Raw genomic sequence first — 55043 nt, 5'->3', positions numbered from 1 at the left:
CGGTGCGATCGTCTCGGGGTTCGCGACCGGTGCCGCGGTCCGCCGCTTCGGCTCGGCCCGGATCGCGGCGTTCGGCACGGTGCTGACCTCGGCCGGGGTGCTGTGCGCCGGGGCCGCGCCCGCGCTCGGGCTGTTCGTCGCCGCGCTGTTCGCCGCCGGGGCGTCGGACGCGTTCACCGACGTCGGGCAGAACGCGCACGGCCTGCGGGTCCAGCGCCGCTACGGCCGGTCGATCTTCAACTCGTTCCACGCCCTGTGGTCGGTCGGCAGCGTGGTGGGCGGGGCGATGTCCGCCGGTGCGATCGCCCTCGAGATCCCCCTGGACCTGCATCTCGCGATCTCCGGCGCGCTGTTCTCCGCGGTCGCGCTCGTCGCGATGCGGTACTGCCTGCCAGGTCGCGACGGCGACGAGCGCGCCGCGGCCGAGCGTGCGGTCGAGCAGCGCCGGGCCGTGGCGGACCCCTCGGGGCCCCCCGTGCCGCCGGTCCCTCGCGGTCGCACCCTGTTCCTGCTGGCCGCGTTCGTCATCGTCGGCATCTCCGGCACCGTGGTCGAGGAGGCCACGAACTCCTGGGCGGCCGTCTACCTCTCGGGGTCGCTCGACGCGACGGGCGCCGTGGCGGCCACCGCGTTCATCGCCTTCATGGCGGCGGAGTTCCTGGGACGGGCGACGGGGGACCGGTTCGTCGACCGCTTCGGCCAGCGGGCCGTGGCGCGTGCCGGGGGCGCGCTCGTCGCCGTCGCGATGGCCCTGGCGCTCGCCTTCCCGTCCGTCCCAAGCACGGTCGCGGGGTTCGCCGTCGCGGGCTTCGGCGTGGCCACGGTGATCCCCGCGGCGATGCACGCGGCCGACGAGCTGCCGGGCCTGCGTCCCGGCACGGGGCTGATGGCCGTCACCTGGCTGATGCGGTTCGGGTTCCTCCTGACGCCGCCGTTCGTCGGGCTCGTCTCCGATGCGAGCGACCTGCGGGTGGGGCTGCTGGTCATGCCCGTGGCCGGTGTCGCCATCCTGGTCGCCGGCGTCCTGCTGCAGGGGCGCCGGACGACGCCGAGGATCGACCTCTGACCGCGCTCGCAGGTCACCGGGCCGTGCGCACCACCATCTTGCCGACGTTCCCGCCGCGCATCATGTCCAGGAACGCCTGCGGAGCGTTCTCGATGCCGTCGACGACGGTCTCGTCGTAGACGATCTTGCCGTCGGAGAACCAGCCGGTCATCAGCTCGTTGAACTTCGGGGCGTGGTCCATGTAGCTCGGCAGCGTGAAGCCCTTCAGCATCAGGCTGCGGGTGACGATGTTGGCGAGGTTGTCCGGCCCGGGCGTGCGCTCGGTGTCGTTGTACTGCGAGATAGCACCGCACAGGGCTACGCGCCCACCGGTGTTCATGCGGTCCAGCGCCGCCTCCAGGTGGTCGCCGCCGACGTTGTCGAAGAACACGTCGACGCCGTCGGGCGTGACCTCGCGCAGCTGACGGCGCACGGGCGCGTCCTTGTAGTTGAACGCGGCGTCGTACCCGTACTTGCCGGTCAGCAGCTCGACCTTCTCGGCCGATCCCGCCGAGCCGATCACCTGCGAGGCGCCGAGCAGGCGGGCGATCTGCCCGACGGCCGTACCCACGGCGCCGGCCGCGCCGGAGACGAACACGGTGTCGCCCTCGCGCAGCTCCGCGACGGCGGTGAGCCCGACGTACGCGGTGAGCCCGGTCAGTCCGAAGATGCCGAGGTAGAGCGACAGCGGCGCCCCGGGGATCTCCGGCACCACCTGGAAACCGCGAGCGTCCTCCTGGACGACGTCACGCCAGCCGTACTGGTGCTGGACCACCGCACCGACCTCGACGTCGTCGGACGCCGACTCGACGACGCGGCCGACGGCGCCACCCGTCATGGTCTCGCCGACCTTGAAGGGCGGGACGTAGCTCTTGACGTCGTTCATGCGGCCGCGCATGTACGGGTCCACGGAGACGAACTCGTTGACCACGCGGACCTGGCCGGGCTCGAGGTCGCCGTAGGTGACCTGGACGACGCGGAAGGTGTCCTCGGTGGGCCAGCCGGTGGGGCGGGCGGCGAGCTGGACCTGGGTGGAGACGACGTCGGACATGAGGGACCTGCCTTGCTTCGGGGACGGTGGGGCGGACGTTTCAGAGAGCGAGGCCGACGGCGAGGGCGACGACGGCGAGCAGCGGCACGACGCCCTGCTTCACCGCGGCGCCACGCTTGCCGGGGGACGAGGTGAGCAGCACGAGGGCGGCGGCCGCCATCGAGCCGGGGCCGGCGAGGACGAGGGCCGCACCGGCCGCGTCGGACCCGGTGGCCAGCAGGACGATGCCGACGGCCGTGACGATCGCCAGGAAGAGGTTGTAGAAGCCCTGGTTGAACGCGAGCTCGCGGGTCGCGGCCGCCTCCTGCTCGCTGGTGCCGAACACGGCGCGGGCGCGCGTCGTCCAGACCACCGACTCCAGCCAGAAGATGTAGACGTGGAGGGCGGCGGCCAGTCCTGCCAGGACGAGTCCGGCGACGATCATCGGGATGCTCCCTGCTCGGGCGGCGCGACAGAAGTTCTGCAACGATCGGTCCACAACCTATACTGGAACGACCGTTCCAACAACCGGAGGCGAGCGATGGGCAGGGTGCAGGCCTTCGAGACCGACCGCGTCGTGCGTGCGGCGCTCGGGGTGTTCTGGCGATCGGGCTACGAGGGGACCTCCGTGCCCGCGCTCGAGTCCGCCACGGGGCTGAACCGGTCGAGCATCTACCACCGCTTCGGCTCCAAGCGCGGGCTGTTCGACGCGGCCGTCCGGACCTACCTGGACGACGTCGTCCGGCCGCGCCTGCGTCCGCTGCTCGCCGAGCCGGTCGCGCCCGAGGCCGTCGTGGACTACTTCACCGGGCTGCGCGACGCCCTCGCACGCACCGGCGAGATCCAGGCCGACAGCGGCTGCCTGCTGGTCAACACCTCGGGGGCGCCGATCTCCCGGGACGCGGCGGTCCGACGCACGGTGGCGGACTACCGGGCCGAGCTGCGGGCGGGGGGGGGGGGGGGGGGGGGGGGGGCCGCGGGGGGGGGCGGGGGCGGGGGCGGGGCCGCGCGGGCCCGGCTGGCCGATCTGTGCACCTCGCTGGTGGTCAGCGCCTTCGCGCTCGTCCGCGTGGACCCCCGGAGCGCGACCGGCTCGCTCGATAGCGCCCTGGCGCTCCTCGAGGCATGAGGCCCTCCAGCGAGGCTCCGCGCGTCAGGAGATGCGGCGGAAGAAGGTGCGGAGGTCGTCCGCGAGCAGCTTCGGCTCCTCCATCGCGGGGAAGTGCCCGCCCTCGGTGAACTCGCTCCAGTGACTGGCCGCGCCCCACGGGTCCATCACGCGGCGCACGAGCGGGTGGCTGTCGAACACGGCCCATCCGGACGGGACCTCGGCTGCCATGGCCCACTCGAGCCCCGAGTGCTCGCTCTCGTAGTAGAACTGCGCGCTCGACGCGCCGGAGCGGGTGAACCAGTACAGGCTGATGTTCGTCAGGAGCTGGTCGCGGTCGACCGCCCCGTCCGGCGTCCGGAACGCGCCGCTGGTCCAGGTCTTGAACTTCTCGGCGATCCACGCGAGCTGGCCGACCGGTGAGTCGGTGAGCGCGGCTCCGATCGTGTCGGGGCGGTGGTTCTGCATCTCGTAGTACCCCCGCTCTGCGGCGGACTCCGCGTGGACCTCGGCGATCTGTGCCCTCTCGTCGTCGGTCAGGCCCTCGGGGTAGGGGAACTTGTCGCCGACCATCCCGAGCAGTCGGCGTTCCACCCCCGTGTGCGTGCCGATGACCCGTTCGGGGTGGAGGGCCGCGAGCCGGCCGGCGATGCCCGAGCCGATGTCGGTGCCGTGCGTACCGAACCGTCCGTACCCGAGGCGCGTCATGATCTCGGCGTACGCCTCCGTGGTGCGCGCCAGCTCCCAGCCCGTCCCGGACAGCGGGGTCGAGAACCCGAAGCCGGGCAGCGACGGGATGACCACGTGGAAGTCGTCGGTCAGCAGGGGGACCAGACGCTGGTACTCGACGAAGGAACCGGGCCAGCCGTGGTGAAGGACGAGCGGGGTCGCGTCCGGGTTCGCCGACCGCACGTGCACGACGTGGAACGTCTGCCCGTCGACGACGGTGGTGAGCTGGTCCTGCTGGTTGAGCGCCGCCTCCTGGGCGCGCCAGTCGAACCCGTCGCGCCAGTACTCTGCCAGCTCCTGCAGGTACGCCAGCGGGATGCCGCGGCTGAAGTCCGTGCGGTCGTCCCGGCCCGGGACGGGGTGCGGCCAGCGGGTCTGCGCCAGCCGGGTGCGCAGGTCGTCGAGGTCGGCCTGCGGGATGTCGATGCGGAACGGTGTGAGTGTCGTGTTCTCGGTCATGACGACCACGATCCCGGTCAATGCGGCGAGGATGCTTCCGCGATCGGTGGAATGATCGAGAACATGTTGGAGACCTCGGCCCGCCTGCTGGAGCTGCTGTCGCTGCTCCAGGTCAGGCGTGACTGGACGGGCGACGAGCTCGCCTCCCGGCTGGGCGTGAGCACGCGGACGGTGCGCGCCGACGTCGGCAGGCTGCGCTCGCTCGGCTATCCCGTGGACGCGCGCCCCGGCGTCGCGGGCGGGTACCGGCTGGCCGCCGGGACGGCGATGCCTCCGCTGCTGCTCGACGACGACGAGGCCGTGGCCGTCGCGGTCGCGCTGGGGGTGGTCGCGACCCAGCGGATCGGTGTCGAGGAGACCTCGCTCACCGCGCTCGCCAAGCTGGAGCAGGTGCTGCCCTCGCGCCTGCGTCGACGCGTGGAGGCGGTCCGCGAGGCGACGAGCGTCGTCGCGGGGGCGGATCCGCCGCTCGACCTCTCGGCGCTCGGGGCGGTCGCTGCCGCGATCCGCGGCCACGAACGGCTCCGCTTCGGGTACACCAAGCCCGGAGGCAGCGAAGCGGCGCGGCACACCGAGCCGCAACGGCTGGTGGCCTGGGGGCCGTACTGGTACCTGCTCGCCTGGGACCTCGACCGCGGAGACTGGCGGGTCTTCCGGGTGGACCGCATGGTGCCGCACGCACCGACGGGCGCGCGGTTCCGGCCCCGCGTGATCCCGGAGGACAAGGTGGTCGAGTTCGTCGTCGGACGCGTCATCAAGGGGGCCTGGAAGTACCGCGCACGCGTGCTCGTGCACGCTCCCGCCGCCGAGGTCGCCGGCAAGATCCGGATCCCCCTCGACATCGAGGTGGTCGACGAGTCCACGTGCCGCGTCGTGCTCGGCTCCGACGACCCGGACGGGCTCGCGCTGTGGCTGACGCAGCTCGGGGTCGACGTCGAGGTCGTCGAGGGCGACGAGCTCGCGGCGGCGTTCGAACGCCTCGCGACGAGGTTCCGCCGTGCGGCGGGTGGTGCAGCCGCAGCGGGCGGCTCACCCACGGAGTGACGCTCGCTGGAGACCGACCGCCGCTATCTGCCCGAATCCGGGCAAATCCTGGACACTCGTGCGCCAGGAGCGCATGCTTGACCGGTGAACGACGCCGAGCTGGTCTCCCGCGTGGCCCTCACCACGGGCCTGAGCCCGTCCGAGGCCGCGCGCGTGATCGAGGACGTCCTCGCCTGGTACTCCGAACCGGTCGAGCACTACGTCCGGCGTCGCCACACGACCCTGCAGACCACCGGGCACCGCAACGCCGAGATCTACGCGCGCATCGCCGCGGAGCTGCGGGACCGCGTGGTGGCCGCGCCGGAGCTCACCGAGCGTCAGGTCCGCCGGATCGTCTACGGCTAGGTCGGGCAGCCCCCGGCACCCCCGCTTTTCCTCCGCCACCCCTCACCCCTCAGGAGCACCGATCCCATGTGCGGAATCGTCGGCTACATCGGCCCCCAGCAGGCAGCGCCCGTCCTCGTCGAAGGGCTGACGCGCCTGGAGTACCGCGGCTACGACTCGGCCGGCATCGCCGTCCTCAACCCGCGCTCGAAGGCCAACCCGTCCCGCGTCGTCCGCGCGCAGGGCCGCGTGCGGGACCTCGAGGCCGCGCTGCCCGCGCGCCTCGCCGGCACCACCGGCATCGGCCATACCCGCTGGGCCACCCACGGCGAGCCCAGCGAGCGCAACGCCCACCCGCACACGTCGTTCGACGGCCGCGTCCACGTGGTCCACAACGGGATCATCGACAACTTCGCGACGCTGCGCAGCCGCCTGGCCGACGACGGCGTCGAGCTCACCTCCGACACGGACACCGAGGTGGTCGCCCACCTGGTGGCGCGCGAGCTCGCGACCGGCCTGAGCCTCGAGGACGCGGTGCGTGGCGCCGTCGGGCAGATCGTGGGCACCTACGCCCTCGCCGTGCTCGACGTCCAGACGCCCGAGCGCGTCGTGGTGGCGCGCAACGGCTCGCCGCTGCTGCTCGGCGTGGGCGACGGCGAGATGTTCGTCGCGTCGGACCCGGCGGCGATCGTGCGGCACACCAGCCAGGTCGTGCTGCTGGACGACGGCGACTTCGCCACCGTCACCGCGGACGGCTTCCACAGCTTCACCGCCGGCGAGGAGCGGACGGCGCGTGCCGCCGTCACGATCGACCTCACCGTGGAGGAGCTGGAGCTCGGTGGGCACGACCACTTCATGCACAAGGAGATCCACGAGCAGCCGGAGTCGGTGGAGCGGATGCTCACCGGGCGCCTCGACGACCGCTTCGGCACCGCCAAGCTCGCCGGCCTCAACCTCGAGCCGCGGGACCTGCGCCGCTTCGAGCGCGTCAAGGTGCTGGGCTGCGGGTCCGCCTACTACGTCGGCCAGCTCGGGGCCTCGATGATCGAGGACCTGGCGCGCATCCCCGCCGACGCGGAGCCCGCCAGCGAGTTCCGCTACCGCAACCCCATCATCGAGCCGAGCACGCTCTACGTGGTGGTGAGCCAGTCCGGCGAGACGGCCGACACGCTCTTCGCCGTCCGCGAGGTGGAGCGCAAGGGCGGCACCGTCGTCGGCCTCGTCAACGCCGTGGGCTCGTCCATCGCGCGGGAGGTCGACGGCGGCATCTACCTGCACGCCGGACCCGAGGTCGCGGTGGCCTCCACCAAGGCGCTGACGCACATGTCGATCGGGTTCGCGCTGCTGGCGCTCACCCTCGGGCGCGTGCACGACCTGTCGTTCGCCGACGGCCGGCGCATCATCGCCGGGCTGCGGGCGATCCCCGGCCAGATCGCCGAGATCCTCGCCGGCGAGGAGTCGCTCGCCGCCGCGGCCAAGGAGCTCTCGACGGCGCCGAGCCTGTTCTTCGTCGGTCGCGTCCGGGGCTACCCGGTGGCACGCGAGGGCGCCCAGAAGTTCAAGGAGATCACCTACCGGCACGCCGAGGCGTACCCGACGAGCGAGCTCAAGCACGGCCCCCTCGCTCTCATCAGCCCGGAGCTGCCCTCGGTCGCGATCATCCCGGACGACGACCTCGTCGAGCGGAACATCACCGCGGCCCAGGAGATCCGGGCGCGTGGCGGCGCTGTCGTCGCGATCACGCACCCGGGCGTCGAGCTCGGGAACGCGGCGACGGCGCGCATCGAGGTGCCGCGCAACGAGGTCGAGCTCGACCCGATCCTGCTGACCATCCCCACCCAGCTGCTCGGCTACCACGCGGCCGTGGCGCTGGGCGAGGACGTCGACCGGCCGCGCAACCTCGCGAAGTCCGTCACCGTGGAGTGACGCGACCCGTCACGCGGCGGGGGAGAACTCCCAGTGCCACGGCTCGTAGGGTCCCGCACCGCCCTGGCGTGCCCAGGCCGGGTTGGTCCACCCCGCCGCGGGGCCGTGCTCGGCGAGCCAGGCCCAGCGGTCGCCGGCGTACGACTCCGGGCAGATGTCGACCGCGAGGCCCCAGCCGTGGTTGGAGGTGCCCGGGGTGGCCGCGAGGCCGGGCTTCTGCCCCTTGAGCACCACCTGCTGGTCGTAGCTGCGGTAGCCGTCGGTGATGCACATCTGCTCGCCGAACTGCTCGGTGTACGCGTCGTTCAGCGCGGCGAGAGCGGTCGCGGCGTCGGCGCGCAGGAGCACGGCGCCGGCCCACGGCGCGCAGAGGTCGGCCGTGGAGAGGCGGCCGTTGCTGCCCTGCGGGTCGATGCTCGGGTCGCAGCCCGGCGGCGGGACCTGCTCGTCCGGCGCGGCCGGGGCGGGGTCGGCCGGCACGATCTCGATCGAGTCCCGGTCGACGCGGTCGCCGTCCCGGGACACCTTGGCCTCCCGGTCGACGACGATCGCGACGCCGGACCGGGCGGCCGTGCCGGACCTGGAGGCCGACCGGTCGGAGCGCTCGGCGACCGCCCGTTCGGCGGCGGCGAGGGCCGCGGGATCGAGGGTCGTGGTCCCGGTCCCCTCGGCGTTGGCCTCCTCCGGCAGGACGGCCGGGGCGACGACGGCGGACGCCGTGGCGAGCGCGAGGGCGAACCCGGCGCCGACCTTCCCGGGACGTGGTGCCAGTCGTGCCGCCGGTCGCGGGGTCGTGCGTGAAGCACGGGAGGCGCGGGGCTGGGGCTCGGCGAAGTGCCGGCCACGGCGTGCGCGGGTGGAGCGGGTCATCGTCATCTCCTGGCGCCTTCGGGGTTAGCTGTCGGATTCGGGTCGGAGACTGACCCGGCCGCCGCGCGCTGCGCGGTCGGCTTCACCCCAAGGACGCCGTGGCGCCCGTCGTTGGTTCCCCCGCCCCGTGTCTGTTTCGGTCGACGACGCACGGTGACAGGGCTCGGCGCCCGTGCGACGTGCCTCGCGGCGTGGCGAGGCATGCAGAAACGTACCGCGCGGAGGCACCGATTGTCACGAACGCGTAACAGCATGTCCGGCGCTGGCATGATCGCGGGTGAGCCCGACGACGAAGGAGACCACGTGGCACCCTCCGAGACGACGACGGAACGTGCGGTCGGGGTGATGCTGCCCCGGGACCTGCCGGCCGGGGACGTCCTCGACTTCGCCCGGCGTGCCGACGCGCACGGCTTCGACGAGCTCTGGGTGGTCGAGGACCTCGGGTTCCGCGGGGGCACGGCGCAGGCGGCGGCGGTCCTCGCGGCGACCGAGCGGATCCGGGTGGGGGTCGGCGTCCTGCCCGCCGCAGCGCGGAACCCGGCGTTCACGGCGATGGAGGTCGCCACCCTGGGCCAGCTCTTCCCGGGCCGGGTCGACGTCGGCCTGGGGCACGGCATGCCGGGCTGGATGCGGTCCGCGGGGGCGTGGCCCAGCAGCCCGCTCACGCTGCTCGAGGAGCACCTGCGCGCCGTCCGCGCGCTGGTGCGGGGTGACGTCGTCGAGCTCGACGGGACCGCTCGCTACGTCGCGCTGGACGGCGTGCGGCTGGAACCCGCCGTCGTCCCCACGACGACCCCCCGCGTGCTGGCGGGCGTGCGGGGGCCGCGGTCCCTCGCGCTGGCCGGGCGGCAGGCGGACGGCACCGTCCTCGCGGAGCCGTGCGCCCCCGCGTACGTCCGGGCCGCGCTCGGCCACGTCGCCGCCGCGGGCCCGCACCGGGTCGTCACCTACGACGTCGCGGCGGTCGACGACGACGCGGCGCGTGCGCGGGACACGGCACGTCCCGGGCTGGAGTGGATCGGGGAGCCCGACTGGGACCCGCACGTCGCGCCGCTGCCGTTCGCCGAGGAGTTCCGGGCGCTGCGCCGCCGAGCGGGTTCGCGGGCAGAGTTCGTCCGGGACCTGCCGGACGAGTGGCTCGACGACCTCGCGCTGGCCGGGACGCCCGCGCAGGTGCAGGGCGGTGTCGCGGCCCGGTGGGACGCCGGGGCGTCCTGCGTGGTCATGATCCCCGTCGGCCCGGACCCGACGGCGGCTCTCGACGCGCTCGCGCGGGTGCTCTGAGACCGGGCGTCGACGGGCCGGGGCCGCCTCAGCCCCGCCCCAGGACGCAGAAGTCGTTGCCCTCGATGTCCGCGAGGCAGACCCAGGGCACGTCGCCCTGGCCGACGTCGGCGTCCGTGGCGCCCAGCGACCGCAGCCGCTCCACCTCGGCGGCCTGGGAGTCGCCGGGGTACGGCAGCAGGTCCAGGTGCACGCGGGTCCAGGCGGTCTCCGCGGGCGTGCGGACCAGCTCCAGGTAAGGGCCGACGTCCTGGGGGGCGCGCAGCCGGGCGTGGTCGTCGGAGACCTCGTGGACCTTCCAGCCCGTCGCCTCGCCCCAGAACCGAGCCATGGCGCGCGGGTCGGCGCAGTGGACCACCACGGCGGCGATCGGGCCGGTGTCCTGGTAGAGCGGCCGCGGCTCCAGCACGCAGAACACGTTGCCCTCCGGGTCGGCGAGCACGGTCCACGGCACGTCGCCCTGGCCGATGTCCGCCGGCTGCGCCCCGAGGTCGCGCAACCGCGCGACGAGCTCCGCCTGGTGGGCCTGCGACGTCGTGGCGAGGTCGAGGTGCGCGCGGTACCGCACGGTCTCGGGGTCCGGGACCCGGACGACGTCGACGCAGACGGCGGAGGGGTCCGGCCAGTCGAAGCCCGGCGGCTCGACGTTGGCCACCCCGGGGCCCTCGCTGTCGAGGCTCCAGCCGAGCGCGTCGGCCCAGAACCGCCCGAGCGCCGCCTCGTCGCGAGCCTTGAAGTTCACCTGCACGAGCTGGAGTGCCATGGCGCCCGACCCTACCCACGGAGGGCAGCGGTCGTCAGGGTGCGAGGCCCATCCGCGCCTGCCAGGATCGCGAAGAACGGGTGCCCGACGGCGCTGCACGCCACGGCCGAGCAGGCGGGACGGCGTGAGCGAAGGAGAAGCATGAGTGCAGGAGCGAGCGGTGCGGCGACGTACGGCGTCCACTCCGAGGTGGGTCGGCTGCGCAAGGTCCTGGTGTGCTCGCCAGGCCTGGCGCACGAGCGGCTGACGCCGACGAACTCGGACGACCTGCTGTTCGACGACGTGATGTGGGTGGAGGCCGCCCAGCGTGACCACCAGGACTTCGTCGACGAGCTGACCGGCCGCGGCGTCGAGGTGGTCGAACTGCACGACCTGCTCGCCCAGACCATGGCGCTGCCGGAGGCGCGGGCGTGGCTGCTGGACCGCAAGGTGGTGCCGAACCGCGTCGGGCTGGGCATGGTGGAGGGCACGCGCGCCTACCTCGACTCGCTGTCGCCGTCGGATCTGGCGCGGTCCCTGGTGGGCGGGCTGTCGACGACGGACCTGCCGGCGGACTACCGCACGGACTACGTCTCGCTCGCCCAGGAGGCGCCGGACGCCCGCGAGTACCTGCTGCCGCCGCTGCCGAACACCCTGTACACCCGCGACACCACGTGCTGGATCTACGGCGGGCTCACGCTGAACCCGCTGTACTGGCCGGCGCGCAAGGACGAGACGCTGCTGATGAAGGCGATCTACTCCTTCCACCCGGAGTACCGGGACGCGACGGTGTGGTGGGGCGACCCGGAGCAGGACTGGGGCCAGGCCACGCTCGAGGGCGGCGACGTGATGCCGGTGGGCTCCGGCGTCGTCCTGGTCGGCATGAGCGAGCGCACGTCGCGCCAGGCGATCAGCCAGCTCGCCAAGGCGTTGTTCGACGGCGGGGCGGCGGACCAGGTGGTCGTGGCCGGCATGCCGCGGCTCCGGGCGGCGATGCACCTGGACACGGTGTTCACGTTCGCCGACCGCGACCTGGTGACGGTGCACCCGACGATCGTCGACAACATCCGGCCCTACGTGCTGCGTCCGAGCGACCGCGCCCCGGGCGTGGAGGTCACGGACCATGGGGGCACACCGTTCGTGGACGTCGTGGCGCGCGCCATGGGGCTGGACCGGCTGCGCGTGGTCGAGACGGCGGGGGACGTGTACGCCTCGGAGCGTCAGCAGTGGGACTCGGGGAACAACGCGGTCGCCGTCGAGCCGGGGGTGGTCTTCACCTACGACCGCAACACCCTGACCAACGCGGAGCTGCGCCGTGCGGGCGTGGAGGTGATCACGATCGTCGGCGGGGAGCTGGGCCGCGGGCGCGGTGGCGGGCACTGCATGACGTGCCCGATCGTGCGCGACCCGGTCGCCTGAGCGCTCATTCGCGGTAGGCCGCCGCGAACTCGGCCGACGGCTCGATCGGCTGGATGACGTCGACGAGGACGCCGTCGGGCGCCTCCACGATCAGGTGGCGCTGCCCGAAGGGCTCGTCGCGCAGCGGCAGCACGGGCCGCAGACCGTGCTCGTCGACGAGTCGCCGGTGCTCCGCGTCGACGTCCTCGACCTCCAGGTTGAGCAGCAGCCCCTGGACGGGCCGGCCGAACCCGGCGGGCACGGTGGGGTGATCGGCGTCGAGCAGGGCCAGCTCGAAGGTGCCGCGGCGCAGGCTCACGTACCAGTCGGCCTCGAACGTGGTCTCGAAGTCCAGGACGCGGCGGTAGAAGTCGGCGGCGGAGCTGACGTCCGCGGACATGATGACGGGGTAGAAGCTCGTGACGGACATGGCGCCTCCTCGAAGACATACACTGCGTACGTAAACCACTATACATACGCTGTGCATGTCAGGAGGACCCATGCCACGCGCCACCGCCGCAGCGGCCGCCGAGACGGCCCGCCGCCTCGTGGAGATCGCCGCCGACCTGTTCGCCGACCGGGGCTACGCCGCCGTCGCGCTGGACGACGTCGCCGTCGCCGGCGGGGTGACGCGCGGAGCCGTCTACCACCACTACGGCAGCAAGGCAGGCCTCTTCCGGGCGGTGACCGCTCACCTGCAGCGGGAGGTCGCAGCGGCCCTCGTCGCGGCCGCGGAGACCACCGACGCCCCGGCGGACCGGCTGCGTGCCGGGAGCCACGCGTTCCTCGACGCGATCACCGCGCCACGGACGGTGCGCATCCTGCTCGTGGAGGCGCCCGCCGTCGTCGGCTGGCAGGAGTGGCGGGCCCTCGACGCCGAGTCCACGGCCGTGCACCTGCGCGACGCCCTCGCCGAGGCGGGCGTGGGCCCCGCGTTGCTGGACGCGCTGACCGCCCAGCTCTCCGGCGCGATGAACGAGGCCGCGCTGTGGCTCGTCGACCGCGGCGGGGACCCCAGGGCGCGCGAGGCCGCCCACCGGTCGCTGGACCTGCTGCTCGACGCCGCCGTCGCGCGCCGCTGACGGCGAGGCCGGCCTACGCTGACCGGCTGTGCTCCAGCTTCCCGGACTCGTCGCGACCCGGGCGCACCCGCGGGCGGCGGTGCGCCCGCACGACGGCCACGGTGACCGCGACCGCGAAGAGCACGGACCCCGCCCAGACCATCGCCTGCGTGACGTCGGGGCCGGTTCCCTCCGCTCCTGGCGTGCGGCCTCCGTCCCGGCCGGTGGCGGTCGCCCACAGCACCACGACGACGGTCAGCGCGACGGCGCCGCGCCCGACCCAGCGGCCGACGGCGTCGACGACGGTCCGCCCGGCCGTGCGTGCCGGTGCGAGCAGCCGGGCGAGCAGGAGGGCGGCGACCGGGAGCTGGAGCAGCCAGACGGTGGTGCGGAAGGCGCCGTCGTACCAGACGTTCGTCCCGTACAGGAGCGTGTGCCACACGCTGAGCACGTAGACGACGATGATCGACGCGTGCAGCGCCTGCCAGACGCGCGGGCCCATCCACCGGCGCGCGTAGAACGCGAGCCCGAGGGGAACGGCCAGGTAGAGCGCCAGCAGCCCGATCAGGATCGCGATCTGCCCCGTGCCCGAGGAGTACCCGCCGGGGACGAACACGTCGACGAAGGCGCTCCCCACGAGCGCCGGTGCGGAGAGCCCGTCCGCGTTCTCCCGGACCAGCTCGGCGAAGAACCAGAAGGCGTGGGCGAACATCAGACCGATCGTCGTCAGGCTCGTGGTGCGGTGCCACCGCTCGAGCCGTGCCGTCGGGACGGGCAGCCGGGCCGGGCGCCGGGCGGACCGGACGAGCCCGAGCATCACGGTGATCCACGCCCACGCGAGGCCCGACCATCCGAACGCCTGGCACAACCAGTACATCCAGTACAGCGGGGCGTCCGCGAGGTACGGCATGACGTCGGTCGTGGCCGAGGCGCCGGTCTCGACCCTCCGGTACAGCAGGACGAACACCGCCAGCGTCAGCAGGAGGGCCGCAGCGGCGTCCTTCCATGCCGCGCGCAGGTCCTCGCGGAGCGCCGCGGAGTCGAACCGGACCGTCCTGCCAGCCACCATCGATGCACACCCTCGTCCAGGACGGCGGCACCGCGCAGGGCCCCCGTCGGCCAGCCGCGAAGGTACCGAGCCCGTTCGGCGAGGGTCAAGGAACCGCGCTGACCTGCGAGTGCAGAAGTGGCCCGACATTTGCTTGACAGCGAACATAAGTCGCGTAGTGTGCGCGATATGGTCAATGATGACGACGTCCGTGGACCCCGTACCGGAGTCTGGTTCATCGGCGCTCGCGGCTCGGTCGCGACCACCGCCACCGTCGGCGCACTCGCCCTCGCACGGGGCGGCACCGCGCCGACCGGCCTGGTCACGGAGCTCGAGGAGGTGTCCCGCGCAGGGCTGCCGCCCCTCGACGGGCTGGTTCTCGGCGGGCACGACCTCGCCGGCAGCATGGTCGAGCGGGCCCAGGAGCTCGCCCGCTCGGGGGTGGTACCGCCCGAGACGGTCACCGAGGTGCTCGACGGGCTCGCCGCGGTCGATGCCCGGGTCCGCCCGGGTGCCACCGGAGCCGCGGACCGCGCCACCGCCGACCGGCTCGAGCAGGACCTGCGCGACTTCCGCGCCGAGCACGATCTCGACCACCTCGTCGTCATCGACGTCTCCAGCACGGAACCACCGTCGCCCGAGGCCGCCCGTATCGGCTCCCTCGACGAGCTCGACCGCGCGCTCGACGACGGGACCGCAGCGCTCCCGCCGTCGTCCCTCTACGCGTACGCCGCGTTCCGGGCCGACTGTCCCTTCGTGGAGTTCACCCCGTCGACCGGTCCGCACGTGCCCGCGCTCGAGGAGCTCGCCAAGGCCCGGCACCTGCCGTGGGCCGGGCGGGACGGGAAGACCGGCGAGACCCTCCTGAAGTCGGCGCTCGCGCCCATGTTCGCGATGCGCGCCCTCGACGTCCGGTCGTGGGCGGCGTTCAACATCCTCGGGGGCGGGGACGGCCGCACGCTGGCGGACCCGGCCGCGGCGGCGAGCAAGACGGCCACGAAGGCCATGGCGCTGGAGGCGATCCTCGGCTACCCCGTCGACGGGCCGGTCCGGATCGACCACGTCGCCGACATGGGCGACTGGAAGACGGCCTGGGACCACGTGTCGTTCGAGGGGTTCCTCGGGACCCGCATGCGCATGCAGGTCACCTGGGAGGGCTGCGACTCGGCGCTCGCCGCGCCGCTCGTCCTCGACCTCGCCCGCCTCCTCGCGCGAGCGCAGCAGGCCGGCCAGTGCGGCCCCGTCGCCGCGCTCGGGTTCTTCTTCAAGGAGCCGCTGGGTGGCACGTCGCACGCGCTCACCGACCAGTGGCAGGCGCTGACCCGCTGGTGCGCCGACCTCGCCGCCGCCCCGGCGGACGCGCCGTCCCACGGCGCCGCATGAGGTGGCGCGACCTCGCCGAGCTCGTCCGGCTCCCCGCGGCACTCACCGTCCCGGGTGACACGCTGGTCGGCGCCGCGGCCGCGGGGTGGCCGAGCCGGGGGCGGACGGCGGCGCTCCCGCTCGCGTCCGCCGCCCTGTACTGGGCGGGCATGGCCCTCAACGACTGGTCCGACCGTGAGCTCGACGCCGTCGAGCGGCCGGACCGTCCGATCCCGTCGGGCCGGGTCCGGCCGGACGAGGCCCTGGGCGTCGCGGCCGCGCTCACCGGCGTGGGGCTCGCGTGCGCCGCGGTCGCCGGACGGCGGCCGCTCGCCGTGGGCACCGCCCTGGCGGCCGCGGTGTGGACGTACGACCTCGTCGCGAAGCCGACGGCGGCCGGGCCGGTCGTCATGGCGTCGACCCGGTTCCTGGACGTGCTGATGGGTGCCGGCGGCCGGCGCGCCGCCCTCGGTCCGGCCACCGCGCTCGGCGTGCACACGCTCGCCGTCACGGCCGTGTCGCGCGGCGAGGTGCACGGCACGACCGTCGGCACGGCCCGCACCGCCGCGGCCACCACCGTCGGCGTCGGCGCCGCGGCCGCCCTCGGCGCGCTGGTGGGTGCACGCGGTGGCACCGGCCCCGCCGTCGCCACGTCCGTCGCGGGGCCGGGCCTCGCCGCGTCGTACGTGGCCGCCGTCCTGCCCGCCCAGCTCGACGTCGTCCGCGCGCCCGACGCCGGGAACGCCCGGCGGGCCACCGGCGTCGGCATCCGGGGGATGGTTCCGCTCCAGGCCGCGCTGCTCGCCGGGCAGGGCGCCGTCGGTGCCGCGCTCGGCCTGATGACCGTGGTCCCGCTGGCGCGGGCGGGTGCCAAGGTGGTGAGCCCGACGTGATCACGATGGCCTACGGCACCAACGGGCTGGCCGACCATCGCCTCGACGACGCGCTCGCGCTGCTCGCCGACCACGGGTACGGCGGCGTCGCCCTGACCCTCGACCACATGCACCTGGACCCGCTGGCGCCGGACCTCGCGGCGCGGACGACGGCGGTCCGGGGGATGCTCGAGCGGCACGGCCTGCGGGTGGTCGTGGAGACGGGCGCCCGCTACGTGCTCGACCCCCGCCGCAAGCACGAGCCGACCCTGCTGTCCGACGAGGGCAGGGAGCGCCGCGTCGCCCTGCTGCGTACCGCCGTCGAGATCGCCGCGGACCTCGGGTCGCCGGCGGTCCACCTGTGGTCCGGGATCCTGCCGGTGGGCACCTCGAGGGCGACGGGCCGCTCGCGCCTGCGGGCCGGCCTCGAGGAGCTGATCCCCGTCGCGGAGGCCGCGGGCGTCGTCCTCGCCTTCGAGCCGGAGCCGGGGATGCTCGTCGAGCGGGTCGACGACGTGCTGGACCTGCGCCGCGAGCTCGGCGACCCGGACGCCCTGCGGCTCACGGTGGACGTCGGCCACCTGACCTGCGTCGAGGACGCTCCCGGCCCTGACGTGGTGCGTCGCGTAGGGGACCTGATCGCCCACGTCCAGGTGGACGACATGGTGCGTGGCGTGCACGAGCACCTCGAGCTCGGCACCGGGGACGTCGACCTGCCCGGGGTCCTGACCGCGCTGCACGAGGCCGCGTTCGACGGCCTGGCCGCCGTCGAGCTGCCCCGCCACTCGCACGCCGCCGCTCGGCTCGTCGCCTCGAGTGCCGAGGCGATCCGCGCGTCGGCCTACCAGGCGGACATCCCGCTCAGACCCAGGAGGTGACCAGATGACCGCCGAGGAACGTCTCGCCGTGCTCGTCGGGGAGGTGCGGCACGATCCCGCGGCGCTGCCCCGGGTCTCCGCCCGCGCAGCCCGGGTGGTCGGTCGCGGCCCGGGTCTGGACGGCCGCCGGATCGAGGACGTCGCGCGGTCCCGGCTGCTGGTGGCCGCGTGCGAGACGGCGGGGCCGGACGTCGCGACCGACGTCGTCGCCGGGCAGTACGCCGTGGGCGACGCCGACGAGCGCCGCGCCGTGCTGATGGCGCTGCCCGACCTCGAGGAGCTCGGGCTCGGCGACGGCGCGGTGCCCGTCGTCCTCGACGCGCTGCGGACCAACGACACCCGGCTGGTGGCCGTCGCGATGGGCCCGTACGCCGCCGCGCACCTGCCGGTCGACGCCTGGCGCCACGGCGTCCTGAAGTGCCTGTTCACCGGCGTCCCGCTGGCCTCCGTCGCGGCCCTGGACGCCCGCCGCGACGCCGAGCTCGACCGGATGGTGCGCGCGTTCGCCGAGGAGCGCGAGGCCGCCGGGCGCGACGTCCCCGAGGACGCGCTGCGGCTGCTGGCCTCCGCCGACCACTGACCGACCGATCCCTCCGCGACGCCGCGGACCGACCCGAGGAGAGTGCCGTGCGCATCTTCGACCCGCACATCCACATGACCTCCCGGACGACCGACGACTACGAGGCGATGCACGCCGCCGGGGTGCGCGCCGTCGTCGAGCCCGCGTTCTGGCTGGGGCAGCCGCGCACGTCGGTCGGCTCGTTCGTCGACTACTTCGACGCGCTGCTGGGGTGGGAGAGGTTCCGCGCCGCGCAGTTCGGCATCGCCCACCACGCCACCATCGCGCTGAACCCGAAGGAGGCGAACGACCCGCGGCTGCTGGAGGTGCTCGACCTGCTCCCGCGCTACCTGGAGAAGGACGGCGTGGTCGCCGTCGGCGAGGTCGGCTTCGACTCGATGACCGACGCCGAGGAGAAGGTGATGGTCCGCCAGCTCGAGCTGGCCGGCGAGCACGACCTGCCCGTCATGGTCCACACCCCGCACCGCGACAAGGTGGCGGGCACCCGGCGCACCCTGGAGATCGTGCGGCAGGTGGGCCTGCCGCCGGAGCGCGTCCTCGTGGACCACCTCAACGAGAAGACCGTCGACCTGGTCGACGACGCGGGCTGCTGGGCCGGGTTCTCCGTCTACCCGGACACCAAGATGGACGAGGACCGGATGGTCGCGATCCTGGACCGCCGCGGCCTGGACCGCGCGCTGGTCAACTCGGCGGCGGACTGGGGACGTTCCGACCCGTTGAAGACGTACCGCACGGGCCGGGCCATGCTCGAGGGCGGCTACACCGACGACGACGTGGACCACGTGCTCTGGCGCAACCCGGTGGCGTTCTACGGCCAGAGCGGCCGGTTGCTGCTCGACGACGTGGTCGACGACGCCGGGGACTTCGCGGGCAACACGCTGCAGCGTGGTGAGCCGCTCGCGCCGGGCGGGTCGCAGGGCGTGCCGACCGCGGGCTCGGAGGGCTGAGCCGTGCGTCTGCGCCACCCCGACGGGAGCGTCCTGCACGTGTCCTACGGCACCAACGTCCACCCGGCGCAGGACGTCGACGGGCTCGTCGACCAGCTCCGGCGGTTCGGCGGCCCCGTGCGGCGGCGGCTCGGGGTGGACCGCCTCGGTCTCGGCCTGTGGCTCCCCGCCGAGGCGACGCGTCGGCTCGCGGCCGATCCCGCCGCCGTCGGTCTGCTGCGCAAGGCGCTCGACCACGAGGGACTGGAGGTCGTCACGGTCAACGCGTTCCCGTACGGCAACTTCCACGCGCCGGTGGTCAAGAAGGCGGTCTACCGGCCGGACTGGACCGAGGACGCCCGCCTCGAGTACACCCTCGACTGCGCGCAGGTTCTCGGCGAGCTCCTGCCCGACGACGTCACGCGCGGCAGCATCAGCACGCTGCCGCTGGGCTGGCGCGAGCCCTGGGACGCCGACCGTGCCGCCGCGGCCCGCGACCGGGTCGACCGGCTCGCCGAGGGGCTCGGGGAGCTGGAGGACCGCACCGGTCGTACGGTGCGGGTCGCGTTCGAGCCCGAGCCCGGCTGCGTCGCCGAGACGACCAGCGGCCTCGTCGAGCACCTGGACGGGGTCGATACCGAGCGGCTGGGCGCCTGCCTCGACCTGTGCCACCTGGCCACCGAGTTCGAGGACCCCGCCGCGGCGCTCGCGCAGCTCCACGGTGCGGGGGTCGACGTGGTCAAGACGCAGGTCTCGGCGGCGCTGCACTGCGACGACCCGACGGACCCCGAGGCGCTGGCCGCGCTGGAGGAGTTCGTGGAGGCGCGGTTCCTGCACCAGGTGCGCGAGCAGCAGGAGGCGTCGGTGGACCGCCGTGACGACCTGCCGGACGCGCTCGGCCGCGTGGCGGGCTCGGCGGGCCTGCCCGGCGACGGGCCGTGGCGGGTGCACGTCCACGTGCCGCTGCACGCCGACCCGCGCCCGCCGCTGCGGAGCACCCGGGAGGTCCTGACGGACGCGCTCGGCCTCCTGGTCGGTGGTGCGCACCCGCTCGTGGAGCACCTGGAGACCGAGACGTACACGTGGTCGGTGCTGCCCGCGCACCTGCGGCCCCGCGACGACGACGGCCTGGTGGCCGGCATCGCGGCGGAGCTGGACTGGACGCGCGCGCAGCTCGTCGACCGAGGGATGGAGGTCCTGTGAACCGGATGCTGGTGCTCGACGTGGTCGGGCTGACCCCACGCCTGCTGGAGCACATGCCGCGCCTGCGGGCGCTGACCGAGGGTGGCGGACGGGCGGAGCTGGGGACGGTGCTCCCGGCGGTGACCTGCTCGGTGCAGTCGACGTTCCTCACGGGCCGGATGCCCCGGGACCACGGCATCGTGGGTAACGGCTGGTACTTCCGCGACCTGGGCGAGCCGCTGCTGTGGCGTCAGCACCACCGGCTGGTCCAGGGCGAGAAGGTCTGGGAGACGATCCGGCACGAGCAGCCGGGCTACCGGGTCGCCAACGTGTGCTGGTGGTACGCCATGGGGTCGACGGCGGACACGACGATCACCCCGCGTCCCGTCTACCGCGCCGACGGCCGCAAGGAGCCGGACTGCTGGACGTGGCCGCCGGAGCTGCACGACGAGCTGGAGTCCGAGCTGGGTCCGTTCCCGCTGTTCACCTACTGGGGGCCGACGGCGAGCATCGCCTCCTCGCGGTGGATCGTGGCGGCCGCGCGGCGGCTGCTGCCGGACCACGACATGACGCTGGTGTACGTGCCGCACCTCGACTACGACCTGCAGCGGTTCGGCCCGGACGGACCCGAGGCGGTGGCGGCCGCGCAGGCGGTCGACGAGGTGCTCGCCCCGCTGCTCGACGACGCCGAGCGGACCGGCACCACCGTCGTCGCGCTCAGCGAGTACGGGATCACGGCGGCGCGCCGCCCGGTGGACGTCAACCGGGCCCTGCGCCGTGCGGGCCTGCTGCACGTGCACACGAACGCCACGGGCGAGCTGCTGGACCCGTGGACGTCGCGGGCGTTCGCCGTGGCGGACCACCAGGTGGCGCACGTCTACGTGCCGGACGAGGCCGACCTGGCCGAGGTCTCCGAGCTGCTGGCCGCGCTGCCCGGTGTGGCCGAGGTGCTGGACGCCGAGGGCCGCGCCGCGTACGGGCTGGACCACGAGCGGGCGGGAGACCTGGTGCTGGTCGCCGAGCCCGATGCCTGGTTCACCTACTACTACTGGCTGGACGACGCGAAGGCGCCGGACTTCGCGCGGTCGGTGGAGATCCACAAGAAGCCGGGGTTCGACCCGGCCGAGCTGTTCTGGGACCCCGCGGACCGCTGGGTGAAGGCGCGGGCGCTGCTGCACGTGCTGCGCAAGAAGACGGGCCTGCGGTCCGCGCTGCGGGTGGTGCCGCTCGACCCGTCGCCGGTGCGGGGCACTCACGGTCGCCTGCCGGCGGACCCGGCGGACGGCCCGGTGCTGCTGTCCTCGGTGCCGTTGGGCACGGAGCGCCTGGAGGCGACCGAGGTGCGGGACCTGCTGCTCAGGCTGTCGCGGCTGCCGAGCCCGGTGGGCTGACGGTCTCGCCGGTGAGCAGCTCGGGGTGCGCGAAGGCGTGCTCGGCGGCGGAGTGCGCCCCGCCGAGCACGCCGGCCCGGGCGCCGGCGATGCTGGTGACGACCCGCAGGTGCTGGGTCGCCAGCGGCAGCGAGCGGGCGTAGACGATCTCGCGGATGCCGGCGATGAGGTGCTCGCCGGCCCGTGACATGGATCCGCCGACGACGACGGCGGACGGGTTGAGCAGGCTGACGCAGCCGGCGAGCACGGCCCCGATCGACCGGCCGGCGTCGCGGACCGCCGCGGCGGCGCGGAGGTCGCCGTGCCGGACGAGCTCGACGACGTCGTTGGTGCTCTCCGCGGCGAGGCCCTGGGCTGCGAGGCGGGCGGCGACGGCGGCACCGCCCGCGATGGCTTCGAGGCACCCGGTGTTGCCGCACGTGCAGCGGACCGGTTTCGCCCCGGGGACGGCGATATGGCCGAGGTCGCCGGCGCTGCCCTGCGCACCGCGGTGGATCCTGCCGTCGGCCACGATGCCGGAGCCGATGCCGGTGGCGACCTTGACGTAGAGCAGGTGGCCGACGGCGGGCAGGGCGGTCGCGTGCTCGCCGAGAGCCATGAGGTTCACGTCGTTGTCGACGAGCACGGCGACGTCCCCGAGACGTTGTCGGAGCGCTCCCACGACGTCGCTGCCGTCCCAGCCCGGCATGATCGGCGGCTTGGTCGGGCGGCCCGTGGTGTGGTCGACCGGTCCCGGGACGCCGACCCCCACGCCCACCACGTCGCTCATCGGCCGGTCGAGGCCGGCGACCAGCCCCACGAGGATCTCGGCGACCCGGTCGAGCACGACGTCCGGGCCGTCGGCGATGTGGAGCTGCTCCATGTGCTCGGTGAGCTCGCGGCCCGTGAGGTCGGTGACGGAGACCCGCGCGTGGGTGGCGCCGAGGTCGACGCCGGCGACGAGCCGGGAGCCGGGTGCGAGCGCGAACGTCGCGGCGGGCCGGCCTCCGGTGGATCCGGCGTCGCCGACCGTGGCTGCGAGGCCGAGGCGCAGGAGCTCGTCGATACGCGCGGACATCGTGGAGCGGGAGAGCCCGGCCGTGCGCGCTAGCTCGGCGCGGGTGCGGTAACGCCCGTCGCGGAGCAGCCGCAGGACGGCACCGAGCTCGGGTGCCGAAACGGTCGCCATGCGGAGAAGTCAACCACATTGACCGACCTCTGCGAGGGAAGTTGTGCCCCGAAAGGTCATCTTTTGCTTCATGATCGGCAAAAGCAGGCCTAGGAAGGGCGGGCCTCCTGCTGCCGGAATAGCCGGGGCGACAGCGGGGTTCCACCGGATTGGACGCACACCCCCTCTGAGGAGACCACATCCACCCGAGCCCGCCCAGCACGACCCTGACGCACCGCCGCGAGGAGACCTTGATGACCGACACCACCCTGCAGGACCTCGCGTCCCTTCCCACCGCCCAGCTGCTCACGAGCGACGGGTCAGGCCCGGGGAACCCGGCGTGGGTGGTGTCCCTCGGCCACGACCTCTACGTGCGGTCGGCGCCAGGCGGGGAACGGCTGCACCCGGGCGGTGGCGGGGCACGCGTGCGGGTGGCCGACGTCGTGCACCACGTGACGCTCGCCGAGGTGGCGCCCGAGGTGCACGGCCCGCTCGACGACGCCTACCGGGCGAAGTACGGGCACTGCGCCCCGGAGCGGGTCTCCGCCGTCGTCTCGGACGCTGCGGCGGCCACGACGTTCCGGGTCAGCACCCGCCGCCCGACGCTCTGGGAGCGCACGGCGCCGCTGCTGGACCGGGCGCAGGCGTGGTGGGACAGGGTCCGCGCGGAGCGTGGCGTGGCTCGCCCGGGAGAGGTGCCCTGCCCCAGCTGCTGAGCCGGCGGACCTGCCGTCAGCGCCGTCGTCGGCGTTGTGGGGACGGGTCGGCGAGGCCGTCGGCGCTGTCCAGTGCCTCGAGCGTCGCGATGAGCGTCTGGGCGTCGTGGGAGCCCTGGTGACGGGTGCCGTCGAGGAAGAACGTCGGTGTCCCGCGGGCGCCGCTGGCCGCCGCGCTGACGGTGTGGTCCTGCACGAGGGCGTGCAGGGCGTCGTCGGCGAGGTCGGCGTCGAACTGCTCCAGGTCCAGGCCGAGCTCCTCGGCGTAGCCGCGCAGGTCCTCCGCCTCGAGGCGGGACTGGTGGGCGAACAGCAGGTCGTGCATCTCCCAGAAGCGGCCCTGCCGCGCCGCCGCCTCCGACGCGACGGCGGCGAGCAGCGCCCGAGGGTGCACGTCCTCCTGCGGCAGGTGACGCACCACGTACCGGACGCGGTCGCCGAAGTGGTCGCGCAGGTCCCGCCACATCCCGGTGGTCCGGGCGCAGAACGGGCACTCGAAGTCGAAGTACTCCACCACGGTGTGCGGCGCGTCGGGGTCGCCCCGCACGTGGTCGTGGCGCAGGTCGACCGGCGGGTCCAGCGTCAGGGGCAGGTCGGCGCTCTCCTCGCCCCACCGCACCCGTGCTGTGGCGAACAGTGCCCAGGCGACCAGCGAGGCGATCACCAGCGCGAGCAGCACGCCCACGGTGGCGGCCTGGCGCTGTGCCGCGTCGTCGAAGGCCAGGTCGACCACGAGCAGCGAGACGGTGAAGCCGATCCCGGACAGGGCCGCGCCGCCGAGCACGCTGCCGGGCCCCACGCCGTCGGGCAGGGTGCCGAGCCCGAGCCGGACGGCCACCCACGTGCCGACGCTGATGCCCACCAGCTTGCCGACGACCAGCCCGGCGACCACGCCCCACGTGATCGACGAGCCCAGCGCGTCGCCGAGCGCGCCGCCCCGCAGCTCGATCCCGGCGTTCGCGAGCGCGAACAGCGGCACGACGACGAGGAGCACCGGGGTGTTGAGCACCTGGTGCAGCCGGTGGTTCACCGAGATGGACCGCGCCAGGCCGAGGTGGACGTCGCGGGCGACGCTCGCGCTGGGGGACTGCCAGTAGGCGCGGTACAGGTTCTTGGTCCGCACGACGTCGTCACGGCGGGTGAGCGCGGCGGGCACCAGCAGGCCTGCGAGCATCCCGGCGATGGACGGGTGCACCCCGGCCTGCACGGTGGCCCCCCACAGCACGACCACCACGACCACGTACGGGGCGCTGCGCCACTCGCGCATGCGGCCCAGCAGCCACAGCGCGCCGAGGCACGCCAGCGCGAGGAGCAGCGGGCCGACCCGTATCGCGTCGGAGTAGACGACGCCGATGATCGTCACCGCGAGGAAGTCGTCCACCACCGACAGGGTCAGCAGGAAGACGCGGAGCTGGTTCGACATCGCCGGGCCGACGAGGGCGAGCACGCCGAGCAGGAACGCGGTGTCCGTGCCGACGACGACGCCCCAGCCCTCGGGTGCCTGCCGGCCGGCCACCGCGAGATAGATCAGCGCGGGGACCGCGACGCCGACGGTGCCGGCGACGAGCGGGACCAGGCGCTGGCTGCGCCGGCGGAGGGAGCCGATCGAGAGCTCCTGGCGTACCTCGAGGCCGACGACGAAGAAGAACAGCACCATGAGGCCGTCGTTGATCCAGTGGTGCAGGTCCATGTCGAAGGCGAGCTCGCCGACCTCGATGTTGATCGGCGTCTCCCACAGGTGCTCGTACGAGCCGGACAGCGGCGAGTTGGCCCAGAGCAGGGCGAGCGCGGTGACGGCCAGGAGCAGCAGGGCGGCACCCGAGTCGGTACGCAGCCAGGCTGCCAGCGGTCGTCCGGCCATCGTCGCTCCCGTCCAGAGACGCACCCCGGAAGCCTACTGCGGCCGACGCCGGGTGGACGCGGATCGTGGCGCGCCTCACCCGGCGTCCGGGTGTCAGTACACCGACGGCCAGCCGTCGTCGTACCGGAGCAGGTTGATCCCCAGGAACGACGCTCCCGACGCCGCGTAGTAGTGGTACATCAGCACGTCGGCGTCGGCGTCGCTGAAGACGGTCTGGTGGCCCGGGCCGTGGACCGAGCCGTGGCTCGCCAGGACCTCCGTGCCGCCGCCGGCCGTCATCGGCACGCCGGCCTGGTCCACGTACGGGCCGGTGACCGAGGTCGAGCGGCCCACCATGACGCGGTACGTGCTGTCGGCGCCCTGGCAGCAGGAGTCGAACGACACGTACAGGTAGTAGTAGCCGTCGCGGTGGTGGATGCTCGGCGCCTCGATCGCGCCGCCGCCGCGGCCGGCGATCGAGTGGAACGCCGACCCGGAGCGTTCCCCGGTGGCCGGGTCGAGGCGGATCATCTTGATGCCGGACCAGAACGAGCCGAAGCTCATCCACCAGGAGCCGTCGGCATCGACGAAGACGTCGGGGTCGATGGCGTTGAAGTCGTCGCCCGCACCGGACTCGACGACCTTCCCGCGGTGCGTCCAGGTGCCCGCGGCCCCGGACGGGCTGGTGGCCAGGAAGATCGCCGAGGTGTTCTCGCCGAATGACGACGCCGAGTACCAGAGGTAGTACTGACCGTTCGTGTGGTGGATCTCGGGCGCCCACAGGTGGGCGCTGCCGCCGGTGTAGGGGTCGGCCCACGGCGTGCCGTCGGGGAACGCCGAGCCGGCGTCGGTCCAGTGCGTGCGGTCGTCCGACGTCTTGAGCGGGACGCCGGGCCCGGTGCTCGCCACGAGGTAGCCGCCGGACGGCGTCCGGGTCACCTCGGGGTCGTGCAGGCCGGTGTCGCCGGTGACGGGGCCGGGTCCGGGGTAGCTCGTCCCGGTCCCGCCGTCGCCACCGCCCTCGACGCGTACGAGGCTCCAGCGCTGGTTCGCGCCGTCGAGGTCGTCGAACTGCGAGACGCGGGCGCCGTCGGCGGTCGACCACTCCCACACCTCGAGCGCCTTGCCGCTGTTGCGGTTGACCAGCCGGACGGTCCCGTCGGCGGAGTCGACCAGGCGGAACTGCTGGTTCGTCCCACCGGTGTCGGCCCACTGGACCACGTCCGCGCCGTCGGCGGTCGACCGGCCGGAGACGTCGAGGACCTTGCCGCTGTGCCGCGACTGCAGCCGGTGATAGCCGTCCCCGGAGTCGAGGAACCGCCACTGCTGCCAGGCGCCGTCGTTGCGCTCCCACTGGACGATGCCGGCGCCGTCGTCGGTGGCGGCCTCGTAGACGTCGAGCGCCTTGCCGCTGTGCTGGTTGACGAGCACGTACCAGGCGTTCGGGTCGACGGTGGCCGCGCGGGCCGGGATGCCGGCGGCGACGGTCCAGCCGGCGGCGAGCGCGAGTGCCGTGACGAACGCGGCGAGGAGTGCCGCGACGGTGCGCCGGGAGTGCCGGGTGTGCTGAGCTCGGGCGATGGTGCGGGCTTCCATGGGTCCTCCACGTTGAGGGTGGTCGCGAGCACCGCAAACTTACATCGATGTAGATGCGATGGCAACGGCTCGTGCCGGCCCGGCCACCGTGGGTGGGCCGGCACGGCGCCGGCCGGCCTCAGTCCGCGAAGAGCGCCTCGAGCACCCGGACCACGCCGTGCTCGGCGTTGCTCGGTGCGGTGTGCCGGGCGTGCGCCAGGACGTCGGGGTGGGCCCCGGCCATGGCGAACGACCACTCGGCGGCGTCGAGCATCTCGATGTCGTTGAGGTAGTCGCCGAACACCATCGTCTGCGCGGGCGTCACGCCGAGCTCGGCCTGGAGCCGGCGCAGGCCGCGGCCCTTGTTGACACCGGTGGGCATGACGTCGATCCAGTGCGGGCTGGACACCACGACCTGGTGGGTGGCGCGCAGGTGCTCGAGCACGGGCAGCGTGCCGGTGGCCGAGTCGACGTCGTCGTACACGGCGACCTTGAGGACGTCGTCGTCGACGGCGAGCAGGTCCTCGACGACCTCCAGCTCGAGGTAGTAGGTGCGCACGTGGTCGACGAACCGCGCGTCCGCGCGCTCGACGTAGGCGCCCCGCTTGCCGGCGAGGACGGCGCCACCGTCCCGGCTGGTGCCCAGTCCGCGCACGGCGTGGACGACGGCGGTGACGCCGTCCCGGTCGAGCGTCTCGGAGGACACCTCGGCCCCGCCGCGCGTGACGAGGGTGCCGTTCTCGGCGATGATCACCAGCTCGTCGTGGCCGGGGGTGGTGGCAGGCGGGAAGGACGCGGCGATGGTGGCGTGCTGACGTCCGGAGGCGGGGACGAACGCGATGCCGGCGTCGTGCATGCGCTCGAGCAGCGGCCACAGGCCGTCGGGGACGGCGCCGTCGGGGTCGAGCAGGGTGCCGTCCATGTCGGTGACGACCAGGCGGACCTGGTCCGGGCGGGGGAGCGAGGGCAGTGGCATGGTTCCATGATCGGCCGGGGACGGCGACGCGTGCACCGCCGTCCGTGGCGTGCCGAATAGGTGGATCGGGACCGGTATGCGACGCATACCGGTCCCGATCCACATATTCGGCGACCGGAGGAGGGTCAGGCGTCGAGCACCAGGGCGATGACGACCGGCTCGCGGCGGGAGGTGCGGGCCAGCGACCGCCCGACGGCACCCGCCAGACGCTTCTCGAGCTCCTCGCCCTCGGTGATGCCGCGCTCCGCGGCGTCGCCGAGCGCCTTCGTCAGGGCCTTGGTGGCCGCCTCGAGGCTCTCCGGGCTCTGGACGAACCCGCGGTGCAGGTACTCCGGGGGCTCGGCGAGCTCCGTCGTGCCCGGCTTCAGCAGCACGAGCACGGTCAGCACGCCGCCGGCGCTGAGCTGGCGACGCTCCGCGAGCGTGTCCTCGGTCGCGTGGCCCACCGTCTGTCCGTCGACGAACACGAGGTCCGCCTGGACCTGGCCGACGATCTTCGCGGTGCCGTCGACGAGGTCGACGACCACGCCGTCACGGGTGATCAGCACCTTCTCCGGGTCGACGCCGGTGCGCTCGGCGAGCGCACCGTTGGCGTGCAGGTGCTTGGGCTCGCCGTGGACCGGCATGACGTTGCGCGGCTTGAGGATGTTGTAGCAGTAGACGAGCTCGCCGGCGCTGGCGTGGCCCGAGACGTGCACGCGGGCGTTGCCCTTGTGCACGACGTTCGCGCCGAGGTCCGTCAGCTTGTTGATGATCCCGTAGATCGCGTTCTCGTTGCCCGGGATCAGCGAGCTGGCCAGCAGCACGGTGTCGCCCTCGCTGATGCGGACCTCGTGCGACTCGTTGGCCATGCGGGACAGCGCGGCCAACGGCTCGCCCTGGGACCCGGTGCAGATCAGCGTCACCTGCTCGGGCGCCATGCCACGCGTCTTCTTGTAGTCGATCACCATGCCGCGCGGGACCGTGAGGTATCCGAGCTCGCGCGCGATCCGCATGTTGCGGACCATCGAGCGGCCCACGAAGGACACCTTGCGGCCGACCGCGTGGGAGGCGTCCAGCACCTGCTGGATCCGGTGGACGTGACTGGCGAAGCTGGAGACGATCACCCGGCCCGGGGTGGTGCGGAAGACCTGTTCGATCGCCGGGACCAGGTCGCTCTCGGAGATCGAGAAGCCGGGGACCTCGGCGTTGGTGGAGTCGACCAGCAGCAGGTCGAGGCCCTCCTCGCCGATGCGGCCGAAGGCCCGCAGGTCGGTCAGCCGCCCGTCGAGCGGGAACTGGTCCATCCGGAAGTCTCCGGTGTGCAGCACGGAGCCCGCGGCGGTGCGGATGACGACGGCGAGACCGTCCGGGATCGAGTGGTTCACGGCGATGAACTCGAGGTCGAACGGGCCGGTGGAGTACCGGTCGGTCGCCTCGACCCGCTTCAGGACCGGCTTGATGCCGTGCTCCTTGAGCTTCTCGGCGATGAACGCCAGCGTCAGCTCGGACCCGACGAGGGGGATGTCCGGACGGAGCTTCAGCAGGTACGGCACGCCACCGATGTGGTCCTCGTGCCCGTGCGTGAGGACGATCGCCTCGATGTCGTCGAGCCGGTCGGTGATGCTCGCGAAGTCGGGGAGGATCACGTCGACGCCGGGCTGGTGGTCCTCGGGGAAGAGGACGCCGCAGTCGACGACGAGGAGTCGCCCGGACTGCTCGAAGACCGTCATGTTGCGGCCGATCTCGCCGACGCCGCCGAGCGGCGTGATCCGCAGAGCCTTGCGGGAGAGCCGGGGAGGGCGCGTCAGGTCACGGGGAGCGGTGTGCATCTCAGCTCCCCCCGTCCAGCGTGCCGGCGAGGCGGTCGAGCCTCGCCGCGGTGTCAGGGTTCGCGCCGACGATCCTGACGGTCTTGCCCTTCGACTCGTACTTGGTGCGGACTGCGTCGAGGCTTGCGACCGTCGAGGCGTCCCAGACGTGGGCATTGGTCATGTCGATCACGATACGGTGCGGGTCTCCTGAGTAGTCGAACTGGTAGACGAGATCGTTCGAGGACGCGAAGAACAGCTCGCCCTCGACGGCGTAGACGCGCTCGTCGTCAGCATCTGATGCGTCGAGGCGCGTCACGGTGGTGAAGTGGGCCACGCGGCGCGCGAAGAGCGCCATCGCGACCAGGACGCCGACGCCGACGCCGTAGGCCAGGTTGTGGGTCCAGACCGTGACGATCACGGTGGACAGCATCACGGCCGTCTCCGAGCGGGGCATCCGCCGCAGCGTGCCGGGCCGGACCGAGTGCCAGTCGAACGTGCCGACGGACACCATGATCATGACGGCGACGAGCGCGGCCATCGGGATGACGGCGACCACGTCGCCGAGCCCGACGACGAGGACCAGCAGGAACACGCCGGCGAGGAACGTCGAGATCCGGGTGCGCGCGCCGGACACCTTCACGTTGATCATGGTCTGGCCGATCATCGCGCAGCCGCCCATGCCCCCGAAGAACCCGGTGATGATGTTGGCGGCTCCCTGACCCCACGCCTCGCGCGTCTTGTTCGAGTGCGTGTCGGTGACGTCGTCGACCAGCTTGGCGGTCAGCAGCGACTCGAGGAGGCCCACCAGGGCCATGGCCAGCGCGACCGGGGCGATGATCTGGAACGTCTCGATGTTCAGCGGCACGTCCGGCACGAGCAGCGACGGCAGCGACTGGGGCAGCTCGCCCTCGTCGCCGACAGTCGGGACGTTGATCGCGGCGAGGACGGTCGCGCTCGTGATGAGCACGATGGCGACGAGCGGCGCGGGGACCACCTTGGTCAGCCGCGGGAGCAGCACCATGATCACGAGGCCGACGATCACCAGGCCATAGATCCACCAGCGGTTGCCGGCCGTGACCTTGTCACCGAACAGGTGCGGGAGCTGCGAGGTGAAGATGAGGATCGCCAGGGCGTTGACGAACCCGACCATCACCGAGCGCGGGATGAACCGCATGAGCCGGGCGATGCCCAGCAGGCCGAGGGCCACCTGGAAGACGCCGGCGAGGATCACCGTGGCGATGAAGTACTCGATGCCATGGTCGCGGGCCACGGGTGCGATGACCAGGGCGACCGCCCCGGTGGCGGCGGAGATCATGGCGGGCCGGCCGCCGAGGAACGAGATCGAGACCGCCATCGTGAACGACGCGAACAGCCCCAGCCGTGGGTCGACGCCCGCGATGATCGAGAACGCGATCGCCTCCGGGATGAGCGCGAGAGCGACGACGAGACCCGCCAGGACCTCGGTCCTGAGGATCCGGGCGGACCGCAGCGCCGTCAGCACGGAGTAGGTCTGGCCCGCCTCGGGCGCACCGGTGACGGGCCGCGGCACGGGGGCGGGATCGGGCAAGGGAGCACGGGCGTCGTTCGGCACGCAGCATCTTTCGGCTTCGGTGGGCGCGCACGCCCGCGGACCGGGTCGCGAGACACGGTCGGGATGGACAAGGACAGCGCACGCGACGCTGCGCACGGGAAGAAGGTGGGCTCGGTCGCGCCGGTGACGGCGCAGAAAGGGTGAGCCGTGGAGAACTCTACCCTGACGTCAAGGCAGGTTTGGTGTCAGCGGGTCCAGGGCGATGTCCGGGTGGCCGCGTTCGAAGGCACGGGCGTGCCACACGTCGCGCAGCAGCGCCAGGGTGGCGCCGTCGCGGCGACGCGCGACCTCGGCCCCCGGGTAGGCCGCGACCGTGGCGGCGTGCTCGGGGTCGACGTAGCGCGCGACCGAGAGCGGGAGGGTCTCGAGGACCATCGGCGCCGAGAACTCGTGCTCCATGCGGAACGCGGCGACCTCGAACTGCAGCGGACCGACCGCCGCGAGGACCGGGCTGGCGTCGCCGCGCAGGTCGGAGACGAGGACCTGGACGACGCCCTCCTGCTCGAGCTGGGCCATGCCCTTGCGGAACTGCTTCGAGCGTCCCGGGTCGGAGGACCGTGCGACGGCGAAGTGCTCGGGCTCGAACGCCGGCATCGGCGGGAACCGCACGGACGGGCCGGACGGCTCGTGGACGGTGTCGCCGACGGCCAGCGCGCCCGCGTTCACCAGCCCGACGACGTCACCGGGGTAGGCGTCCTCCACGGTCGAGCGCTCGCGGCCGAACACCGACAGGGCGTACTTCGTCGCGAACGGCCGCCCGGTGCGCTGGTGCGTGACGTTCATGCCACGCTCGAACCGCCCGGAGCACACCCGGATGTACGCGACGTGGTCGCGGTGCTTGGGGTCCATCCCGGCCTGCATCTTGAACACGAACCCGCTGAACGGTGCGTCGACGGGGCGGTCGCCGCCGTCGGCGGTCGGCCGTGCGGCCGGCGCGGGGGCGAGGTCGACGACGGCGTCGAGGAGCTGCCGGACACCGATGTTGGCCAGCGCCGCCCCGAAGAGCAGGGGCGTGGTCTCGCCGCTGCGGAACGTGCCGACGTCGACCGGTTCCAGGAGCTGGGCGCCCTCGAGCGCCTCGACGTAGTCGTCGTCGAGCTCCTCGGCGGCTCGGGCCGCGTCGAGCGTGCGCTCCTCGGCGATCGAGGCGCCGCCCGGTGCGCGGCGGTAGGTGGTCACGTGGCCGTCCTGGCGGTCGAGCAGACCGAGGAACCGGCCCGCCTCGCCGACGGGCCAGGTCACCGGCGTGGGCCGCAGACTGATGCGCTCCTCGAGCTCGTCGCAGAGGTCGAGGACCTCACGCCCCGGCCGGTCCCACTTGTTGACGAAGGTGATGACGGGCACGCCGCGGCGGCGGCAGACCTCGAACAGCTTGAGGGTCTGCGGCTCCAGGCCCTTCGCGGAGTCCAGGAGCATGACGGCGGCGTCGACCGCGGTCAGCACGCGGTAGGTGTCCTCGGAGAAGTCCGCGTGCCCCGGGGTGTCCAGCAGGTTGATGACGACGTCGCGGTAGACGAACTGCAGCGCGGCCGAGGTGATCGAGATGCCGCGCTTCTGCTCCATCTCGAGCCAGTCGGAGACGACGCCGGAGCGGTTGCCCTTGCCGTGCACCGCGCCTGCCTGGTCGATGGCGTGGGCGTGCAGGGCGAGGGCCTCGGTGAGCGTCGACTTGCCGGCGTCGGGGTGGGAGATGACGGCGATGCTGCGCCGTCGGGCGGCCTCGGCCGTGACGGACGTGTTCTCGGTGGCGAGCGTGGTCATCGGGAGCCGGCCACCACCGTGCGTCGGTCGTCCAGCTCGCGGCGCAGGTTGCCGGCGAACTCCTCGGCGCTCTCTAGCTGGGCGCGCAGGCTCTGGCAACGCAGCTCGGCCGCCGCCTCGAACGTGCTCAGCCGTTCGAGCGTGGCCTCGCGTCCCGCGGTACCGGCGTCGTCGCGCTCCAGCTCGTCGAGCGTGGTGAGCAGGTCGCGCATCTCCTCGAGGGAGAAGTCCAGCGGCTTCATCTGCTTGACGAGCAGGAGCCGCGCGATGTCCGAGTCGGTGTACAGCCGAAAGCCGCCGTGCGAGCGCGCGGACGGGATGACGAGGCCGACCTCCTCGTAGTAGCGGATCGTGCGCAGGGAGAGGCCGGTACGCTCCGACACCTCGCCGATCTGCTTGCGGTCCTGTCCCATGGCTCTCCGTTCGACGTCCGTACCCTACCGTCGCGGCAGGGACGGGACGTCGCTCCCTCCTGTGATGCGTACCGCTCCCTGGCGACCGGCGCCGGACACGTCATCCGGCTGCCCCGGCGTCCCGAGCGAGCGGTCCGAACGTGATCGACCCCGTGGTGCTCGGCGAGCTCGCACCGCTGCTGGCTGCGGCCCTGGGGATCACGGTCGCGGACCGACGGCGGCGTCCGCCACGGATCACCCGCTCCAGGGTGCTCACGTCCTGACCGCGTCTACCCGTCGCGTCCGTGCTCGGATACGGTCGGAACGTGCAGCTGCTGGTCGTGGAGGACAACGAGCATGTCGCCGGCGCGCTCGTCTCCGTCCTGGGCAAGCACGGGTACGAGGTGCTCCGGGCGGCCGACGGCGCGAGCGCGCTCGACGCGCTGAGCCCGCGGACGGACCTCGTGCTGCTCGACCTGGCGCTGCCGGACATGGACGGGTTCGAGGTCTGCCGCCGGATGCGCAAGGTCTGCGACACCCCGATCATCATGGTCACCGCACGTACCCAGCTCGAGTCGCGGGTGCGGGGCCTGGAGCTCGGCGCCGACGACTACGTGACCAAGCCGTACGACATCCGCGAGGTCCTCGCCCGCATCGACGCGGTGCTGCGCCGCGGCCGGTCCCGGGAGTGGGACGGCCGCGCCGACGTCGCCCGGATCGACGTCGGCGAGGTGCAGGTCGACCTCGCCGCCCGCGTGGTGCGCCGCACCGACGGCGACGTCGTGTCGCTCACCCGCAAGGAGTACGACCTGCTCGCGCTGCTGGTCCGCCACCGCGGCACGGCGCTCGCCCGCGAACGCATCCTGCGGGAGGTGTGGGGCTCCAGCTGGAAGGGGCTCGGCCGCACCCTCGAGGTCCACATCGCCTCCCTGCGCCGCAAGCTCGGCGAGCCCGCCGTCGTCGAGACGGTGCGCGGCGTGGGGTACCGCGTCGGGCAGCAGTGACGTGCGGAGCCGACTCGCCGCGCTCGTCTACGTGCCGCTCGCCCTGGTCATCCTGCTGCTCGGCATGCTCTACGCGGGGAGCGTGACGCGCGCACACCAGCAGGAGGTCTTCCTGGACCGGCTGCGCGACACGAGCTACCTGGTGCTGCCCGCCCGTCAGGCGATCGTCGCCGACGACCCGTCCCTCGTCGCGGGAGACCTCGAGAGGTACCGGCAGGTGTACGGCATCCGTGCCGGCGTCGTCGACCAGGCCGGGGTCACCGTCGCAGCGGAAGGGCTGGAGATCCACGACTACGCGGAACGGCACGCGGCGCTCGCGGGCCGCCGCGCGGAGATGCGCGAGACGTTCTGGCCCTGGGACGCGCAGCGGATCGTGGTCGCCGAGCCCATCTTCGACGGCGGGGACCTGGTCGGCGCCCTCGTGACGTCGTCGGACGCCGTGAAGGTGCAGCGCGCGATCTGGTACAGCTGGGCGCTCCTCGGTGCGGCGGGCGTGGTGATGGCGCTGCTCGCGCTGGTCCTCGCCGACCGCACGGCGGGCTGGGTGCTGCGGCCGGTCCGCGCCGTCGACCAGGCGATGGAGAAGATGGGCGGTGGGCGGCTCGACGAGCGCATCCCACCGTCGACCGGGCCGCCCGAGCTGCGCCAGGTGGTGAGCCGATTCAACGAGATGGCGGAGCGCGTCGAGCACCTGATGCGCCGCCAGCAGGAGTTCGTGGCCAACGCCTCGCACGAGCTGCGCAACCCGCTCAACGCCCTGATGCTGCGCATCGAGTCGCTCGCACTGACCGTCGAGGCCGAGGACGCGGACGACGTCGAGCACGTGCGGGCCGAGGCCGAGCGCATGGCGCAGATCCTCGACGCCCTGCTCCTCCTGGCCGACGGCACGAGCATGTCCGCCGCGCAGCCCGTCGACGTCGCCGACCTCGTGGCGCGGCGCGTCGAGGGCCGCAAGGTCCTCGACCCGGACCGGGAGATCCGGCTCACCACGCCCGGCGGCGAGGTCCTGGCTGCCGCCGACCCCACCGCGCTCGAGAGCGCGTTCGACACCGTCGTCGAGAACGCGATCAAGTTCGCGCCGGCGTCCGAGCCGGTCGACGTCCTCGTGGTCCGCGAGGCCGGCAGGATCGAGATCGTCGTCCGCGACCACGGGCCGGGCGTGCCCGCCGAGCAGCTCGAACGCCTCACGGAACGCTTCTGGCGGAGCCCGGGCCACAGCTCGGTGCGCGGCTCGGGGCTGGGCCTGGCGATCGCCTCGGAGCTTCTCGCCGCGCTGGGCGGCGATCTGCGGCTCGATCTGCCCGACGACGGCGGACTGCGGGTGCGGCTGCAGGTCCCGGCCTGGGAGGCGGGGGAGTGAGGCGGGCCGTCGCGACGGCGCTGTCGCTGCTCGCCTCCGCCGCGCTGCTGGTGGCGTGCACGGCGGGGGACAGCGACCCGTGGGAGGGCCAGCGTCCCCAGAGCCTGACCATCGCGACCGGTGGGACCAGCGGCATCTACCACGGCTACGGCCAGGCGCTCGCGGCGCAGCTCTCCGACCAGTACGGGATCGAGGTGGAGGTGCTCAGCACCGGGGGGTCCGTGGACAACCTGCAGCTCGTCGCCGACGGGACCGCGGACGTGGCCTTCAGCGCCGCGGACGCGGTGGCGGACGCCGTCGACGGCGAGGGCGCCTTCAGCGATCCGGTCGAGGTCAAGGCGCTCGCCCGCGTGTACGACGACTTCGCGCACCTGGTGGTGCCGGCCGACTCGCCGGTCGAGGAGATCACCGACCTGCGGGGGCTGCGCGTGTCCGTCGGAGCGCCGCGGTCCGGCACCTCGCTCATCGCGGGCCGGGTGCTCGAGGCCGCGGGAGTGCCGATCGACGACCTGCGGGTTACGGAGCTCGGGATCACCGAGTCGATCGACGCGCTGGAGCACGGCAGCCTCGACGCCGTGTTCTGGTCAGGAGGGCTGCGGACGCCCGGCATCGTGGGACTGTCCCAGGACATGCCCGTCCGGCTGATCCCGCTCGGGGACGTGGTCGACGGACTGCGCACCCAGTACGGCCACGGGTACCGGCACGGCGTGGTACCCGAGGGCGTCTACGGTGTCGCCGACGACGTGGAGACGCTCGCGGTCCCCAACGTCCTGGTGGTCGGCCCCGGCATACCCGACGGTGTCGCGCACGGGCTGGTGCAGACCCTCTTCGAGACGCGCAGCGAGATCTCCGTGCTCGTTCCCTCGGCGGCGCTCCTCGACCGGTCGCGGGCGATCTACACCGAGCCGGCCGAGCTGCAGGCCGGGGCGCTGCGGTACTACCAGGAGGTCAAGTCGTGACCGTCAGCGCGAGACCGCTGCCGAGAGCGGCGGCACGAGCCGCAGCCGGTGGCCGACGCCACGGCGCCACGGGGTCTCCGGGGTGACCGTCGAGGGGTAGCCGCGGGGGTGCTCCTGCTGCCACCGCCAGTGGTCCCGGCAGATCTGCGTGAGGTCCCGGGTGGCCGACCAGCTCAGCTCGGCTGCCGAGCGCCGGGTGTCGGCGACCGACGTGGTGACCGTCTCCGGCGGCGTGGGCACCACCCGGTGGGGCACGTCGCGACCGGTGACCTCCGCGAACGTCCGCAGGACCTGGTGCACGCTGCTGGCCTCGCCCGTCCCGAGGTTCCACGTCCGCACGGCCTCCGCGGACGGTTCGTCGAGGGCGGCGAGGGCTGCGACGTGGCCTGCCGCGACGTCGGAGACGTGGACGTAGTCGCGCACGGCTGTCCCGTCGAGGGTGGAGTGGCCGTCGGCGTGCACCTCGACGTGGCCCCGCAGCCCCAGAGCCACCTCGCCGAGCCGCGTCAGCAGGCTGGACGGTGCACCGTTGCGGTCCTCGCCGATGCGTCCGGACGGGTGGGCGCCGACGGTGTTGAAGCAGCGCAGCACGGCGACGCGCAGGGCGGCACCGGCCCGGGCGACGTCGCGCAGCAGCTGCTCGTTGGTGACCATGGTGCGCCCGAGGGTCGAGACCGGTACGAGCGGGGCGTCCTCGGCGAAGGGGGTGCCGCCGTCGGCCCCGGCATCGCCGTAGACCGCCGCGGAGGAGGACAGCACGAGCCGGTCGACGCCGTACCAGGTCATGCATCGCAGCAGCGTGAACGTGGTGGTCAGGTTGGTCTCGTAGGCGTCCAGGGGCCGGTCGACGCACTCCGACGCGGACCGCAGCCCGGCGAGGTGGACGACGGCGTCGGCGTTCGCGCCGGCGAAGATCCGCTCCATGGCGTCGATGTCGGCGACGTCGGCGGCGTGGGTGCGCACCCGCTGCCGGGAGATCGCCTCGCCGCGGGCCAGAGAGGCCGGGGTGCCGCGGGAGAAGTCGTCCACGACGTCCACCTCGTGGCCCGCCTGGACCAGTGCGAGCACCACGTGGGACCCCAGATAGCCCGCGCCGCCCGTGACCAGGACCCGCATCTGACACACCTCGCACCACGTTGCTGACGTGCCGCCATGATGGCGGTGCCCCGACGTGCAGACCAGGGGAGTTGAGGTAGTCAAGAGCATCACGGGCGAACGTGTGTGACGTGTGCCACGCTGGCGCCATGCTGAGACTCCTGGCCCGGACCGCGGTCCTGCTGCTCGCCGTGGCCGTCGGGATGCTCCTGACCGACTGGGCGTTCGCCGCGCTCGGCTGGCAGACGTTCGACATCCACTGGGCGAGCCCGCTGGCGTTCGTGCTGGCCGTGGTCGTCTTCGCGGTCGCCCAGGCCGTCCTCACACCGTTCTTCGCCAAGGTGGCCCGCGACAACGCTCCCGCGATGCTGAGCGCCGTCGGGCTCATCACCACCTACGTGGCGCTCCTGATCGCCGTCCTCGTGGCGCCCGACGGCCTCGACATCTCGGGATGGCTGGGATGGATCGTCGGCCCGGTCATCGTCTGGATCGTGACGCTGCTGGCGAACTTCCTGCTGCCGGCCCTGCTGCTCAAGAACGCCGTCGAGAAGCGGCGCCAGGACGCTGACGGCTAGGTTCCGCGGCTCAAGGCCGTCATCGAGGACGAGCTCGACCACCATCCCTGACGAGCAGCTCCGCGTCGTCGACCAAGCCGCTCGCACGATCGCCGCACGTCACGTCGACTCAGCCACCCGACCCCGCGTCGGGAGACCTGTCGTGGCGGTCCGGGCTCGGCGGCGTCAGAGCTGCTGGCGCACGCCCGCTGCCCGGGCGATCCCCTCCACCTGCTCCTCGAGGTCGTCACGCAGCGGTTTGATCCCGTCGCCCCGGCGCAGCACCGGCAGCCGCACGGGATGGTCGGCCTCCTCGAGGACGAACCCGAGGGCGGCGTAGAGCGCCAGCAGCGCCAGGACGAGCCCGAGGACACCGGCGACGGCCTCCCAGGGGCCGGACCCGGTGAGCTCGGCGACGCCGGTCAACGCGAACCGCGCCGCCGAGCCGACCATCACACGCCGGCGACCATGGCCATCCCGGTGCCGGCGATCGGGTCCCGCGCGCCGAAGCCGACGATCGCGGCCAGCGACTGCAGGGGCACGGTGAGCACGAGCACGGCCAGCGCCACGGTCCGTTCCTCCTCCGGGCCGAGGATGCCGAGCTGCAGGCAGCTGAACCCGACGGTCGCCAGGGCCAGCGCCATGAAGCCCAGCGGGAGCGGGTTGCAGCACCGCGGCCGTCTCCGCCTCCGGCGACCAGGCCGCCGTCGTGCACGTCAACGACGAGACGTCCGCGCGCACGGTCGCTCTGGATCTCTCCGGCTTCGGCGAGGTGGCCGCCGCCGCCACCGTCACCCCGGTGGTCACCTCCGCCGACGGCTACCTCGTCGAGGGCGACCCGGTCGAGGTGGAGGAGGCCGACGGCGCGGCGAGCGCCACGCTGACCGTGCCTGCCGAGTCCGTCACCACCTTCGTCGTCGACGGCGTCTCCGGCGTGGCCGACGACGCCCCGCTCGTCCAGGAGGGCCACGTCTACCGGATCGACGGCGTGCAGTCCGACCGCTCGCTGGCCCCGGCCGGCGACGGGCTGCAGATCGCCACCGACGACGCCGCGGCGGACCAGCTCTGGACGCTGACGGACCTGGGCGCCCCGGAGGGCTGGGGCTCGCACCGGGCGCGGTACGCGGTGACCAACGTGGCCACCGGTGAGCAGCTCGCCGTCGACACGGACACCTCGGCCGTGCTGGTCGAGGCGTCCGCCGACCCGGCGGACGCTCCCGAGGCGGCACGCTGGATCCTGTCGACCACGGGCGACGGCACGTACACGCTGGTGAACGCGTCGTCGGGCACGTTGCTCGAAGTGGGCGGCGGCGCCACGACGGACGGCTCTCCGGTGGGGACCTACCGGGCCAACTCCGGTGCCAACCAGCGCTGGGAGATCGTGGACGAGACGCTGCTCGGCACGGAGCCGGTCGACGTCTTCACCACCCCCGGCGCGGTGCCGCTGCTGCCGGAGACGGTCACGCCCGTGTACCCGGACGGTGCGGGGGACGCGCTGCCCGTCGTCTGGGACGTCCCGGGCGACGACGCCTGGGCCGAGGCGGGCACCGTGGAGGTGACCGGCACGGTGGCGGACCCGGCCGGCGGCACGGTCGCCGCGACGGCGACCGTCACCGTCGACGTGCTCGACTCGACGCGCACGGCGTCCGCGTCGACGTACGTCGGTGGTGAGCCGGAGCTGCCCGCCACGGTGACGGCTGTGACGGCCCGCGGCGTCGACGTGGAGCGCGCGGTGACGTGGCAGGAGGCGACCGACGGCGTGTACGACGAGATCGGCGTGGTCCAGCTCTCCGGGACCGCCGACGCCGGCGCGGGCGGCACGCTGCCGGCCACCGTGCGGGTGCTGGTCACCGAGCCCGGCGAGGCGAACGCCGCGACGGCCGACGGCACCACCGTGTCGGCCACGTACACCGAGCCGGGCTACCCGGCGGACCGGGTGGTCGACGGCGACCGGAGCGACAAGGGCTGGTCCAACTGGCGGTCGGGCGACAAGAACCCGACCGACACCCTCACGGTGAACCTGCCCCGGCAGCGCGACGTCACGGGCGTCGACGTGTACTTCTACGTCGACGGCTCGCACCCGAGCTGGGCGCGGAGCGTCCAGGTCGAGGCGCACGTCGACGGCGCGTGGCAGGCCGTCGGGGACCCGGTCGAGGTGACGCAGGACGGCGGGGCGCCGGTGGCCGAGGTCGCGGCGGACGTGCGCAGCGACGCCGTCCGGGTCGTGCTGACCGCCCAGGAGGCGACGCACCTGGTCGTCAGCGAGATCGAGGTCATGGCGAAGGTGCCGGGCGAGGCCACGCCGGCGTGGGAGGAGGGCGCGACCTACACCGGTGGCGACGCGGTGTTCCACGACGGCTCGTACCACGTGGCGCAGTGGTGGACCCGGGATGCTCCGGGCCAGGCCGTGTGGGGCTCGTGGCAGGAGACGGTCCGCACGGCGTCGGGCGACGCCCTGTGGACACCGTCGCGCGTGTTCACCGCCGGTGACGTCGTCGTGCACGACGGCGAGACCTACGTGGCGCAGTGGTGGACCCGCAACCAGGAGCCCGGCGACGCCCACGGCCCCTGGGCCGCGAGGTAGTGCCGAACGTGCCTCGGCAGGGTTCGCCCCCCCTTTCTGGCGGGTGCGGCGCTAGCCTGGAACGCAGATCCCCGGACCGCGGGGCCGAGGGCGGCCGGAGGGCAGCGATGGAGGACGAGACCGTCGGGATCGTCGGCGGCGGCATCGTCGGGCTCGCGGTCGCCCGCGAGGTCCTGCGGCGGCGCCCGGGCACCCGCGTCGTCGTCCTGGAGGCCGAGGACCGCCTGGGCGCGCACCAGACGGGCCACAACTCCGGCGTCGTGCACGCCGGGATCTATTACCGGCCGGGCAGCCTCAAGGCGCGGCTCTGCGCGCGCGGCCGCGACCTGCTGCGGGAATACTGCGCCGAGCACGGACTGCCGTACGACCGGGTCGGCAAGCTCGTCGTGGCCGTCTCCGACGGCGAGCTGGCCCGGTTCGACGCCCTGGAGCGGACCGCCCGTGAGAACGGGGTGCCCGGCCTGCGCCGCCTCGAGGGCGCGGAGATCGCCGACGTCGAGCCGCACACCGTCGGGTTCGCCGCCCTGCACTCGCCGCGGACCGCCATCACGGACTTCGTGGCCGTGTGCGCCCAGCTCGGGCGGGACGTCGAGGCCGCCGGCGGGCGGGTGCTCCTCGGTGCGCGCGTGACCGGCGTCCGGCGCGAGGGCGCCCGCGTCGTCGTCTCCTGCGGGGACGAGCGGCACACCGTGGACCGGCTCGTGGTGTGCTGCGGCCTCCAGTCCGACCGCCTCGCCGGTTTGGTCGGCGGCGGCCGCGGCCCCGCGATCGTCCCGTTCCGGGGCGACTACATGACGGTCCGCCCGGCCAAGCGCGACCTGGTGCGCGGCATGGTCTACCCCGTGCCCGACCCCCGCTACCCGTTCCTGGGCGTGCACTTCACGCGGACCGTGGGCGGGGACCTCGAGGTCGGCCCCAACGCCGTCCTGGCCCTGGACCGCGGCAGCTATCGGCGGCTCGCGGTGAGCCCTCGCGACACGGCTGCCGTGCTCGCCTGGCCCGGGTTCTGGCGCATGGCCGCCCGGCACTGGCGCACCGGCGTGCGGGAGCTGTACGGCTCGGCCGTGACGTCCGCCTACATGGCCGCCGCGCAGCGCTACGTCCCGGCGATCGGCACCGCCGACGTCGTGCGCGGACGGACGGGCCTGCGCGCGCAGGCCGTCGAGCGGGACGGCACCCTGGTCGACGACTTCGTCATCGAGACGTCCGACGGCGTCACGAGCGTGCGCAACGCGCCCTCGCCCGCCGCGACGTCGAGCCTCGCGATCGCCGAGCACGTGGTCGACCACGTCTACCCGGTGTCGCGGCCCCGCCCTGATCAGCGCTGCTAACCTCCCGGTGTGATGAGCGATGCGTGAGTCGACGGTGACGATCCACGACGTCGCGCGCCACGCGGGCGTCTCCGCCGCGACGGTGTCGAACTTCTTCAACTGGCCGGACAAGCTCTCGGACCGGATGCGTTCCCGGGTCGAGACGTCGGTCACCGAGCTCGGGTTCGTGCCGAGCATGCCTGCGCGGCAGCTGCGCCGGCAGCGCAGCGGGATCGTGGGCCTCAGCGTCGTCAACGCCTCCAACCCGTTCTTCGCGGGGATCGCGACGGCGGTGGAGCAGGTCGCCGACGACGCCGGGCTGTCGGTGGTGGTCGGCTCGTCCCACGAGTCCGCCGACCGCCAGGAGAAGTTCCTGACCCTGTTCGAGCAGCTCCGGTTCGACGGCGTGGTGGTGGCGCCGTCGGACGACGAGCTGGAGCCGCTGCGCCAGCGCCGCGACCGCGGCACCCCCGTCGTCCTGGTGGATCACGAGGACCCGGACGGCCGGTTGTCCTCAGTGTCCCTGGACCACCGCGAGGGCGGGCGCATCGCCGCCGAGCACCTCGTCACCGCCGGGCGCACGCGGCTGCTGTTCGCGGGAGGTCCGGAGGGCGTGCGGCAGGTCGCCCGCCGGCTGGAGGGCTGCCGCGAGGTGGTGTCGGGCATCGCCGGCACGCGGCTCGAGGTGGCCCGGTCCGCCGACCTGGACCTCACCGACGGCGAGGAGATGGGTCGCTGGATCGCGGGCCTCGAGGCGGCCGACCGCCCCGACGCGGTGTTCGCGGGCAACGACCTGCATGGGATCGGCCTGGTGAACGCCCTGGTCGCCGGTGGTGTGCGGGTGCCGGACGACGTCGCGGTGGTCGGGTACGACGACATCCCGTTCGCGGCGCGCGCGGCCGTCCCGCTGACGACCGTCCGGCAGCCGATCGCCGAGATGGGCCGGGCCGCGGCGCGGCTGCTGCTCGACGAGATCGCCGAGCCGGGGCGCGAGCCGCGCGACGTCGTCTTCCCGCCCGAGCTCGTGGTGCGCGGCTCGGCACCCTGACCGGACCGCTGCAGGCCCCGCCCCGGCACCTCCCCCGGCACCTAGGGGTGGGTCGGGTGCTCGTGGTCCGGGTGCGTGTCCGGCTCCACCTGGAACGTGGTGTGCTCCACGCCGAAGTGGTCGCGCACGCAGTCCTGCAGCTCGTCGAGGATGCGGCCGGCGTGCCCGTCACGGAAGCAGCCGGAGTCCACGACCACGTGCGCCGAGAGCTGCGGCAGCCCGGTCGCGATGAGCGAGGCGTGCACGTCGTGGATCTCGCGCACGTGCTCGACGCGCTGCAGGTGGACACGCACCTCGCCGAGGTCGAGCCCGGGCGGGGTGGACTCCAGCAGCACGGCGGCGGTCTCGCGCAGCAGCCGGACCGCGCGTGGCACGATGAGCGCCCCGATCACCAGGGCCGCCACGGTGTCGGCGTACTGCCAGCCGGTCGTGGTGATGACGACGGCGGCGACGATGACGGCGAGGGAGCCGAGCGCGTCGTTGAGCACCTCCAGGAACGCGGCACGCAGGTTCAGGCTCGCCGTCCGGCGCGAGGCCAGCACGGCCAGCGCGGCGACGTTGCCGAGGAGCCCGATCACGCCGAAGACCACGAGCTCGCCGCCCGGGATGTCGGGCGGGTCCTGCAGGCGTTGCACGGCCTCGACGATCACGAAGACGCCGACGGCGAGCAGCACGGCCGACTGGGCGAGGGCGGCCAGGACCTCCGCGCGCCGGTATCCCCAGGTGCGCTGCGCCGTCGGCGGCCGCTGGGAGACGCGTGCCGCGAGGAGCGCGATGCCGAGCCCGCTCGCGTCGACCAGGAGGTGCACGGTGTCGGTGAGCAGCGCGAGGCTGCCGGTCAGGACGGAACCGACCACCTGCGCCACGACGATCGACGCCGTGATGCCGAACGCCACGGCGAGGCGACCCTGGTGACCGCCTTCGGGCGGTCCGTGACTGTGGCCCATCAGTCGTCATCCTCCACGAGCTCGCCCTCCCACGCCTCGAGCCCTTCGTGCACGGCGAACGCCGCGACGGCGAACCCGGCCACGGGGTCGATCCAGGCCTGGCCCGTCCACCAGAAGGCGAGGAGGCCGGCGAGGGTGGCGACCGACAGCCAGACGCACACGCGGGTCTCGGCGGCGTCGGCGAGGACGAGCGGGTCGCCGAGCGCGCGACCGACGCGGTACTTCGCCGCGGCGAGCACCGGCATGATCACGAGCGAGGCGACCAGCACGCCGAGCGCGACGGGCGAGGTCTCGGGCTCGGCGCCCACGACCAGCGCGCGGACGCCCTGGGCGGTGACCCACGCCGCGAGCAGGAAGAACGTCGCGGCGACGGCGCGCAGGGTGCGGCGCTCGCGGCGCAGCTCGGCCGGGTCGGGCTCGACAGCGTCGTGCTGGTCAGGGCGCTCGCGGCGGCCCGTCCCGGCCACGCCCACGGCGGCGCCGCGCCGCAGGCGTGCGGACAGGCGGAGCGCCACCAGCACGGCGGCGGCGGTCTCGATCCCGGAGTCGATGCCGAACCCGATGACGGAGACGAGCCCGGCCGCGACGCCCGCGCCGACGGCGACGACGCCCTCGACCACGTTGTAGGCGATGGTCAGCTGGGCCAGGTGCAGGCCGCGCCGGGTGAGCGCAGTCGTCGTCGGCGCGGCGGTGGCGCTCATGCCACGGCCGCGGGGCGGTCGTCGGACGGCGTGCCGGTGGCGCAGGTGCAGTCCGGCCCGCAGCAGTCGGGGTCGACGGCGAGGGTGAGCCGCAGGAGGTCGCCGAGCGCGTGGGCCAGGTGGGGGTCGCAGAGCCGGTACTCGGTCCGGCGACCGTCGCGTCGGGTGGCGACCAGCCCGCAGCCGCGCAGGCATGCGAGCTGGTTGGACATCACCTGGCGTGACACGCCGAGCTCGTCGGCGAGGTCGGCGGGGTAGGCCGGACCGTCGCGGAGCGCGAGGAGGATGCGCGTGCGGGTCGGGTCGCCGAGGGCGTGCCCGAGCCGGGCGAGCGCGGCGGTGTGGGTGAGTGTCACGGTCTCCATGCGGGCCACAGTACATGGTTCCCTGTATTCAGTAGCCCGTGTATCGACGAGCTACCGTCCCAGCACCCCGGAGAGCCAGTCGATCGTCGGTGCCAGGAGCTCGGCGTCGAAGCGCGGGTCCGAGTGCTCCGCCCCCTCCAGCCAGGTCACCCAGGGTTCGGCCCCGCGGGCACGCAGCGCCTCGACGAGCAGGCGCGACTGCCCGGGCGCGACGGTGCAGTCGGCCGTGCCGTGCGCGATCGCCACGGCGGGCAGCGGCGGGGCGTCCTCGCCGCTCGCGGCGCCGTCGGCCCCCGCGGCCAGGTGCGGCAGCGGGCCGGCCAGCGCCGCGAGGTCCGGCGCGGTCCGCACGGGGGAGCCGACGTACCGCGACTCGGGCGAGTCGTCCGCGGAGTGCGACGAGGGGGCGCAGCCGATCTCCGCCGCCTGCTCGTCCATCGCGAGGAAGTCCGTCGGGCCGAACCAGTCGACGACGGCGGCCACGGGCGGCGTCGGCCCGGGCGCGTCCGGCGACGCCGAGTCCCAGGGTGCGGCCCGCCCGGACAGCGCGCCGACCACGCAGGCGATGTTCGCCCCGGCGGACTCGCCCCACAGCACGATCCGGTCCGGGTCCAGCCCGGCCTCGGCGGCGTGGCGGCGCAGGTGGCCGACGGCGGCCCGCGCGTCGTCGACGGCGGCCGGGAACGGCGCCTCGCCGGACATCCGGTAGTCGATGCTCGCGACGGCGAACCCGGCGGCGAGCAGCGGGCCGACCTTGGGGCCCACCATGTCGCGAGAGCCGTAGTACCAGCCGCCGCCATGGATGAACACGACCACCGGGGCCGGAGCGGTGGGGGCGTCGGGCAGCCACAGGTCGAGATGCTGGCTGGGGGAGCCCGCGGCGTAACCGACGTCGGCGACGGTGGGCGAGGGAACGTCGGTGGTCACGGTCCGACGCTACCGTGACGCTGCAGGTGGCGACGCAGCTCCCGGCGGGCACGGTGCAGGCGGGACTTCACGGTGCCGACGGGCACGCGCAGCGTCGCGGCGACCTCGGTGTCGGGCAGGTCGTCGACCAGCGCGAGGCGCGCCACCTGACTCTCCGCGGGGCCGAGGAGTGCCAGGGCGTCGACCAGCGCCATCCGGTCCGCGACCCCCGGGGCGTGGTCCGGCACGACGTGCCCGCCCCGCGCGGCGGCGGAGGCGGCCTGGACCAGCAGGCGGTCGTGCCGCAGGCAGCGGCGGCGCTCGTTGGCGCACAGCCGCGAGGCGACCGCCCGGAGCCACGGCCACGCGGTGGTCTCGACGTCCACGCTGGTGCGCCGTCGCCAGAGCGTGGTGAAGACGTCACCGGCGACGGCGGCGGGGTCCGCGCGCGCGACACCTCGCAGGTGGCCGGCCACGGAGCGCAGGACCTGCTCGTGATAGCGGCGGAAGAGCAGCGAGAAGGCGTGCTGGTCGTCGCCACGCACCCTCGCCCACAGCTCGCGGTCCGTCGCGTCGGCGCGCATGGCGGACCTCCTGCCAGGTGTCTCTGGGCGCCGCCCCGTGCGGCACGCACCCCAGAGTGCAGTGCGCAGCCCCGGACCGCAAGCGTTTCGCTGACCTTCCGGTAGGTCAATCGACCGTGGGAACCGGTCTCAGGGTGCCCGCACGCCGTCGAGGACGACGTTCCACAGGCCGTCGAGCCGGTCGACCGGGTCGGTCGGGTCGGCCACGCGCCGCGCGAGCTCCTGCATGCCCAGGAACGTGGCGACGAGCTGCCAGGCGAGGGCGTCGACGTCGACGCCGGGCCGGACCTCGCCCGCTCCGACGGCCCGGTCGAGGCAGCGGCGCACCACGGAGATCCAGCTCGTGAAGGGGTCCGGCAGCTCGGCCGTGGGGCCCTGCCGGGTCAGCCGTACGGCAGCCCGCAGCATGACGTCGTCGCGGAACAGGCCCGCGACCTCGACGGAGAGCCGTTGCAGCGCGTCGAGGCCGGTCAGACCGTCGTCGTCGAGCGACCGCAGGATGGGTTCCCAGACGTCCGCGCCGGCCAGGGCCACCTCGGCGGCCAGCTCTGCCTTCGACGCGAAGTGGAAGTAGACCGATCCCTTGGTGAGACGCAGTCTGTCGGCAATCCGGGCGACAGAGGTCGCGGAATAGCCGTGGGCGTCGAACTCCTCGGCCGCGGTCCGCATGATCGCCGCACGCGTCGCTGCCTTCTGTCGCTGTCTTGATGTTGCGGCCACCGATGTTCCTTCGCTGCCGGCCGGTGCGGGGACGCCCGGAATGGCGGCGTTCCTCCCCGGACGGTAGCGCGATCGGAATGGTGGTCCCGCACGGCGCGCGGACCGAATCGCAGAACGCTCGGGCGGCGGTGTCGAAATGTCCGTTCGAATCGTCGCGAACCGGAATTTCACTGACCGCACAGAAGGTCAGTCAATTGCTCAGGCGGATCTCACCACGGGCGACGACCAGCCGGTCCTGCAGCACGGAGACCTCCACCGCGTCGTCGCCGGCCGTGGCGTAGACGTCCGGCCGGGGCGTGTACTCGACGAACCGGTCGATCGCCATCGAGACCCCGACGGGCGGGCGCCCCGGCCGCAGCAGCGCGGCGGCCCGCAGCGCTGTCGCGACCAGCGTGTGCCCGGACAACCGGTCCAGCGTGGGGTCGACCTGCGCCGGGTCGTCGGAGTCCCAGCCGATCCGGCCCAGCAGCCGGTCCCCGCGCTGCTGCAGCACGCTGAGCGGGGACGCGTCGTGGCGCTCGGGTGCCGTGCCCAGCGGCGGCGCGTCGCCCCGCACGAGCGGGTAGGTCTCCGGGTCGATGCACTGCACCGAGCCGTTGCCCAGCGCGATCTCCCGCGACCCCACCCGCAGCGTCAGCGACGCCTCGAAGGCATGGGTGAGGCCCCGCCGCAGGCGCCGCGTGTGCAGGTGGGCGAACGCTGTCGCCCCGAGCGCGCCGCTGTCCGGCAGTCGCGGCGGCCGACCGGTCCACCGGAACGCGACCCGGCGCAGGCTCAGGTGATGGTCCGCGGGGATGCCGAGGCACTGGCGGGCCAGGACCACGCCGACCTGGCGGACCACCTCGAGGCCCGTGAGGAACGGGACGACGCCCCCCGCCGGTGGACCCGGCCGCGCCAGCAGCCGTACCGGAAGGTGCCACGTGTCCGTGCCGGCCGCCGTCGCGCCCCCGACCTGGACGCCGTCGGACCCGCCTGCCTCGCCCGCGGGCGCGCTCACGGACGTACCTCTTCCCATGTCCCCATACATCTTGGATGTCCGGCCGGCGCGGATCGGTTCGCCTCAGGCGCCGGGACGGACCAGTCCCGTCTCGTAGGCGAGCACGACCAGGGCGGCACGGTCGCGGGCTTCGAGCTTGGTGAGCAGCCGGCTCACGTACGTCCGCGCCGTCGCCGGGGAGAGGAAGAGCTCCGCGGCGATCTCGGCGTTCGTCAGGCCGCGCCCGACGGCGCCGAGCACCTCGCGCTCACGCTCCGTCAGGGCGTCGAGCTCACCGCCGCCAGCCGGTGGGGCCCCGGCCGTCACCGCCCGCATGACGCTCGCCGTCACGGCCGGTGACAGCAGCGAGTCGCCGGCGTGCACGGTGCGGACCGCGTCGCGGAGGTCCGACGGCGTCACGTCCTTGAGCAGGTAGCCCGCAGCCCCCGCGCGGATCGCCGCGAACACGTGCTCGTCCTCGTCGAACGTGGTCAGCACCAGGACCCGGACGTCCCGCAGCGCGGGATCGGCGACGATCTCGCGGGTGGCTTCGATGCCGTCCAGGTGCGGCATGCGGACGTCCACGAGCACCACGTCCGGTCGTGCACGGCGCACGAGGGCGAGCCCCGTACGGCCGTCCGCCGCCTCGCCGACCACCTCGATGTCTCCGTCGCGCTCCGCGAGGGGGCGCAGCCCGGCACGCACGAGCTCCTGGTCGTCGACGAGCACGATCCGGATCACGCGTCCAGTGTGGCGGACGCCGGGCCGGGACGCCGGTCCCCGGCCCGGCCGCGTGCGTCACGAGGCGGCCCGGCCGATCCCGTCGAGCACGGTGAGGTCGTCGTCTTCGAGCTGCAGCGCCGCCGCGGCGACGTTCTCCTCCAGGTGCCCCAGGCTCCCCGTGCCGGGGATGGCCAGGACGTGCCGACCACGGTGCAGCGTCCACGCCAGGCGGACCTGGGCGGGCGTCGCCTCATGGGCTGCGGCGACCGCCTCGACCGCGGTGCGGCCCCGGTCGTCGGCCCGCGTCGCGCCCGGGATGGCGCCCGGGACGGACGCACCGACCGAGAAGAACGGGACGAACGCGATGCCGAGCTCCCCGCACCGGTCGAGGAGGCCGTCGTCGTCACGCTCCGTCAGGCCGTACCGGTTCTGCACGCAGACGACGGGCGTGATCTCCAGCGCCTCGTCGAGCTGCTCCGGCAGGACGTTCGAGACGCCGATGTGCCGGACCAGCCCCGCGTCGCGCAGCTCGGCGAGCGCGCCGACGTGCTCCGCGATCGATCCGGGCTCGGGTGCCAGGCCCGTGCCCCAGCGCAGGTTCACCACGTCGAGCTGGTCGAGGCCGAGCTGGCGGATGTTCTCCTCGACGTGGCTGCGGAGCTGGTCGGGGCGGGCGTACGGCTCGAACGCGCCGTCCCGCGACCGGGCGGCACCGATCTTCGTGGTGATCACCAGGTCGTCCGCGTACGGCTGCAGGGCCGTGCTGATCAGCTCGTTCGCCGAGCGGGTGGGGAGGAAGTAGAAGGCGGCGGTATCGATGTGGTTCACGCCGAGCTCGACGGCGCGGCGCAGCACGGCGAGGCCGTCGGCGCGGGAACGGGGGGCCGGGGCGCCCAGCGTGCCGATGAGCCGCATCGCACCGAACCCGAGGCGGTTGACCGTGCGGTCGCCGAGGCGCCAGGTACCGGCTGCCGCCGGGTCGAGGGTGGTGGTGGTCGTGGCGTTCGTCGTCATGACCGCAGCATCGAACGGCTCCCCGGGGTGCTCACAGCGATGGCAGCTTGTTGCCGACCGTGGCAGGACCTTGTCACCAGGAGCAGAATCGGAGCATGCAGACCGGTGAAGCCGTCTCGATCGTCCGCGGCGACGAGGAGCTGCTCGCGCGCACGTCGCACCTCTTCGCGACCGCTACGGAGATCGCGTGCGCGGCGAACGGCCTCGGGACCTGGATGCTCACGCACGCTTCCGAGGACCTGGACGCCCTCGCTCGCGCCCGGCGGGGCCACGTCCGCGTCCGGAAGGTCTACCGGCCGGGAGTGCTCATCGACCCGGTGTCGGCCCAGGGCCTCCGGCGCGTGCGTGACCGGCACGGGGCCGAGATCCGCATCACCACCGACGAGCTCAACGAGACGATCCTGTTCGACCGCCGGTTGGCGATCCTGGCCGGGGACCTGAGCGGGGGGCGACGCAGCTACAGCGTGATCACCCAGTCGGAGGCGGTGCAGGGAATCACCTCCCTCTACGAGGCGGTCTGGCGCTCGGCCACCGATCTCGACGTCTACGACGCGGGGATCGCCGAGATCCGCGAGCTCGCCCCCCGGGTGCTGGACCTCCTCGGACAGGGGGTCAAGGACGAGGTCGCCGCCCGTCGGCTCGGTCTCGGCGTGCGCACCTACCGGCGCCGGGTCGCCGAGCTGATGGATGCTCTCGGAGCCGATTCCCGTTTCCAGGCCGGTGTCCGCGCCCGGGAGCTCGGCCTCGTCTGAGTCGAGCAGCGCTCGCAACCAGTCGTCCACGCGGTCGACAACGCCGCGCTGCCCCTGCTCGTGCTGCTCACCGGGACGTCCGGCCCCGCCGACTGAGGGCGTCGGGACGGTGGCCCACCGCGGCGCACGCGGGCACGCAGCGGCCTAGCCCTCCAGGCGGGCGGGGAGCTCTGCCAGCACCCGGAACCCGCCCGTCGGCGTGTCGCCGGCGCTGAAGGTGCCGCCGAGGAGCGCAGCCCGCTCGGCCATCCCGGCGATCCCTGCGCCGGTGCTCTGCCCGGTCCCGGCCGCCGCGCCCGAGCCCGTGCCGTCGTCGGACACCGTGATCCGCAAGCGCCCGTCGCTGACGACGAGCCGTACGTGCGCCGACCGCGCCCCGGAGTGCCGCAGCACGTTCGTCAGCGCCTCCTGCACGATCCGGTAGGCGGCGGCGTCCACGGTGGCGTCGATCGAACCGGCGGGGACCTCGACGCGCGTCGACACGGCCAGGCCGCTCGCCCGCGCCGGTTCCACGAGCGCGGCCAGCCCCGCCGGCCCGGTCGCCGCGGGCAGCATGTCCCGGTGGTGGGTGCCGGGCCGTTCGTCGCGCTCGCCGCCGGGCCCGCCGCCCGGCCGCAGCGGTCGCCGCAGGACCTTCACGGTGGCACGGAGCTCGTGCAGGGTGCCGGACGTCGCCTCGCGGACGTGCCGCAACGCGGTCCGGGTGGCGTCGTCGTCGCGTCCCACGGCCTCGGTGGCGACGCTCGTGTGCAGGGCGACGACGGACAGGTTGTGCCCGACGACGTCGTGCAGGTCGCGGGCGATGCGCATGCGCTCGGCCTGGAGGCGTTGGTCCGCGGCGCGTGCCTGCTCGGCCGCCGTCAGTGCGCGCACCACCTCGGTGTGCCCGCGGGCCACCCGAGCCAGTCGCACCGCGACGCCCAGTGCGATGGCCGCGGCCACCAGCGCGACGTTGGTGACGAGGTCGTAGACCGTCAGGTGGGCCGACGGGTCGTCGTCCGTGACGCGGAAGTAGGTGGCCACCACGATGAGGACCGCGCCCGCACCCACCGCAGAGCGGGTGCGGTCCAGCTCCGCCGCGGAGTACAGGGCGGCCACGGCGGGCAGGGCCATCCCGATGGGGGCGAGTCCGAGCGCGTAGTACGCGAAGATCGCCACCACCGTCGCCACGAGCAGCACCACGGGTGCCCGACGGCGCAGCAGCACCAGCGCTCCGAACCCGGCGGCGAAGAGGTACGCGGCCGCGCCGTGCGGGTCGAGCCCGCCCGACCCCCCGTCCGCCGCGGCGGCGTCGGCCGCGATCATGACGGCGATCACCAGGGCCATCGTGAGCCCGAGCACGACGTCGGGCACCCACGGGGACGGCGTCGCGGTGCGGGCACCGGCGTCGTCGTCGACTGCGGGGGCGGTCCTGGGCACGAGCCCCAGCGTAAGTCTGCCGGGCGGCGCTCGCCCTTCCCTGAGCGCCCGCTCAGGGACGGTCGGGGTCTGGTGTCGCCCCGGGGCGACACCAGGTGACGCTCCCGGGCCGATGTGGGCGGGCGGGCCCGCCAGCGAACGTGGGTGGCATGACAGCACAGCACCCTTCCCCGCACCCTTCGAACCACTCGTCCCAGCCTGCGCCCGGGCGGCCCGACGGCATCCGCTGGCCGCTGGTCGCCGGACTGGCCGCGATGGCGCTGCTGTGGCCGCTCACCGGGCTCACCGGGGTCGGCGGCAGCGGACCCGGCCGCGCGTTCGCCATCATCGGCATCACCGCCGTCGTGTGGATCGGCGTGGTCGGGTTCGGCCGCGTCGCGCGGCCCGTGCTCACCCTGACCCTCACGGGACTCGCCTTCGGGATCGTCGCGACGGCCACGTCGATGCTCTTCGGCGGCCCCGGCCTGCTCGGTGACGGCGCGGCGGCGTGGACGGTGGTGCCCGCGCTCGCGATGGACACCTTCTGGGGGTTCGTCGCCGGGCTGCTGGCGCTCGCGGTGCAGCGCGCCCGGGCGGGGGCGGGCCGATGACCACCCGACGCTGTGGGTGCACGACACGCCGCAACGTCGCCCGGCTTCACGGCGTGTCGTACACCCACAGCGTCGGTGAGCGAGGGCACCGCCGCGCCGTCGTCGGGGGCGCTGCCGGCGTCGTGGCCCTCGTGCTGCTCGCCGCCGGGTGCGGTGCGATCCCCGGTTCCGTGACCTCCGTGGACGACGTCTCGTTCGACCAGGAGCTCGCGATCCCGCCGCTCGCGGAGTCCGAGGTGATCGACGGCGTCCGGACGTTCTCGTTGACCGCGCAGGAGGGCACGACGTCGTTCGCCCCCGCCGTCGAGCCCGGTACCGAGACCGAGACGTGGGGGTTCGACGGGGCGTACCTGGGACCGACGCTGCGCGCCGAGCGTGGCGAGCGGGTCGCCGTCGACGTCGCCAACGACCTCGATGAGGCCACCAGCGTGCACTGGCACGGCATGCACCTTCCGCCCGAGATGGACGGTGGCCCGCACCAGGAGGTCGAGCCCGGAGGCACCTGGCACCCCACCTGGGAGATCGACCAGCCCGGCGCCACGCTCTGGTACCACCCGCACCCGCACGGCGCGACCGAGGAGCACGTCTACCGCGGCCTCGCCGGGATGTTCATCCTGGACGACGACGCGACCCGCGCCGCCGACCTCCCTGCGGAGTACGGCGTCGACGACGTCCCGGTGATCGTCCAGGACAAGGTGTTCGACGACGCAGGCCAGCTCGAGCTGACCGACGACGGCGCAGAGCCCGGCACGCTCGGCGGCGTGGTGATGGCGAACGGCACCGTCGGTGCCTTCCACGAGGTGACGACCGAGCGGGTGCGCCTGCGGCTGCTCAACGGGTCGACGGCGCGGACCTACGCCTTCGGGCTGCCCGACCGGTCGTTCGACCTGGTCGCGACCGACGGCGGCCTGCTGGAGGCGCCGCTGGAGCTGGACCACGTGCGGCTCGCGCCCGGTGAGCGGGCCGAGATCGTCGTGACGATGGAGCCGGGGGAGACGACCCGTGTGGCCTCTGCCGAGGCCGACCTGGGGAACGTGGCCGCACCCTTCGCGATGGGCGGCAACGACGCGTTCGACGTGCTCGAGCTGCGGGCCGCCGACGAGCTCGAGCCGTCGCCCGAGCCGGGGTGGGGGCCGTCGCGGCACGCGGAGGCCGACGCCCTCGAGGTGTCCGACGCGACCGTGACCCGCACCCTCGAGCTCGACGAGCGCCGGATCAACGGCGAGCTGATGGATATGAGCCGCATCGACGAGGTCGCGACCGTCGGCGACACCGAGATCTGGGAGGTCCGCAGCACCGTGCCGATGCCGCACAGCTTCCATGTCCACGACGTGCAGTTCCGCGTGGTGTCGATCGACGGCGAGGGGCCGCCGCCGGAGCTCGCCGGCCCGAAGGACACCGTGTACCTGGAGCCGCGGAGCACGTACCGGCTGCTCATGCGGTTCGAGGACTACACCGACGACGCGGTGCCGTACATGTACCACTGCCACATGCTGCGGCACGAGGACGAGGGGATGATGGGCCAGTTCCTCGTCGTGGAGCCCGGCTCGGAGGCGACGCCCGGTCCGCTCCGAGGCGCCGCCGTCGGCCACGCCGCCCACTGACCCCTCCCGCCCCGCCCGTCGCTGTGGGTGCACGACACGCCGCCGGCCCGAGCCTCGGGGCGGCGTGTCGTGGACCCACAACCGAGAGGGGGGTGGGGCTGCGTGGCAGGCAGCTCGGCGTGGCACCATCACGGCGTGCCCCGACTGAGCAGACCCGAACTCGACCTCGTGGCGCTCGCCGCCACGCCGCAGCCCGACCTCGACGTCCCTGTCGTCGGGGCACGGCTGAGACCGTGGGACGTCGGTGACGCGCCGGCCGTCCGCCAGGTGTATGCCGACCCGGCCGTCCGGCACTGGCACTGCCGCACCCTGGACACCGACGCCGAGGCGCGCGAGCTGATCGAGAGGTGGCGGTCCGCCTGGCCCGGCAACCGCATCGAGTGGGCCGTGGTCGACGCCGACGACGATCTCCTGGGCCGGGTCGCGATCAAGACGACCGACCCCGACGGCGTGGCCGACCTCGGGTACTGGACCGTGCCGCGCGCGCGAGGCCGCGGCATCACGCCGGCGGCCGTCGAGGTGGCCTCCACCTGGGCGTTCGACGTCGGCTACCACCGGCTGCAGCTCGCGCACTCGACGCAGAACTCGGCATCGTGCCGTGCGGCGACCAAGGCCGGCTTCCACGCCGAGGCGACCCTGCGCGAGTCGGTGCTGCACGCCGACGGGTGGCACGACATGCACCAGCACGCGCGGTTCGCCTAGGCGCGGCGTCCCCTCCCGACGCTGTGGGTGCACGACACGCCGTTGGCTCGATGGCCAGTACGGCGTGTCGTGCACC

Annotated in this window: 56 protein-coding genes and 1 riboswitch (1 of these 57 only partly in view); of the genes, 28 read left to right on the top strand and 28 right to left on the bottom strand. The window is 73.7% G+C overall.

Going from position 1 to position 55043, the window contains the following annotated elements; all coding sequences use genetic code 11:
• A protein-coding gene (locus tag ACH5HR_RS06575) for an MFS transporter (protein ID WP_416476874.1) crosses the window boundary here: on the top strand, positions 1-1066 show its 3' portion. Its footprint begins 185 nt before the window's first position; the window shows 1066 of its 1251 coding nt (coding positions 186-1251); its start codon lies beyond the left edge, outside the window; its stop codon occupies positions 1064-1066.
• 13 nt (positions 1067-1079) lie between these two features.
• Here the strand turns inward: ACH5HR_RS06575 and ACH5HR_RS06570 are convergent, their stop codons facing one another.
• Entirely contained in the window at positions 1080-2096 is a 1017-nt protein-coding gene (locus ACH5HR_RS06570; protein WP_416476872.1) for an NADP-dependent oxidoreductase, read from the bottom strand.
• A gap of 40 nt (positions 2097-2136) precedes the next feature.
• On the bottom strand, positions 2137-2520 hold the full coding sequence (locus ACH5HR_RS06565; RefSeq protein WP_416476870.1) for a DUF1304 domain-containing protein: 384 nt from the start codon (positions 2518-2520) through the stop codon (positions 2137-2139).
• 96 nt (positions 2521-2616) lie between these two features.
• Here ACH5HR_RS06565 and ACH5HR_RS06560 point away from each other — a divergent pair, with 96 nt between their 5' ends.
• The gene (locus tag ACH5HR_RS06560; RefSeq protein ID WP_416476868.1) at positions 2617-3204 is read left to right on the top strand and encodes a TetR/AcrR family transcriptional regulator; all 588 of its coding nucleotides are present in this window, start codon (positions 2617-2619) and stop codon (positions 3202-3204) included.
• Positions 3205-3228: 24 nt separating this feature from the next.
• Here ACH5HR_RS06560 and ACH5HR_RS06555 read toward each other — a convergent pair whose 3' ends face one another.
• Complete coding sequence (locus ACH5HR_RS06555; protein ID WP_416476866.1) at positions 3229-4371, bottom strand: epoxide hydrolase family protein; 1143 nt, start codon at positions 4369-4371, stop codon at positions 3229-3231.
• 63 nt (positions 4372-4434) lie between these two features.
• Here ACH5HR_RS06555 and ACH5HR_RS06550 point away from each other — a divergent pair, with 63 nt between their 5' ends.
• From ACH5HR_RS06550 to glmS, 3 genes are all read left to right on the top strand, one after another.
• Positions 4435-5415, top strand: coding sequence for a helix-turn-helix transcriptional regulator (locus tag ACH5HR_RS06550; RefSeq protein WP_416476864.1), 981 nt, complete (start codon positions 4435-4437; stop codon positions 5413-5415).
• 84 nt (positions 5416-5499) lie between these two features.
• A complete protein-coding gene (locus tag ACH5HR_RS06545) occupies positions 5500-5760 on the top strand; it encodes a hypothetical protein (protein ID WP_416476862.1) in 261 nt (86 codons plus the stop codon).
• 66 nt (positions 5761-5826) lie between these two features.
• Positions 5827-7665, top strand: coding sequence for a glutamine--fructose-6-phosphate transaminase (isomerizing) (gene glmS, locus ACH5HR_RS06540; RefSeq protein ID WP_416476861.1), 1839 nt, complete (start codon positions 5827-5829; stop codon positions 7663-7665).
• 9 nt (positions 7666-7674) lie between these two features.
• Here glmS and ACH5HR_RS06535 read toward each other — a convergent pair whose 3' ends face one another.
• On the bottom strand, positions 7675-8535 hold the full coding sequence (locus ACH5HR_RS06535; protein ID WP_402378156.1) for a M15 family metallopeptidase: 861 nt from the start codon (positions 8533-8535) through the stop codon (positions 7675-7677).
• Positions 8535-8687: riboswitch (cyclic di-AMP (ydaO/yuaA leader) on the bottom strand. (Overlaps the previous gene by 1 nt.)
• Positions 8688-8838: 151 nt before the next feature.
• On the opposite strand from ACH5HR_RS06535, the gene ACH5HR_RS06530 reads away from it, so the two are divergent.
• Positions 8839-9819: an LLM class flavin-dependent oxidoreductase gene (locus tag ACH5HR_RS06530; RefSeq protein ID WP_402378158.1), complete on the top strand. Its 981-nt coding sequence runs from the start codon at positions 8839-8841 to the stop codon at positions 9817-9819.
• 28 nt (positions 9820-9847) lie between these two features.
• On the opposite strand, the gene ACH5HR_RS06525 is transcribed toward ACH5HR_RS06530, so the two are convergent.
• Positions 9848-10582, bottom strand: a complete 735-nt coding sequence (locus ACH5HR_RS06525; RefSeq protein ID WP_402378161.1) for a VOC family protein — start codon at positions 10580-10582, stop codon at positions 9848-9850.
• 141 nt (positions 10583-10723) lie between these two features.
• Between ACH5HR_RS06525 and ACH5HR_RS06520 the strand changes: the two genes are divergently transcribed.
• Entirely contained in the window at positions 10724-11980 is a 1257-nt protein-coding gene (locus ACH5HR_RS06520; RefSeq protein ID WP_402378164.1) for an arginine deiminase, read from the top strand.
• 4 nt (positions 11981-11984) lie between these two features.
• Here ACH5HR_RS06520 and ACH5HR_RS06515 read toward each other — a convergent pair whose 3' ends face one another.
• A complete protein-coding gene (locus ACH5HR_RS06515) occupies positions 11985-12389 on the bottom strand; it encodes a VOC family protein (protein ID WP_402378167.1) in 405 nt (134 codons plus the stop codon).
• 70 nt (positions 12390-12459) lie between these two features.
• Here ACH5HR_RS06515 and ACH5HR_RS06510 point away from each other — a divergent pair, with 70 nt between their 5' ends.
• A complete protein-coding gene (locus tag ACH5HR_RS06510; RefSeq protein ID WP_416476859.1) occupies positions 12460-13041 on the top strand; it encodes a TetR/AcrR family transcriptional regulator in 582 nt (193 codons plus the stop codon).
• 13 nt (positions 13042-13054) lie between these two features.
• Here the strand turns inward: ACH5HR_RS06510 and ACH5HR_RS06505 are convergent, their stop codons facing one another.
• Entirely contained in the window at positions 13055-14089 is a 1035-nt protein-coding gene (locus tag ACH5HR_RS06505) for a ferric reductase-like transmembrane domain-containing protein (protein WP_416476857.1), read from the bottom strand.
• 168 nt (positions 14090-14257) lie between these two features.
• On the opposite strand from ACH5HR_RS06505, the gene ACH5HR_RS06500 reads away from it, so the two are divergent.
• The 7 genes from ACH5HR_RS06500 to ACH5HR_RS06470 are packed head-to-tail and all read left to right on the top strand — an operon-like array spanning position 14258 to position 21259.
• Positions 14258-15451, top strand: a complete 1194-nt coding sequence (locus ACH5HR_RS06500; protein WP_416476855.1) for an inositol-3-phosphate synthase — start codon at positions 14258-14260, stop codon at positions 15449-15451.
• The gene (locus tag ACH5HR_RS06495; RefSeq protein ID WP_416476854.1) at positions 15448-16323 is read left to right on the top strand and encodes an SCO3242 family prenyltransferase; all 876 of its coding nucleotides are present in this window, start codon (positions 15448-15450) and stop codon (positions 16321-16323) included. The genes ACH5HR_RS06500 and ACH5HR_RS06495 overlap by 4 nt, the downstream gene beginning before the upstream one ends.
• Before the next feature lie 5 nt (positions 16324-16328).
• The gene (locus ACH5HR_RS06490) at positions 16329-17180 is read left to right on the top strand and encodes a sugar phosphate isomerase/epimerase family protein (RefSeq protein ID WP_402373932.1); all 852 of its coding nucleotides are present in this window, start codon (positions 16329-16331) and stop codon (positions 17178-17180) included.
• Between the two features lie 4 nt (positions 17181-17184).
• Positions 17185-17760, top strand: coding sequence for an EboA domain-containing protein (locus ACH5HR_RS06485; RefSeq protein WP_416476853.1), 576 nt, complete (start codon positions 17185-17187; stop codon positions 17758-17760).
• Positions 17761-17807: 47 nt separating this feature from the next.
• Positions 17808-18707 carry a TatD family hydrolase gene (locus ACH5HR_RS06480; RefSeq protein WP_402373003.1) on the top strand — a complete coding sequence of 300 codons (900 nt, stop codon included), beginning with the start codon at positions 17808-17810 and terminating at the stop codon, positions 18705-18707.
• 3 nt (positions 18708-18710) lie between these two features.
• A complete protein-coding gene (gene eboE, locus ACH5HR_RS06475; RefSeq protein ID WP_416476851.1) occupies positions 18711-19889 on the top strand; it encodes a metabolite traffic protein EboE in 1179 nt (392 codons plus the stop codon).
• Between the two features lie 5 nt (positions 19890-19894).
• The gene (locus ACH5HR_RS06470) at positions 19895-21259 is read left to right on the top strand and encodes an alkaline phosphatase family protein (protein ID WP_416476913.1); all 1365 of its coding nucleotides are present in this window, start codon (positions 19895-19897) and stop codon (positions 21257-21259) included.
• Here ACH5HR_RS06470 and ACH5HR_RS06465 read toward each other — a convergent pair.
• Positions 21225-22427 carry an ROK family transcriptional regulator gene (locus ACH5HR_RS06465; protein ID WP_416476850.1) on the bottom strand — a complete coding sequence of 401 codons (1203 nt, stop codon included), beginning with the start codon at positions 22425-22427 and terminating at the stop codon, positions 21225-21227. The genes ACH5HR_RS06470 and ACH5HR_RS06465 overlap by 35 nt on opposite strands.
• A gap of 233 nt (positions 22428-22660) precedes the next feature.
• On the opposite strand from ACH5HR_RS06465, the gene ACH5HR_RS06460 reads away from it, so the two are divergent.
• Complete coding sequence (locus ACH5HR_RS06460; protein WP_402373011.1) at positions 22661-23122, top strand: DUF2255 family protein; 462 nt, start codon at positions 22661-22663, stop codon at positions 23120-23122.
• 16 nt (positions 23123-23138) lie between these two features.
• Here the strand turns inward: ACH5HR_RS06460 and nhaA are convergent, their stop codons facing one another.
• From nhaA to ACH5HR_RS06425, 7 genes are all read right to left on the bottom strand, one after another.
• Complete coding sequence (gene nhaA, locus ACH5HR_RS06455; RefSeq protein WP_416476849.1) at positions 23139-24983, bottom strand: Na+/H+ antiporter NhaA; 1845 nt, start codon at positions 24981-24983, stop codon at positions 23139-23141.
• 93 nt (positions 24984-25076) lie between these two features.
• A complete protein-coding gene (locus ACH5HR_RS06450; RefSeq protein ID WP_416476848.1) occupies positions 25077-26558 on the bottom strand; it encodes an RICIN domain-containing protein in 1482 nt (493 codons plus the stop codon).
• A gap of 118 nt (positions 26559-26676) precedes the next feature.
• Positions 26677-27513: a Cof-type HAD-IIB family hydrolase gene (locus tag ACH5HR_RS06445; RefSeq protein WP_402373019.1), complete on the bottom strand. Its 837-nt coding sequence runs from the start codon at positions 27511-27513 to the stop codon at positions 26677-26679.
• 125 nt (positions 27514-27638) lie between these two features.
• Positions 27639-29324 carry a ribonuclease J gene (locus ACH5HR_RS06440; RefSeq protein ID WP_416476846.1) on the bottom strand — a complete coding sequence of 562 codons (1686 nt, stop codon included), beginning with the start codon at positions 29322-29324 and terminating at the stop codon, positions 27639-27641.
• A 1-nt stretch (position 29325) separates the two neighbouring features.
• On the bottom strand, positions 29326-30897 hold the full coding sequence (locus ACH5HR_RS06435) for a SulP family inorganic anion transporter (protein ID WP_416476844.1): 1572 nt from the start codon (positions 30895-30897) through the stop codon (positions 29326-29328).
• A gap of 168 nt (positions 30898-31065) precedes the next feature.
• Positions 31066-32658, bottom strand: a complete 1593-nt coding sequence (locus tag ACH5HR_RS06430; RefSeq protein WP_416476843.1) for a peptide chain release factor 3 — start codon at positions 32656-32658, stop codon at positions 31066-31068.
• The gene (locus tag ACH5HR_RS06425; protein WP_416476841.1) at positions 32655-33071 is read right to left on the bottom strand and encodes a MerR family transcriptional regulator; all 417 of its coding nucleotides are present in this window, start codon (positions 33069-33071) and stop codon (positions 32655-32657) included. The genes ACH5HR_RS06430 and ACH5HR_RS06425 overlap by 4 nt, the downstream gene beginning before the upstream one ends.
• A 140-nt stretch (positions 33072-33211) precedes the next feature.
• Between ACH5HR_RS06425 and ACH5HR_RS06420 the strand changes: the two genes are divergently transcribed.
• Genes ACH5HR_RS06420 through ACH5HR_RS06405 form a run of 4 tightly spaced genes read left to right on the top strand, consistent with a single transcriptional unit; the run spans position 33212 to position 36373 of the window.
• The gene (locus tag ACH5HR_RS06420) at positions 33212-33334 is read left to right on the top strand and encodes a hypothetical protein (RefSeq protein WP_416476840.1); all 123 of its coding nucleotides are present in this window, start codon (positions 33212-33214) and stop codon (positions 33332-33334) included.
• Positions 33335-33376: 42 nt separating this feature from the next.
• Positions 33377-34054: a response regulator transcription factor gene (locus tag ACH5HR_RS06415; RefSeq protein ID WP_402373034.1), complete on the top strand. Its 678-nt coding sequence runs from the start codon at positions 33377-33379 to the stop codon at positions 34052-34054.
• Between the two features lies 1 nt (position 34055).
• Positions 34056-35414, top strand: a complete 1359-nt coding sequence (locus tag ACH5HR_RS06410) for a sensor histidine kinase (protein WP_416476838.1) — start codon at positions 34056-34058, stop codon at positions 35412-35414.
• Complete coding sequence (locus ACH5HR_RS06405; protein WP_416476837.1) at positions 35411-36373, top strand: TAXI family TRAP transporter solute-binding subunit; 963 nt, start codon at positions 35411-35413, stop codon at positions 36371-36373. The genes ACH5HR_RS06410 and ACH5HR_RS06405 overlap by 4 nt, the downstream gene beginning before the upstream one ends.
• A gap of 3 nt (positions 36374-36376) precedes the next feature.
• Here ACH5HR_RS06405 and galE read toward each other — a convergent pair whose 3' ends face one another.
• On the bottom strand, positions 36377-37489 hold the full coding sequence (gene galE, locus ACH5HR_RS06400) for a UDP-glucose 4-epimerase GalE (RefSeq protein ID WP_416476836.1): 1113 nt from the start codon (positions 37487-37489) through the stop codon (positions 36377-36379).
• Positions 37490-37617: 128 nt separating this feature from the next.
• On the opposite strand from galE, the gene ACH5HR_RS06395 reads away from it, so the two are divergent.
• Positions 37618-38043, top strand: coding sequence for a hypothetical protein (locus ACH5HR_RS06395; RefSeq protein WP_416476835.1), 426 nt, complete (start codon positions 37618-37620; stop codon positions 38041-38043).
• Between the two features lie 165 nt (positions 38044-38208).
• Here ACH5HR_RS06395 and ACH5HR_RS06390 read toward each other — a convergent pair whose 3' ends face one another.
• Both ACH5HR_RS06390 and ACH5HR_RS06385 read right to left on the bottom strand, forming a co-directional pair.
• Complete coding sequence (locus ACH5HR_RS06390; RefSeq protein WP_416476834.1) at positions 38209-38478, bottom strand: hypothetical protein; 270 nt, start codon at positions 38476-38478, stop codon at positions 38209-38211.
• Positions 38475-38666, bottom strand: a complete 192-nt coding sequence (locus ACH5HR_RS06385; protein WP_416476833.1) for a hypothetical protein — start codon at positions 38664-38666, stop codon at positions 38475-38477. The genes ACH5HR_RS06390 and ACH5HR_RS06385 overlap by 4 nt, the downstream gene beginning before the upstream one ends.
• Positions 38667-38731: 65 nt before the next feature.
• Between ACH5HR_RS06385 and ACH5HR_RS06380 the strand changes: the two genes are divergently transcribed.
• From ACH5HR_RS06380 to ACH5HR_RS06370, 3 genes are all read left to right on the top strand, one after another.
• Positions 38732-40606, top strand: a complete 1875-nt coding sequence (locus ACH5HR_RS06380; protein ID WP_416476832.1) for an RICIN domain-containing protein — start codon at positions 38732-38734, stop codon at positions 40604-40606.
• Positions 40607-40713: 107 nt separating this feature from the next.
• Complete coding sequence (gene lhgD, locus ACH5HR_RS06375) at positions 40714-41937, top strand: L-2-hydroxyglutarate dehydrogenase (protein ID WP_416476831.1); 1224 nt, start codon at positions 40714-40716, stop codon at positions 41935-41937.
• 19 nt (positions 41938-41956) lie between these two features.
• Positions 41957-42964 (top strand): LacI family DNA-binding transcriptional regulator, encoded by a 1008-nt coding sequence (locus ACH5HR_RS06370; protein ID WP_416476829.1) that lies wholly within the window; start codon positions 41957-41959, stop codon positions 42962-42964.
• A gap of 41 nt (positions 42965-43005) precedes the next feature.
• Here the strand turns inward: ACH5HR_RS06370 and ACH5HR_RS06365 are convergent, their stop codons facing one another.
• The 9 genes from ACH5HR_RS06365 to ACH5HR_RS06325 all read right to left on the bottom strand — a co-directional run bounded on the left by ACH5HR_RS06365 (position 43006) and on the right by ACH5HR_RS06325 (position 49900).
• Entirely contained in the window at positions 43006-43911 is a 906-nt protein-coding gene (locus ACH5HR_RS06365; RefSeq protein WP_402373064.1) for a cation diffusion facilitator family transporter, read from the bottom strand.
• On the bottom strand, positions 43911-44612 hold the full coding sequence (locus tag ACH5HR_RS06360) for a cation efflux transmembrane domain-containing protein (RefSeq protein WP_416476828.1): 702 nt from the start codon (positions 44610-44612) through the stop codon (positions 43911-43913). The genes ACH5HR_RS06365 and ACH5HR_RS06360 overlap by 1 nt, the downstream gene beginning before the upstream one ends.
• Positions 44609-44977, bottom strand: coding sequence for an ArsR/SmtB family transcription factor (locus ACH5HR_RS06355; protein ID WP_416476826.1), 369 nt, complete (start codon positions 44975-44977; stop codon positions 44609-44611). The genes ACH5HR_RS06360 and ACH5HR_RS06355 overlap by 4 nt, the downstream gene beginning before the upstream one ends.
• A gap of 51 nt (positions 44978-45028) precedes the next feature.
• A complete protein-coding gene (locus ACH5HR_RS06350; protein ID WP_416476825.1) occupies positions 45029-45904 on the bottom strand; it encodes an alpha/beta hydrolase fold domain-containing protein in 876 nt (291 codons plus the stop codon).
• Positions 45901-46467, bottom strand: a complete 567-nt coding sequence (locus ACH5HR_RS06345) for an RNA polymerase sigma factor (RefSeq protein ID WP_402373074.1) — start codon at positions 46465-46467, stop codon at positions 45901-45903. The genes ACH5HR_RS06350 and ACH5HR_RS06345 overlap by 4 nt, the downstream gene beginning before the upstream one ends.
• A 129-nt stretch (positions 46468-46596) precedes the next feature.
• Positions 46597-47187 (bottom strand): ScbR family autoregulator-binding transcription factor, encoded by a 591-nt coding sequence (locus ACH5HR_RS06340; protein ID WP_416476823.1) that lies wholly within the window; start codon positions 47185-47187, stop codon positions 46597-46599.
• A gap of 190 nt (positions 47188-47377) precedes the next feature.
• Positions 47378-48184 (bottom strand): hypothetical protein, encoded by an 807-nt coding sequence (locus ACH5HR_RS06335; protein WP_402373080.1) that lies wholly within the window; start codon positions 48182-48184, stop codon positions 47378-47380.
• 63 nt (positions 48185-48247) lie between these two features.
• Positions 48248-48904, bottom strand: coding sequence for a response regulator transcription factor (locus ACH5HR_RS06330; protein ID WP_416476821.1), 657 nt, complete (start codon positions 48902-48904; stop codon positions 48248-48250).
• A gap of 57 nt (positions 48905-48961) precedes the next feature.
• Positions 48962-49900, bottom strand: coding sequence for an oxidoreductase (locus ACH5HR_RS06325; RefSeq protein ID WP_416476819.1), 939 nt, complete (start codon positions 49898-49900; stop codon positions 48962-48964).
• Between the two features lie 95 nt (positions 49901-49995).
• Here ACH5HR_RS06325 and ACH5HR_RS06320 point away from each other — a divergent pair, with 95 nt between their 5' ends.
• Positions 49996-50652 carry a DNA-binding response regulator gene (locus tag ACH5HR_RS06320; RefSeq protein ID WP_402373086.1) on the top strand — a complete coding sequence of 219 codons (657 nt, stop codon included), beginning with the start codon at positions 49996-49998 and terminating at the stop codon, positions 50650-50652.
• 144 nt (positions 50653-50796) lie between these two features.
• Here ACH5HR_RS06320 and ACH5HR_RS06315 read toward each other — a convergent pair whose 3' ends face one another.
• On the bottom strand, positions 50797-52071 hold the full coding sequence (locus ACH5HR_RS06315) for a sensor histidine kinase (protein WP_402373089.1): 1275 nt from the start codon (positions 52069-52071) through the stop codon (positions 50797-50799).
• Positions 52072-52220: 149 nt separating this feature from the next.
• Between ACH5HR_RS06315 and ACH5HR_RS06310 the strand changes: the two genes are divergently transcribed.
• The 3 genes from ACH5HR_RS06310 (at position 52221) to ACH5HR_RS06300 (ending at position 54967) form a co-directional block, all read left to right on the top strand.
• Positions 52221-52661 carry a hypothetical protein gene (locus ACH5HR_RS06310; protein WP_416476818.1) on the top strand — a complete coding sequence of 147 codons (441 nt, stop codon included), beginning with the start codon at positions 52221-52223 and terminating at the stop codon, positions 52659-52661.
• 53 nt (positions 52662-52714) lie between these two features.
• Positions 52715-54265, top strand: coding sequence for a multicopper oxidase family protein (locus tag ACH5HR_RS06305; RefSeq protein ID WP_416476816.1), 1551 nt, complete (start codon positions 52715-52717; stop codon positions 54263-54265).
• A gap of 135 nt (positions 54266-54400) precedes the next feature.
• Positions 54401-54967 (top strand): GNAT family N-acetyltransferase, encoded by a 567-nt coding sequence (locus ACH5HR_RS06300; RefSeq protein WP_402373097.1) that lies wholly within the window; start codon positions 54401-54403, stop codon positions 54965-54967.
• Positions 54968-55043: the final 76 nt, after the last annotated feature.

It is taken from the genome of Isoptericola maris (assembly GCF_048065335.1).
Lineage (GTDB): Bacteria > Actinomycetota > Actinomycetes > Actinomycetales > Cellulomonadaceae > Isoptericola > Isoptericola rhizosphaerae.
The sequence above is the reverse complement of the archived record's forward strand: the minus strand, read 5'-3'. Positions and strand labels throughout refer to the sequence as shown.

Bases quoted from the DNA above. Each gene is read 5' to 3' on its own strand.
- ACH5HR_RS06565 (WP_416476870.1), bottom strand. From the start codon at position 2,520: ATGATCGTCGCCGGACTCGTCCTGGCAGGACTGGCCGCCGCCCTCCAC.
- ACH5HR_RS06365 (WP_402373064.1), bottom strand. From the start codon at position 43,911: ATGGGCCACAGTCACGGACCGCCCGAAGGCGGTCACCAGGGTCGCCTC.
- ACH5HR_RS06445 (WP_402373019.1), bottom strand. From the start codon at position 27,513: ATGCCACTGCCCTCGCTCCCCCGCCCGGACCAGGTCCGCCTGGTCGTC.
- ACH5HR_RS06325 (WP_416476819.1), bottom strand. From the start codon at position 49,900: ATGACGACGAACGCCACGACCACCACCACCCTCGACCCGGCGGCAGCC.
- ACH5HR_RS06370 (WP_416476829.1), top strand. From the start codon at position 41,957: ATGCGTGAGTCGACGGTGACGATCCACGACGTCGCGCGCCACGCGGGC.
- ACH5HR_RS06310 (WP_416476818.1), top strand. From the start codon at position 52,221: ATGACAGCACAGCACCCTTCCCCGCACCCTTCGAACCACTCGTCCCAG.
- ACH5HR_RS06470 (WP_416476913.1), top strand. From the start codon at position 19,895: ATGCTGGTGCTCGACGTGGTCGGGCTGACCCCACGCCTGCTGGAGCAC.
- ACH5HR_RS06495 (WP_416476854.1), top strand. From the start codon at position 15,448: ATGAGGTGGCGCGACCTCGCCGAGCTCGTCCGGCTCCCCGCGGCACTC.
- ACH5HR_RS06560 (WP_416476868.1), top strand. From the start codon at position 2,617: ATGGGCAGGGTGCAGGCCTTCGAGACCGACCGCGTCGTGCGTGCGGCG.
- ACH5HR_RS06570 (WP_416476872.1), bottom strand. From the start codon at position 2,096: ATGTCCGACGTCGTCTCCACCCAGGTCCAGCTCGCCGCCCGCCCCACC.
- ACH5HR_RS06505 (WP_416476857.1), bottom strand. From the start codon at position 14,089: ATGGTGGCTGGCAGGACGGTCCGGTTCGACTCCGCGGCGCTCCGCGAG.
- ACH5HR_RS06535 (WP_402378156.1), bottom strand. From the start codon at position 8,535: ATGACCCGCTCCACCCGCGCACGCCGTGGCCGGCACTTCGCCGAGCCC.
- ACH5HR_RS06555 (WP_416476866.1), bottom strand. From the start codon at position 4,371: ATGACCGAGAACACGACACTCACACCGTTCCGCATCGACATCCCGCAG.
- ACH5HR_RS06360 (WP_416476828.1), bottom strand. From the start codon at position 44,612: ATGAGCGCCACCGCCGCGCCGACGACGACTGCGCTCACCCGGCGCGGC.
- ACH5HR_RS06345 (WP_402373074.1), bottom strand. From the start codon at position 46,467: ATGCGCGCCGACGCGACGGACCGCGAGCTGTGGGCGAGGGTGCGTGGC.
- ACH5HR_RS06525 (WP_402378161.1), bottom strand. From the start codon at position 10,582: ATGGCACTCCAGCTCGTGCAGGTGAACTTCAAGGCTCGCGACGAGGCG.
- ACH5HR_RS06425 (WP_416476841.1), bottom strand. From the start codon at position 33,071: ATGGGACAGGACCGCAAGCAGATCGGCGAGGTGTCGGAGCGTACCGGC.
- ACH5HR_RS06490 (WP_402373932.1), top strand. From the start codon at position 16,329: ATGGCCTACGGCACCAACGGGCTGGCCGACCATCGCCTCGACGACGCG.
- glmS (WP_416476861.1), top strand. From the start codon at position 5,827: ATGTGCGGAATCGTCGGCTACATCGGCCCCCAGCAGGCAGCGCCCGTC.
- ACH5HR_RS06515 (WP_402378167.1), bottom strand. From the start codon at position 12,389: ATGTCCGTCACGAGCTTCTACCCCGTCATCATGTCCGCGGACGTCAGC.
- nhaA (WP_416476849.1), bottom strand. From the start codon at position 24,983: ATGGCCGGACGACCGCTGGCAGCCTGGCTGCGTACCGACTCGGGTGCC.
- lhgD (WP_416476831.1), top strand. From the start codon at position 40,714: ATGGAGGACGAGACCGTCGGGATCGTCGGCGGCGGCATCGTCGGGCTC.
- ACH5HR_RS06520 (WP_402378164.1), top strand. From the start codon at position 10,724: ATGAGTGCAGGAGCGAGCGGTGCGGCGACGTACGGCGTCCACTCCGAG.
- ACH5HR_RS06450 (WP_416476848.1), bottom strand. From the start codon at position 26,558: ATGGAAGCCCGCACCATCGCCCGAGCTCAGCACACCCGGCACTCCCGG.
- ACH5HR_RS06485 (WP_416476853.1), top strand. From the start codon at position 17,185: ATGACCGCCGAGGAACGTCTCGCCGTGCTCGTCGGGGAGGTGCGGCAC.
- ACH5HR_RS06395 (WP_416476835.1), top strand. From the start codon at position 37,618: ATGCTGAGACTCCTGGCCCGGACCGCGGTCCTGCTGCTCGCCGTGGCC.
- ACH5HR_RS06550 (WP_416476864.1), top strand. From the start codon at position 4,435: ATGTTGGAGACCTCGGCCCGCCTGCTGGAGCTGCTGTCGCTGCTCCAG.
- ACH5HR_RS06465 (WP_416476850.1), bottom strand. From the start codon at position 22,427: ATGGCGACCGTTTCGGCACCCGAGCTCGGTGCCGTCCTGCGGCTGCTC.
- ACH5HR_RS06500 (WP_416476855.1), top strand. From the start codon at position 14,258: ATGGTCAATGATGACGACGTCCGTGGACCCCGTACCGGAGTCTGGTTC.
- ACH5HR_RS06430 (WP_416476843.1), bottom strand. From the start codon at position 32,658: ATGACCACGCTCGCCACCGAGAACACGTCCGTCACGGCCGAGGCCGCC.
- galE (WP_416476836.1), bottom strand. From the start codon at position 37,489: ATGCGGGTCCTGGTCACGGGCGGCGCGGGCTATCTGGGGTCCCACGTG.
- ACH5HR_RS06320 (WP_402373086.1), top strand. From the start codon at position 49,996: ATGCAGACCGGTGAAGCCGTCTCGATCGTCCGCGGCGACGAGGAGCTG.
- ACH5HR_RS06510 (WP_416476859.1), top strand. From the start codon at position 12,460: ATGCCACGCGCCACCGCCGCAGCGGCCGCCGAGACGGCCCGCCGCCTC.
- ACH5HR_RS06355 (WP_416476826.1), bottom strand. From the start codon at position 44,977: ATGGAGACCGTGACACTCACCCACACCGCCGCGCTCGCCCGGCTCGGG.
- ACH5HR_RS06385 (WP_416476833.1), bottom strand. From the start codon at position 38,666: ATGGCGCTGGCCCTGGCGACCGTCGGGTTCAGCTGCCTGCAGCTCGGC.
- ACH5HR_RS06460 (WP_402373011.1), top strand. From the start codon at position 22,661: ATGACCGACACCACCCTGCAGGACCTCGCGTCCCTTCCCACCGCCCAG.
- ACH5HR_RS06440 (WP_416476846.1), bottom strand. From the start codon at position 29,324: ATGCACACCGCTCCCCGTGACCTGACGCGCCCTCCCCGGCTCTCCCGC.